47 protein-coding genes (2 of these 47 cut by a window edge) are annotated in these 57671 nt (G+C 63.1%); 36 read left to right on the top strand and 11 right to left on the bottom strand.

From position 1 onward, the window contains the following. The 3 genes in view from LB555_RS16865 to LB555_RS16875 are tightly spaced (at most 31 nt apart) and all read left to right on the top strand, a layout consistent with a single transcriptional unit that may run on beyond the window. A protein-coding gene (locus tag LB555_RS16865) for an ABC transporter permease (RefSeq protein ID WP_140661452.1) crosses the window boundary here: on the top strand, window positions 1-66 show its end. 921 nt of this gene lie to the left of the window's left edge; the window shows 66 of its 987 coding nt (coding positions 922-987); its start codon lies off the left edge, out of view; it ends in the stop codon at window positions 64-66. A gap of 3 nt (window positions 67-69) precedes the next feature. Further along, the gene (locus tag LB555_RS16870) at window positions 70-861 is read left to right on the top strand and encodes an ATP-binding cassette domain-containing protein (RefSeq protein WP_015318877.1); all 792 of its coding nucleotides are present in this window, start codon (window positions 70-72) and stop codon (window positions 859-861) included. A gap of 31 nt (window positions 862-892) precedes the next feature. After that, a complete protein-coding gene (locus tag LB555_RS16875) occupies window positions 893-1915 on the top strand; it encodes a LacI family DNA-binding transcriptional regulator (RefSeq protein ID WP_224683305.1) in 1023 nt (340 codons plus the stop codon). Between the two features lie 310 nt (window positions 1916-2225). On the opposite strand, the gene LB555_RS16880 is transcribed toward LB555_RS16875, so the two are convergent. Next, window positions 2226-2816, bottom strand: coding sequence for a TetR/AcrR family transcriptional regulator (locus LB555_RS16880; RefSeq protein WP_015318879.1), 591 nt, complete (start codon window positions 2814-2816; stop codon window positions 2226-2228). A gap of 491 nt (window positions 2817-3307) precedes the next feature. Here LB555_RS16880 and LB555_RS16885 point away from each other — a divergent pair, with 491 nt between their 5' ends. From LB555_RS16885 to LB555_RS16925, 9 genes are all read left to right on the top strand, one after another. Further along, window positions 3308-6484, top strand: a complete 3177-nt coding sequence (locus LB555_RS16885) for an efflux RND transporter permease subunit (RefSeq protein WP_140617599.1) — start codon at window positions 3308-3310, stop codon at window positions 6482-6484. A gap of 15 nt (window positions 6485-6499) precedes the next feature. Next, entirely contained in the window at window positions 6500-7651 is a 1152-nt protein-coding gene (locus tag LB555_RS16890) for an efflux RND transporter periplasmic adaptor subunit (RefSeq protein WP_015318882.1), read from the top strand. Between the two features lie 185 nt (window positions 7652-7836). Beyond that, a complete protein-coding gene (locus LB555_RS16895; protein WP_224683306.1) occupies window positions 7837-8529 on the top strand; it encodes a GntR family transcriptional regulator in 693 nt (230 codons plus the stop codon). A 32-nt stretch (window positions 8530-8561) separates the two neighbouring features. Further along, entirely contained in the window at window positions 8562-9668 is a 1107-nt protein-coding gene (locus tag LB555_RS16900; protein ID WP_224683307.1) for a mandelate racemase/muconate lactonizing enzyme family protein, read from the top strand. A 1-nt stretch (window position 9669) separates the two neighbouring features. Next, window positions 9670-10854: a mandelate racemase/muconate lactonizing enzyme family protein gene (locus LB555_RS16905; RefSeq protein WP_224683308.1), complete on the top strand. Its 1185-nt coding sequence runs from the start codon at window positions 9670-9672 to the stop codon at window positions 10852-10854. 265 nt (window positions 10855-11119) lie between these two features. After that, complete coding sequence (locus LB555_RS16910; RefSeq protein WP_224683309.1) at window positions 11120-12784, top strand: ABC transporter substrate-binding protein; 1665 nt, start codon at window positions 11120-11122, stop codon at window positions 12782-12784. A 70-nt stretch (window positions 12785-12854) separates the two neighbouring features. Beyond that, entirely contained in the window at window positions 12855-13808 is a 954-nt protein-coding gene (locus LB555_RS16915; protein ID WP_140788123.1) for an ABC transporter permease, read from the top strand. After that, complete coding sequence (locus LB555_RS16920) at window positions 13805-14683, top strand: ABC transporter permease (RefSeq protein WP_224683310.1); 879 nt, start codon at window positions 13805-13807, stop codon at window positions 14681-14683. The genes LB555_RS16915 and LB555_RS16920 overlap by 4 nt, the downstream gene beginning before the upstream one ends. Beyond that, window positions 14676-16739, top strand: coding sequence for an ABC transporter ATP-binding protein (locus tag LB555_RS16925; RefSeq protein ID WP_224683311.1), 2064 nt, complete (start codon window positions 14676-14678; stop codon window positions 16737-16739). Before LB555_RS16920 ends, LB555_RS16925 begins: the two co-directional genes overlap by 8 nt. A gap of 14 nt (window positions 16740-16753) precedes the next feature. On the opposite strand, the gene LB555_RS16930 is transcribed toward LB555_RS16925, so the two are convergent. Continuing rightward, window positions 16754-17656, bottom strand: coding sequence for a LysR family transcriptional regulator (locus LB555_RS16930; RefSeq protein ID WP_140823366.1), 903 nt, complete (start codon window positions 17654-17656; stop codon window positions 16754-16756). Between the two features lie 115 nt (window positions 17657-17771). On the opposite strand from LB555_RS16930, the gene LB555_RS16935 reads away from it, so the two are divergent. The 6 genes from LB555_RS16935 to LB555_RS16960 all read left to right on the top strand — a co-directional run bounded on the left by LB555_RS16935 (window position 17772) and on the right by LB555_RS16960 (window position 25877). Next, window positions 17772-19427, top strand: a complete 1656-nt coding sequence (locus LB555_RS16935) for an ABC transporter substrate-binding protein (RefSeq protein WP_224683312.1) — start codon at window positions 17772-17774, stop codon at window positions 19425-19427. Between the two features lie 266 nt (window positions 19428-19693). Beyond that, the gene (locus tag LB555_RS16940; RefSeq protein ID WP_224683313.1) at window positions 19694-20491 is read left to right on the top strand and encodes a DUF427 domain-containing protein; all 798 of its coding nucleotides are present in this window, start codon (window positions 19694-19696) and stop codon (window positions 20489-20491) included. Window positions 20492-20565: 74 nt separating this feature from the next. Then, window positions 20566-21330, top strand: a complete 765-nt coding sequence (locus LB555_RS16945) for an SDR family oxidoreductase (protein WP_140715102.1) — start codon at window positions 20566-20568, stop codon at window positions 21328-21330. A 454-nt stretch (window positions 21331-21784) separates the two neighbouring features. Then, window positions 21785-22759, top strand: coding sequence for an ABC transporter substrate-binding protein (locus LB555_RS16950; protein ID WP_015318897.1), 975 nt, complete (start codon window positions 21785-21787; stop codon window positions 22757-22759). A gap of 74 nt (window positions 22760-22833) precedes the next feature. After that, complete coding sequence (locus LB555_RS16955; protein ID WP_015318898.1) at window positions 22834-23901, top strand: glycine betaine/L-proline ABC transporter ATP-binding protein; 1068 nt, start codon at window positions 22834-22836, stop codon at window positions 23899-23901. Further along, entirely contained in the window at window positions 23898-25877 is a 1980-nt protein-coding gene (locus tag LB555_RS16960) for an ABC transporter permease (protein ID WP_015318899.1), read from the top strand. The genes LB555_RS16955 and LB555_RS16960 overlap by 4 nt, the downstream gene beginning before the upstream one ends. A gap of 10 nt (window positions 25878-25887) precedes the next feature. Here the strand turns inward: LB555_RS16960 and LB555_RS16965 are convergent, their stop codons facing one another. Beyond that, window positions 25888-27246: an NAD(P)-binding domain-containing protein gene (locus LB555_RS16965; protein ID WP_224683314.1), complete on the bottom strand. Its 1359-nt coding sequence runs from the start codon at window positions 27244-27246 to the stop codon at window positions 25888-25890. Between the two features lie 258 nt (window positions 27247-27504). Here LB555_RS16965 and LB555_RS16970 point away from each other — a divergent pair, with 258 nt between their 5' ends. Further along, entirely contained in the window at window positions 27505-28221 is a 717-nt protein-coding gene (locus LB555_RS16970) for a helix-turn-helix domain-containing protein (RefSeq protein ID WP_015318901.1), read from the top strand. Between the two features lie 118 nt (window positions 28222-28339). Here the strand turns inward: LB555_RS16970 and LB555_RS16975 are convergent, their stop codons facing one another. Genes LB555_RS16975 through LB555_RS16990 form a run of 4 tightly spaced genes read right to left on the bottom strand, consistent with a single transcriptional unit; the run spans window position 28340 to window position 32123 of the window. Next, window positions 28340-29380, bottom strand: a complete 1041-nt coding sequence (locus LB555_RS16975) for a heme-dependent oxidative N-demethylase family protein (protein ID WP_140724665.1) — start codon at window positions 29378-29380, stop codon at window positions 28340-28342. A 9-nt stretch (window positions 29381-29389) separates the two neighbouring features. Next, complete coding sequence (locus LB555_RS16980) at window positions 29390-30355, bottom strand: PDR/VanB family oxidoreductase (RefSeq protein ID WP_015318903.1); 966 nt, start codon at window positions 30353-30355, stop codon at window positions 29390-29392. Next, window positions 30352-30948, bottom strand: a complete 597-nt coding sequence (locus LB555_RS16985; protein ID WP_224683315.1) for a dimethylamine monooxygenase subunit DmmA family protein — start codon at window positions 30946-30948, stop codon at window positions 30352-30354. The genes LB555_RS16980 and LB555_RS16985 overlap by 4 nt, the downstream gene beginning before the upstream one ends. A gap of 41 nt (window positions 30949-30989) precedes the next feature. After that, the gene (locus LB555_RS16990) at window positions 30990-32123 is read right to left on the bottom strand and encodes an aminomethyltransferase family protein (RefSeq protein WP_224683316.1); all 1134 of its coding nucleotides are present in this window, start codon (window positions 32121-32123) and stop codon (window positions 30990-30992) included. A 286-nt stretch (window positions 32124-32409) separates the two neighbouring features. Between LB555_RS16990 and LB555_RS16995 the strand changes: the two genes are divergently transcribed. The 16 genes from LB555_RS16995 to LB555_RS17070 all read left to right on the top strand — a co-directional run bounded on the left by LB555_RS16995 (window position 32410) and on the right by LB555_RS17070 (window position 50088). After that, the gene (locus LB555_RS16995) at window positions 32410-32697 is read left to right on the top strand and encodes a hypothetical protein (protein ID WP_140617370.1); all 288 of its coding nucleotides are present in this window, start codon (window positions 32410-32412) and stop codon (window positions 32695-32697) included. Between the two features lie 11 nt (window positions 32698-32708). Then, window positions 32709-33086: a hypothetical protein gene (locus LB555_RS17000; RefSeq protein ID WP_015318907.1), complete on the top strand. Its 378-nt coding sequence runs from the start codon at window positions 32709-32711 to the stop codon at window positions 33084-33086. 32 nt (window positions 33087-33118) lie between these two features. Continuing rightward, window positions 33119-33280 (top strand): hypothetical protein, encoded by a 162-nt coding sequence (locus LB555_RS17005; protein WP_015318908.1) that lies wholly within the window; start codon window positions 33119-33121, stop codon window positions 33278-33280. Between the two features lie 14 nt (window positions 33281-33294). Continuing rightward, window positions 33295-34704 carry an APC family permease gene (locus LB555_RS17010; RefSeq protein WP_224640882.1) on the top strand — a complete coding sequence of 470 codons (1410 nt, stop codon included), beginning with the start codon at window positions 33295-33297 and terminating at the stop codon, window positions 34702-34704. Window positions 34705-34749: 45 nt separating this feature from the next. Further along, entirely contained in the window at window positions 34750-35439 is a 690-nt protein-coding gene (locus LB555_RS17015; RefSeq protein WP_224683317.1) for a hypothetical protein, read from the top strand. Continuing rightward, window positions 35436-35765 (top strand): hypothetical protein, encoded by a 330-nt coding sequence (locus LB555_RS17020; RefSeq protein WP_224683318.1) that lies wholly within the window; start codon window positions 35436-35438, stop codon window positions 35763-35765. The genes LB555_RS17015 and LB555_RS17020 overlap by 4 nt, the downstream gene beginning before the upstream one ends. Window positions 35766-35848: 83 nt before the next feature. Continuing rightward, window positions 35849-36745 carry a class II glutamine amidotransferase gene (locus LB555_RS17025; RefSeq protein ID WP_015318912.1) on the top strand — a complete coding sequence of 299 codons (897 nt, stop codon included), beginning with the start codon at window positions 35849-35851 and terminating at the stop codon, window positions 36743-36745. Window positions 36746-36749: 4 nt separating this feature from the next. Continuing rightward, on the top strand, window positions 36750-37472 hold the full coding sequence (locus tag LB555_RS17030) for a GXGXG domain-containing protein (protein WP_140661474.1): 723 nt from the start codon (window positions 36750-36752) through the stop codon (window positions 37470-37472). Window positions 37473-37478: 6 nt separating this feature from the next. After that, window positions 37479-38807 carry an FMN-binding glutamate synthase family protein gene (locus tag LB555_RS17035; protein WP_015318914.1) on the top strand — a complete coding sequence of 443 codons (1329 nt, stop codon included), beginning with the start codon at window positions 37479-37481 and terminating at the stop codon, window positions 38805-38807. Between the two features lie 63 nt (window positions 38808-38870). Next, window positions 38871-40178, top strand: a complete 1308-nt coding sequence (gene glnT, locus LB555_RS17040; RefSeq protein WP_140878046.1) for a type III glutamate--ammonia ligase — start codon at window positions 38871-38873, stop codon at window positions 40176-40178. Between the two features lie 91 nt (window positions 40179-40269). Next, window positions 40270-41523, top strand: coding sequence for a sarcosine oxidase subunit beta family protein (locus LB555_RS17045; protein ID WP_140715124.1), 1254 nt, complete (start codon window positions 40270-40272; stop codon window positions 41521-41523). 15 nt (window positions 41524-41538) lie between these two features. Beyond that, window positions 41539-41814, top strand: coding sequence for a sarcosine oxidase subunit delta (locus tag LB555_RS17050; protein WP_140617375.1), 276 nt, complete (start codon window positions 41539-41541; stop codon window positions 41812-41814). A 241-nt stretch (window positions 41815-42055) separates the two neighbouring features. Then, window positions 42056-45034, top strand: a complete 2979-nt coding sequence (locus LB555_RS17055; protein WP_224683319.1) for a sarcosine oxidase subunit alpha — start codon at window positions 42056-42058, stop codon at window positions 45032-45034. Next, window positions 45027-45650 carry a sarcosine oxidase subunit gamma gene (locus LB555_RS17060; RefSeq protein ID WP_140878185.1) on the top strand — a complete coding sequence of 208 codons (624 nt, stop codon included), beginning with the start codon at window positions 45027-45029 and terminating at the stop codon, window positions 45648-45650. The genes LB555_RS17055 and LB555_RS17060 overlap by 8 nt, the downstream gene beginning before the upstream one ends. A 105-nt stretch (window positions 45651-45755) precedes the next feature. After that, a complete protein-coding gene (locus tag LB555_RS17065; RefSeq protein WP_224683320.1) occupies window positions 45756-48125 on the top strand; it encodes a DUF1989 domain-containing protein in 2370 nt (789 codons plus the stop codon). A gap of 253 nt (window positions 48126-48378) precedes the next feature. After that, entirely contained in the window at window positions 48379-50088 is a 1710-nt protein-coding gene (locus LB555_RS17070; RefSeq protein ID WP_224683321.1) for an APC family permease, read from the top strand. A gap of 69 nt (window positions 50089-50157) precedes the next feature. Here LB555_RS17070 and LB555_RS17075 read toward each other — a convergent pair whose 3' ends face one another. From LB555_RS17075 to LB555_RS17090, 4 genes are all read right to left on the bottom strand, one after another. Continuing rightward, window positions 50158-53304 (bottom strand): efflux RND transporter permease subunit, encoded by a 3147-nt coding sequence (locus LB555_RS17075; RefSeq protein WP_140878036.1) that lies wholly within the window; start codon window positions 53302-53304, stop codon window positions 50158-50160. Between the two features lie 253 nt (window positions 53305-53557). After that, window positions 53558-54700 (bottom strand): efflux RND transporter periplasmic adaptor subunit, encoded by a 1143-nt coding sequence (locus LB555_RS17080; RefSeq protein WP_224582831.1) that lies wholly within the window; start codon window positions 54698-54700, stop codon window positions 53558-53560. Window positions 54701-54754: 54 nt separating this feature from the next. After that, complete coding sequence (locus LB555_RS17085) at window positions 54755-55360, bottom strand: TetR family transcriptional regulator (RefSeq protein WP_015318925.1); 606 nt, start codon at window positions 55358-55360, stop codon at window positions 54755-54757. Window positions 55361-55547: 187 nt separating this feature from the next. Continuing rightward, window positions 55548-57188, bottom strand: a complete 1641-nt coding sequence (locus tag LB555_RS17090) for an acyl-CoA synthetase (protein ID WP_140715136.1) — start codon at window positions 57186-57188, stop codon at window positions 55548-55550. A 203-nt stretch (window positions 57189-57391) separates the two neighbouring features. On the opposite strand from LB555_RS17090, the gene LB555_RS17095 reads away from it, so the two are divergent. Then, window positions 57392-57671, top strand: the 5' portion of a protein-coding gene (locus LB555_RS17095) for a sugar-binding transcriptional regulator (protein WP_140715138.1). 686 nt of this gene lie beyond the right edge of the window; the window shows 280 of its 966 coding nt (coding positions 1-280); the start codon lies at window positions 57392-57394; its stop codon lies beyond the right edge, outside the window.

The raw sequence follows: 57671 nt of genomic DNA on the forward strand, positions 1-57671 counted from the left end.
GCGATCATCCTTGGCATGATGGCGCTGCATTCATGGCTGGAACGCCGGCACCAGGCGGGGACTTGAACCATGGCCGAGCCATTGATCCGCATGCACAACATCCGCAAGTCCTATGGCCGCGTGCAGGCGCTGGTGGACGCCAATTTCCATGTCAACGAGCGTGAGATCGTCGGCCTTCTGGGCGACAATGGCGCCGGCAAATCGACGCTGATCAAGGTTCTCTCCGGCGCGGTGCCGCTGACCAGCGGCGATATTTTCATCCGCGGCAAGAAGGTCACCTTGCGCGATACCAGCGACGCCATCGCCCACGGCATCGAGACTATCTACCAGGACTCCGCCCTGGTCACGCAATTGTCGATCGCGCGCAACCTGTTCCTGGGTCGAGAACCGATCAAGCCGCCGCGCTTCCTCAACCGCATGGACCAGGACGCCATGAACACGGTCGCCCGCGATCTGCTCAAACAGGTCGGCATCTCCAAGAACATCCCGCCGACGACGCCGATCGGCTCGCTCTCCGGCGGCGAGCGCCAGGCGGTCGCGATCGCGCGCGCCATGCATTTCGACAGCGACCTGATCATCCTCGACGAGCCGACCAACAACCTCGGCGTGGCCGAGACCCAAGGCGTGCTCAGCTTCGTGCGCAACGCCCGCGATTCCGGCCACTCCTGCATCTTCATCGCGCACAACATCCACCATGTCTTCCAGGTGGTCGACCGCATCGTCGTCATGCGCAGGGGCAAGGTGGTCGCCGACGACATCGATCCGAAGACGACAACCGTGACGGAAGTCGAGCGCATCATCACCGGCATGTCGGACAAGGACATCCGCGACGCCCTCGCCGACGGCAAGCCGGCGCACTGAGGACGTACGAAGCGACGTGTAGGGTTGCGGCATGAAGGCTACCGTCTCCGACATCGCCAGGAACTGCGGGCTGTCGACCGCGACGGTCGACAGGGTGCTCAACAACCGGCCCGGAGCGAGTGCCGCCAACCGGCAACGCGTCATGGAGGCCGCCAAGCAGCTCGGCTATCTGCCGGTCGCCGACCAGGTGACGCTTCCCTCGAGGCCCGCAAACCTGGAATTCTTCCTGCCGATCGGCTCGAACGACTTCATGCACGACCTGGCAAAGCACATCGAGGACTACGCCTCGCGCCTGCCGCTGGTGGCGTCCTGCCGGATTCACAATCTCGCCGGTATCTCGCCCAATGCCTTGCAGACCGCGGTCGAAAAACTGTCGCTGCGCGCCAACGGCGTCGGTGTCATCGCGGTCGATCATCCCAGGACGCGCAACATCCTGCGCGACATGGTCGAGGCCGGTATCCGGCTGGTGACGCTGGTGTCCGATATTCCGGCCGCTCCCCGCTCGGCCTATGTCGGCATCGACAACCGCGTGGCGGGGCGGGCGGCGGCACTTTTGATGGGACGCTTCCTGGGTGGCCGCGAGGGGCAGCTGGCGATGGTCGTCGGTTCGCGTTCCTATCGCGGCCATGAAGAGCGCGAGATGGGCTTCCGCTCCGTGCTTGGCGAGGAGTTTCCCAACCTCACCGTCAGCAGCGCCGTCGAGATCAATGACGAGCCCGACGCCAGCTATGCCGCAACCATGAAAGCGTTGCGCAACGAGCCGGAACTGCTCGGCATCTATTGCGTCGGCGCCGGGCGCTCCGGCATTGCCAAGGCGATCCGGGAAACCAGGCCCAACCGCAAGCCGGTCTTCATCTGCCACGACCTGACCAGGGAGACACGCGGCTACCTCGTCGACGACCTCGCCGACGTCGTCATCGACCAGAACGCCAGGCTGATTGCGGAGCAGTCGGTGATCCAACTGCTCGGCTCGATCGCATCATCGGCGCCCTATCTCACCCGCAAATTCATCGAGCCGCGACTGATCTTTCGGGAAAACGTACCCGTGCAGTGAGATCCCGCATCTCCTGGGGAACCTGACCGCCCCTGCAAATCTGCACAGCAGCTATGCACAATTCATTGTTGCCGAATCATTGGGCAACTCGTACGTTCTGGTTGTCGGCCATCTACTCCTCCCAGATGCGATGCCGACGCTGAATGGGGTGCACCTCCTCCCGCGCCACATTCGAAATCGAGCCCGCTGCCACCTCCTCCCGGCAGCGGGCTTTTTTCGTTCAGTCAACGGGAAATAGCGTGCTGCCTATAGGGCAGCAGACATCGTTTCGGTCACGCGACCGCAAAATCACCAGCAGCCACGGCAATACTTAACCGGCGGCAGTGCCCCGGAAGGAAACGATCAGTCCTTCAGCCATCCGCACGAACTGCGTGCTCGGGCCCTCGGCACCGACGGTCTGCACGCTGACCCGCGCACCTTCAAACAGCAGCGACAGCGTATCGGCGAGAAGCTCGGCCTGGCCGATGCCGGCATCCCGGCAGAGCCCGACCAGGCGTTCGCGCTGGGCTTCCTTGAGTTCCTTGATGACGCGCCTTGCCGGATGATCGGGTTCGGTCAGCTCGGCGGCGGCGTTGGCCATGTCGCAGCCACGGCCGTCGGTGTTGAGCATGGCGGCGGCCTTGCGAACCCAGGCATGAAGTTGAGCGAGTTTGTCACCCGGATGCTCGGCCTCGAACGTTTCCCACATCGCGCCAGCTTTCAGTGCGTTGGCGCGCAGGCATTCGACGATCAGTTCGTCCTTGGATTCGAAGTGACGATAGAGCGTCATCTTGTTCGTGCCGGCAGCCTCGGTGATGGCGTCGACGCCGACGCCCTTGATGCCGTGCTTGTGGAACATGTCACGCGCCGTCTCCAGAATCCGATCCCGGGGACGAGAGCGCTCCACGACGCCATCTGTCATCATGATCTCCTTTCGTTTCCAAAAAACCCTCGGCCACCTCTTGACTAGGGTGTTACCGGTCTGTAACTTCCTGAATGTTACTTACTGGTAACACCTATATCGTCCGTCGTCAATAACAAGGTCGTGAACTGGTCCTACCAGATCGAGATGGACGAAAAGATTGCCAATCATGCGGCCCCGGCCGGTGAAGAGATGAAAAACGGTTCGTGAGCACGGGCTGCGAATCGACAGACAAGGAGCCGGCCAATGCCACAGCGCCGCGATCTTACCATAGATGAGGCCGTCCGGGATCCGATGATCCAGCTGGTCATGAAGGCAGACGGGGTCGACCCCCGCGCGTTCGAGAACATGTTGCGCTCGCTTGCCGATGGGCAGCGTCGCGAGGTGCCGTTGCTGCGTTCACGGGAAGGGTCCCGGGACGGGCGCGGCCATTTATCCAGGGTCGCCAGCGCCTTCGGGCGGGCAAGAGCGGCCGGAGAGGCGTGCGTGTCGTGGTAAACTTCTTCATCCATCGTCCGATCTTCGCCTCGGCGATCGCCATCATCATGGTGCTCGCCGGCACGATTTGTTATTTCCTGCTGCCCGTCTCGCAGTTTCCCGACATCACACCGCCGCAAGTCGTGGTCAGCGCCCACTATCCGGGCGCCAGCGCGCAAGTGGTGGCAGACACGGTGACGACGCCGCTGGAGCAGCAGATCAACGGCGTGCAAGGCATGACCTACATGTCCTCGACGAGCTCCAATGACGGCTCGTCGACCATCACCATCACCTTCGATGTCGGCTATTCCCTGAGCACGGCCGCCGTCGACGTCCAGAACCGCGTCTCGCAGGCCGCCTCGTCGCTGCCGGCGATCGTCAACCAGGGCGGCGTGACGATCAAGAAGCAGAACCCGAACTTCGTGCTCATCGTCAACCTGACCTCGCCCGACCATTCGGTCGATCCGGTGGCGCTCTCCAACCTTGCCTATCTGCAGGTGGTGGATCCGCTGAAGCGGCTGCCTGGTGTCGGCGACGTGCAGATTTTCGGCGAACGGCGTTATTCGATGCGCGTCTGGCTCGATCCGGACAAGCTCGCCAATCTCGGCATCACCGCGGTCGATGTGCAAAATGCCATCGCCGAACAGAACGTCCAGGTGGCGGCCGGCAAGATCGGCCAGTCGCCGGCGCCCGCCGGCACCGCCTTCGAGATGCAGGTCAACGCCGTCGGCCGGTTGAGCGACCCGAAGGAATTCGGCGACATCGTCGTGCGTGCCAACACCGACACCGGCTCGCTGGTGCGGCTGCGCGACGTCGCCCGTATCGAGCTTGGTGCCCTGCAATATTCGTCCTCGGCCTTTTTCGGCAAGGACCCGACCGTGGTGCTCGCCGTCTATCAGATGCCCGGCTCCAACGCGCTCGATCTGCAGCAGCGCGTCAAGGACAAGATGCAGGAACTGTCGGCCCGTTTTCCCAAGGGCGTCGATTATGCGATGCACTACGATACGACGCGCTTCGTCTCGGCCTCGATGCATGACGTGCTGATCACGCTTGGCGAAGCCCTGGTGCTCGTCGTCGCCGTGGTCTTCATCTTCCTGCAGAGCTGGCGCACGACCATCATTCCGACCATCGCCATTCCGGTGTCGCTGGTGGCGACGCTCGTCATCATGGAGATGATGGGTTTCTCGCTCAACATGCTCTCGCTGCTCGGCATGGTGCTGGCGATCGGCCTTGTCGTCGACGATGCCATCGTCGTGGTCGAGAATGTCGAACGACAGCTCGAGGCCGGACTGAAACCGCTGGCGGCGACAAAGGCCGCCATGGCCGAGGTTACAGGCCCGATCATTGCGACCACCGCCGTGCTGATGGCGGTGTTCGTGCCGGTTGCCTTCATTCCCGGTGTCTCCGGCAAGCTCTACAACCAGTTCGCGCTGACGGTGGCGATCTCCGTCGGCATCTCCGCCTTCAACTCGCTGACGCTCAGCCCGGCGCTCAGTGCAGCCTTCCTGCGCCATCGCGGCGAGACGCAATTCTTCCTGTTCCGCTGGTTCAACACGGGCTTCGACAGGCTGTCGCATGCCTATGCCCATGGCGTGCGCATCCTTATCCGGCTGCGCTGGATCATGCTTGGCCTGTTCGCCGCCGGCCTGGTCGCCACCTACTTCGTCTGGCAAAAGCTGCCCTCGACCTTCCTTCCGGTCGAGGACCAGGGCTATTTCTTCGTCGTCATCCAGCTGCCCGACGGCGCTTCGCTGGAGCGTACCGATGCGGTGGCCCAGAAGGCGCGCGACATCCTGCAGGCGACGCCAGGCGTCGACATCGTCGGCTCGATCAGCGGCCTGAACTTCCTCACCAGCGCGGCGCAGTCGAACTCGGCGGTCGAGTTCGCCATCCTCAAGCCGTGGGAGGAGCGTGGCCCCGACCAGAGCGCCTCGAAGCTCGTCGGCGACGTGCGTGGCAAGCTGATGCAGATTCCGGAGGCTTTTGCGCTCTCCTTCGATCCACCCTCCATCCCCGGCATCGGCACCACGGGCGGCTTCGAATTCGTCGTCGAGGACCTCACCGGCCGCGGCAGCACGGCCCTCAACGACGCCACGCAAGCGGTGATCGCCGAGGCCCGCAAGCAGCCTGAAATCAATCCGCAGCAGCTGTTTTCGCCGTTCTCGACCTCGACGCCGCAGTTCAACTACGATCTCGACCGCGCCAAGGCGAAGCTGCTCGGCCTCAACCTGCCCGACGTCTTCAACACGCTGCAGATCTATCTCGGCTCGCTCTACGTGAACGACTTCAACCTGTTTGGCCGCACCTTCCGGGTGACCATCCAGGCCGACAAGGATTCACGTGCCGGTGCAGCCGACATTTCACGGCTCTATGTGCGCAATGCCTCCGGCGGCATGGTGCCGCTCAGCACGTTGGGGAAACTGGTGCCGTTCGTCGGCCCGGAAACCGTGCCGCACTACAACAACAACGCCTCGGCCACCATCAATGGCGGCGCCGCTCCCGGTTATTCGTCGGGCCAGGCGGTCGCCGCCATGGAACGGGCAGCGGCGACCGCGCTGCCCAGGGATTTCGGTTTCGAATGGACCGGCATCACTTTCCAGGAGCTCAAGGCGGGGTCGATCGCGTCGGTGGTCTTTGCCCTCGCCATCGTCTTCGTCTTCCTGATCCTGGCGGCGCAGTACGAGAGCTGGGCGATGCCCTTCATGGTGCTGCTGGCGGTGCCGCTCGCCCTGTTCGGCGCGTTCGCCGCACTTTGGGTGCGCGGCATGCAGATCGACGTCTATTCGCAGATCGGCTTCGTCATGCTGATCGGCCTGGCGGCCAAGAACGCGATCCTGATCGTCGAGTTCGCAAGACGGCGGCGCGAGGAAGGCCTCAGCATCGTCGAGGCATCGATGGAGGCCGCCCGGCTGAGACTGCGGCCGATCCTGATGACCGCGTTTGCCTTCATCCTCGGCGTGGTGCCGCTGATGATCGCCACCGGCGCGGGTGCCGCCAGCCGCCAGTCCATCGGCACCACCGTGTTCGGCGGCATGGTCGCCGCGACCATCCTGTCGCTGGTGTTCGTGCCGGTCTTCTACGCGGTCATCGAACAGCTGCGCGAACGGCGCGGCGGCGACGAGCCCGCTTCTCAACACACTGAACCAACGGCCAAACCCGCCTTTCCTCCCCTGGCAGAAGCGGCCGAATAAGATTGGAGAATCATCATGCGTAAATGGAAAATCGCGTTGGGAACGGCTGTCGCGCTGGGTGCGATCTCGGTGGCCAGTGTCCACCTGCTGGACATGGGCAATCTCAGCCTGAATGCCGGCACGGCCGGGGCCGCGCCGGCTCCAGCAGCGTTCGTCATGCCGGTGCCGGTGGCGAACGTGGTCAAGAAGACGATCCCGATCTATCTCGACTATGCCGCGCGGACCGAGCCGATCCGCAGCATCACGCTGCAGGCACGCGTCCCCGGCTATTTGCAGGAACAGACGGCGCAAGACGGCGCCGACGTGCGGCAAGGCGACCTGCTCTACAGGATCTCGCCCGATGACTTCCAGGCCTCGCTCGACCAGGCGAAGGCACAGGTTCAGCGCGACACGGCGACCCTCGATTATGCACGTTCCAATCTCGGCCGCGGTACCGAACTCGCCAAGAGCGGCTACCTGGACAAGGACAGCTTCGACCAGCGCACCAGCACCTTGCGCGAGGCGCAGGCGTCGCTGGCGCTGAACCAGGCGGCTGTGCGCACGGCCGAGCTCAATTTGAGCTACGCTGAAATCCACGCGCCGTTCGCTGGACGTCTGGGCCGCAACCAGGCTTCCGTGGGAACGCTGGTCAGCGTTGCCGGCACCGTGCTCAACACGCTGGTGCAGCTCGATCCGATCTACGTCACCTTCAATCCGAGCGAGACGGATCTGGCACAGATCGAGGAAGCGCGTGCCGCCGGCCCGATCGAGGTCGAGGTCCTGCTTCCCGGTGAGACGGAGGCCCACCAGAAGGGCGAGCTCACCTTTATCGACAACACGATCGATCACTCGACCGGCACGATCACCGCACGCGCCACAATCGGCAACGCCAAGTTCACGCTCTTGCCTGGCCAGTATGTTCGCGTGCGGCTGCACGTCAAACAACAGCCCGATGCGCTGATGGTGCCGCAGGTCGCACTGGGATCAAGCCAGCTCGGCAAGTACCTCTATGTCGTCGGCAAGGGCAATACGGTCGACCAGCGGCTCGTTTCGCTGGGACCGACCAGCGGCGACATGGTCGCCATTCTCAGCGGCGTCGCTGAAGGCGACCAGGTGATCACAGGCAATCTGCAGAAGATCGGCCCCGGAATGCCGATTTCGCCCCTGCCACAGAAACCGGCTACCTGACTCCCCCGCAGGCCCGGTTTCCGCGCGGCGCCCCCGACCTTTCTCAGGTCGCGGGCGCCGTTTTCACGAGCAGGCCGACCAGAGCGGCGACATTGGCGCTGGGAGATGAAAAATCCGATCACCGGATCTTGTTAGATTGTCGACAATCTGATTGTCTCTGCTCTGTTCTCGCGGGAGTGGGCCGGATGGTGAAGACGGAATTCAGTCCGATTGCCGACACGACACGCCGTGCCGAAATCGTGGCACTGCTCAGACGCGCGATCCTGACCGGTCAGCTCGAGCCGGGCCAGAAGCTCAACGAGCTCAGGATTTCCGAACAGATGCGGGTCAGCCGCGCGCCGTTGCGCGAAGCGATGCGCGAGCTGGTGCAGGAAGGCATCCTGACCAGCATTCCCTATGCCGGCACCTTCGTCATCAATGTCACCGCCAAGGACATCGACGACGTCTATTCGCTCAACAAGGTGCTCGACGAATTCGCCATCGAGCGGACGTGGGAACTGCGCGACCAGCGCTTTTTCGATGAGCTCGAGCGGCGCCACAAGGCGGTGAAGCAGGCGACGCGCGACCGCGACACCACAAGGCAGATCGAGACCGCGCTGCAACTGCATGGCCTGATCCATGAATGGGCCGACAATTCCGTGCTCCTGGAAACCTGGCAAAGGCTGACCAGCCGTTTGCAGATGTACTTCGCCCTGCACCAGCAGGCGCGCAAGGAAGCCGTGCCCGCCGAAGACGTTCATGAAACCTATGTGGCGCTGCTCAAGGGCGACGACATGCGTGCCGCCCAGCGCCACGCACGCGAGCATATCGACCACGATTTCGAAGAGCTTCTTGCCTACGCGCGCGACCTCGAAAAGCGTTCGTCGAAAGGCGCCTGACCCTCCCCCATCGCGGATAATGGATACCCCACGTGCAAATCGAAACCATCAAAGCCTATCACGTCGTGCAGCCTTTCGTGGACGGCCCCTATCGCATGTCCAAGGGGCGTGTGGCCGACTGCTTCGACGCTGTGATCGTCGCCATCAGCTCGGACAGCGGCTTGACCGGCTGGGGCGAGATGGCGCCGCTCGGCAATTTCTACTCGCCCGCCTTCCCGGCCGGCACCCGCGCCGGCGTCCCGGAAATCGCGCCGCATCTCATTGGCCACGATCCACGTGGGCTGGCGAGCATCGGCCGGCTGATGGACACGGTGTTCAAGGGCCATCCCTACATCAAATCGGCGCTCGACATGGCCTGCTGGGATCTCGCGGCGCGTGCCGCCGGCGTGCCGCTGGTGACGCTGCTCGGCGGCAGGGAAAGCGACACTGCCGAACTCTACAAGGTCGTCACCCATGGCACGGTCGATCAAATGGCCGCACTTGCCAAGCGCATCGTCGAGGACGGTTTCCGCCGGCTCCAGGTCAAGGTCGGCGGCAATGTCCATGACGACGTCGAGCGCGTCATGGCGGTCGCCGCCTCGGTGCCGAAAGGCACTGTCATCTTCTGCGACGCCAATGCCGGGTGGACGCCATACCAGGCGCGGCAGTTCGCCGATGCGACGCGGGCGATCGACTATACGTTCGAGCAGCCCTGCACGACGATCGACGAAAACATGTCGGTGCGCCGCATGCTCGACAAGCCGATGGTGCTCGACGAATCCGTCACCTCGCTGGAGGCGATGCTGGAAATCCGTCGCCTCGGCGGGGCGGACGGGCTGACACTGAAGATCTCGCGGCTCGGCGGCGTCACCAAGACCCGGCTGATCCGTGACGTCGCCGTCGATCTCGGCTTCATGATCACGGTCGAGGATACCGGCGGCGCCGAGATCGACACATCCGCCATGGCGCATCTGTCACTGTCGACGCCGGAGGAGCGTCGGCTGCATGCGATCGCCTTCCATGAATGGGTGACGGTGCGCACCGCGTCGAACGCGCCGCCGGTCACCGGCAGCCGCATGGGTATTCCCGCCGGCCCAGGCCTTGGCATCGACGTCGTTCCAGACCTGCTCGGCAAGCCCTTCTTCGAAGTTGGACGCTGAGATGAAGATCCGCGGCATCAAGGCCACGCCGATCAATCTTCGCCTCGAAGCGCCTTATGCCTGGGTGTTCGGCGAACTCGACGGTTTTTCGCCTGTTATCGTCGAAGTCGAGACCGAGGACGGCCTTGTCGGGCTGGGCGAAGCGCCTACGCCGGCAGCGGCCGCCATCACCAATGATGTTCTTGCCCAGCGGCTGGTCGGCCGCGACGCCTTCGACATTGCCGGCGCCGAACATGTCTGCCTGCCGTTCTGGACCGGCGTGCAGTCGATCAACGACCGCACCCGCATCATGGCCTTCGGCGCCATCGAGATGGCGCTTTGGGACCTGCGCGGCAAAGCCTGGAACCAGCCGCTCTATCAGTTGCTCGGCGGGGCCGTGCGCAAGGACATCCCGTTCACCGACTACTTCTCGCTGCGCGGCGATGGGGATGGTGTCAAGGGCGAGACGACGCCGGAAGAAGTCGCCGACTATTGCGTGGAACTGCACGAGACACACGGCACGACCTTCTTCGAAGGAAAATTCTCGACCGACGACCCAAGGATCTCGCTGAGAATGGTCGAGCTGATCCGCGAAAAACTCGGCGACGATGCGATGATCCGCATCGACTCCAATCAGGCCTATTCGCTCAGCACGGCGCGGCGGCTGGCGCGGCCGCTGGAAGAGCTCGGCGTGCGCAACTGGGAGGATCCGGTGGCGACATCAGAGGAGATGCGCGAACTGCGCCGCCATTGCTCGATCCCGTTCTCGACCCACAATATCGACATCGCGCGCGCCATGGACCTCAAGGTGCCGGATGCATTCGTCGGCAACCCGACCGCGCATGGCGGCATCGGCCGGATGCTACGCTTTGTCGGCGCCTGCGAGCATGCGGGCATCGATTTCTGGTGCTACAGCGGCGACAGCGGCATCGGCAGCGCGGCCTACCTGCATCTGTGCGCGGCACTGGGCTGGATCCGGGAGCCGAACCAGTCGTTGTTTCGTATGCAACCTATGGATATCACCGAGGAGGGGCCGTTTTGCCCCAGGAACAATACGGTGCGTGTCCCGGAAGGTCCCGGTCTTGGTGTCACCTTGTCGCGGAAAAATCTCGCGGCCTGCCATCGCCACTTTGCCGAGAACGGCCCTTGCAACAAATATCATGACCCGGCCAAGCCAGGGACATATCGCCGTTTGCCGCTGAACTAGGAGAACGACACGGGAAAGGAGACGTATTTCAAGAACAAGAGTCCGCCGCCGCGATCGATGGCGACGGCAGGACCGGACGGGTGGAAGCATTGCCTCAAGAAAATCTGACCCCCGCGCCGCAAGGATCGGATGGACCAGGGAAAACCGCATGCTACAGTCCGGTCGACTGACAACGTTGATGGCCGGGACAGGAGAACTCCACGGACTTCGTCAACTGAAAAACGCATTCATCAAACCATAAGAAACAGGGGAAGGGTTAAAACCCATGATCAAGAACTACCGCATTCTCGACCTGATCCGGCGCAATCGCTCGCCGCTTGAAAATCACCTGATCGACGGCCTCGTCGACGGCCGTGTCAGCCGCCGCGACTTCATCCGCCATGGCAGCCTGCTTGGCCTGTCGCTGCCGCTGCTTGGAGGCATCACCACGGCTGCCGGCCTTGGCGGCATGCCGTCGCTGGCCCGCGCCCAGGGCGCGCCCGGCGCCACCATCCGTGTCGCCAGCAGCGTGCCGGCGGCAGCCATCGATCCCGTCACGATCGCCGACGCCGGCGGCCTGCTGATCATGCAGCAGGTTGCGGAATTCCTCTGCGTCGACGGCCCCGAGCTGGTGCTGCAGCCCGCGTTGGCCGAGAGCTGGAAGCCGAACGACAACGGCTCGGTTTGGACCTTCAAATTGCGCAAGGGCGTGAAATTCCACAGCGGCGGCGAAATGAAGGCCGAGGACGTGGTGGCGAGCATCGACCGCCTGGCCGATCCGGCAAACTCATCCAACGCGCTGTCGGTGTTCACCGGTATCCTGTCGAAGGGGGCCAGCAAGAAGGTCGACGACTACACCGTGGAATTCCACCTCGACGCGCCGAACGGCAATTTTCCCTACATGGTCTCGTCGGACAATTACAACGCCGTCATCATCCCGGCGGACTACAAGGGCGACTACGAGAAGAGCTTCGATGGCACCGGCCCGTTCAGGGTGGAGAAATACACGCCGAAGGTCGGCGCTTCCTTCGTCCGCAACGAGAACTACTGGGGAGCGAAGGCGCTGCCTGACCGTACCGAGTTCACCTTCTTTACCGACGTGCAGCCGATGATCCTGGCGCTGCAGGGTGGGCAGGTCGACGTCATCAACCAGATGCCGGTGCTGGCCGGCGTGGCCCTGCTCAACGATCCGGGCTTCGAAATCCTCAGCCTGAAGTCGTCGGCTCACCAGCAACTGCATCTGCGCTGCGACGATGGCCCGTTGAAGGATGCACGCGTGCGCCGCGCCATCGCGCTCTGCCTCGATCGCGACAAGCTCGCCGCCGGCCTGATGAAGGGACGCTCGGCGCTGGGCAATGACAGTCCATTCGCCGCGGTCTACCCCTCGACCGATACAAGCATACCGCAGCGCAAGCAGGACATCGCACAAGCCAAGCAGCTCATGGAAGCGGCCGGTGCCGGGAAGGGCTTCAAGATCACGCTGACCACCGAGCGCTATCTCGAAATCCCCGAATATGCCCAGCTCATCCAGAACTGGGTCAAGGAGATCGGCATCGAGCTCGAACTCAACATCCTCGACCAGAGCGCCTATTATGGCGACGCGGTGTTCGGCAAATCGAACTGGCTGGATTCGGTGATGGGCATCACCGACTATGGCCATCGCGGCGTGCCGAATGTTTATCTTGCCGCTCCCCTGAAGAGCGACGGCACCTGGAATGCCGCGCACTTCAAGAACAAGGACTACGACGCGCTGGCGACCAGCTATATCGCGGCGCTCGACCTCGAGGCGCAGAAGGCTGACGCCGGCAAGATCCAGAAGCTTCTGCTCGAGGAAACGCCTGTCATCTTCGGCTATTTCTACGACTACCTGACGGCGACGGCGAAGGGCGTGGCCGGCGTGCAACCGACAGCCATGTCGCAGCTGTTCCTCGAAAAGGCATCGAAGGCGTAAGCGAAAAAGGGAAAGCCAGTCCTCTAACAGCCAGCTCCCCCGGGGGCTGGCTTTGCAAGGAGTCTTAGCCATTCTCTCCTTTTTTGCGCGGCGTGTGTCCCTGTCGCTGGTGACGCTGTTCCTGCTCAGCATCATGGTGTTCCTGGGCGGCCAGGTCCTGCCTGGCAATGTCGGGCGCGCGATCCTCGGTCCGTTCGCCGACCAACGCGCGGTCGACGCGCTCAATCACACGCTCGGCGTCGATCGCCCGCTGCTCATCCAGTACTGGAGCTGGATCTCGAACTTCGTCCAGGGCGACATGGGCACCTCCTACATATTCCGCTCGCCGGTGGCGCCCTTCGTCATCGGTGCGCTTGGCAATTCGATGAAGCTGGCGGCGGTCGCCTTCGTGCTGGTGGTGCCGATCGGCATCCTCGGCGGCGTCATTGCCGCACTCAACCTCAACCGCCCGCTCGACCGCATGATCAGCCTCGGCGGCCTGTCGGTGACGGTGCTGCCGGAATTCGTCACCGGCATCATCCTGATCCTGATCTTCGGCGTGTGGCTGCGCTGGCTGCCGATCTCGGCCGCGTGGCCCAGGGATGCCGGCTTCTTCACCCAGCTCTATTACCTGATCCTCCCGTCGCTGCCGCTGTTCCTGGTGCTGTTCGGCTATATCGCGCGCATGGCGCGTTCCGGCATGATCGAGGCGCTCGATTCCGACTATACGCGAACCGCCGTGCTCAAAGGCCTGCCCTGGCGCACTGTGATCTGGCGCCATGTGCTGCGCAATGCGCTGCTGCCGACCATCACCGTCATCGCGACCCAGACCGGCTATCTCATTGGCGGCCTTGTCGTGATCGAGACGCTGTTCCGCTACCAGGGCATCGGCTCGCTGATCTTCACCGCCGCGCGCGGCAAGGATTTTCCGATGCTGGAATCCGGCATCCTCACCATCGGCATCGTCTATGCGGTGGCCACATTGATCGCCGACTTCCTCTACTCCGTGCTCAATCCGCGCATCCGCCTGGGGTCAGACCAATGAGCGCCGTCCAGACCCCCTCCCCCGCGCAGGACGACATGCGGCGCCGTGGCCCGCTGGCCGAAGTGTTTTTTTCACTGCTGCGCTCGAGAACGTTCCTTGTCGGCATCGCCATCGTGCTGTTCTGGGTTGCCTGCGCGCTGTTTGGCGAATATTTTGCCCCCTACGATCCGCTCGCCGACGACATCATCAACGCGCTGGCGCCGCCTTCGCGCGAACACTGGTTCGGCACCGACCAGATCGGCCGCGACGTGTTCTCGCGCGTCATCGTCGGTTCGCGCGATATCCTCACCGTCGCGCCCCTGGCGACCTTGCTGGCGACGGTCGCCGGCACCGCGCTCGGCCTGCTCACCGGCTATTTCCGCGGCCTCGTCGACGATGTCGTCAGCCGCATCCTTGAAGCCTTCATGGCGATCCCCGTGGTGATCGTGGCGCTGCTTGCCATCGTCGCGCTGGGCACATCCAAGACCACCGTCATCATCGTCATCGGCCTGAGCTTCGCGCCGATCATCGCACGTACCGTGCGTTCGGCGGTGCTGGCCGAGCGCGAGCTCGACTATGTCGCCGCCGCACAGCTCAGGCATGAGAGCGCGCTGCATACGATGTTCGTCGAGATCCTGCCCAACGTCATCCCGCCGATCCTGGTCGAGACCACGGTGCGGTTGGGCTACGCCATCTTTGCGGTCGCTACCCTCTCCTTCATGGGCTTTGGCATCCAGCCGCCGTCACCCGACTGGGGGCTCTCCATTTCCAGCAATTACGGCATGATCGGCGGCGGCTTCTGGTGGACGGTGCTGTTCGACGCACTCGCCATCGCCTCGCTGGTGATCGGCGTCAACCTGGCCGCCGACGGCGTGCATGGGGCCTTCAATGACTGAACCCACCAATACATCGACCGGGAAGGCAAAGGACGCGCTTGATATCAAGGATCTGTCGGTCGCCTACCGGGTCGCCGGCCGCAATCGCGCGGTGCTGCGCGATCTCAGCCTCACCATCGGTCAGGGCGAGGCCTATGGGCTGGTCGGCGAATCCGGCTGCGGCAAGTCGACTGTAGCCCTCACGGTGGTGCGCTACCTCCCGCGCAACGGCTCGATATCAGGTGGCGCCATCTCACTCGACGGCCAGGACGTGATGAAGCTCGACGCGGAGGCGCTTCGGCGCGCGCGCGCCGAAAGCGTCTCCATGGTCTATCAGGACCCGGGAAAGGCGCTAAACCCGTCGATCCGCATCGGCCGGCAATTGACCGAAATTTTCGAGCTTGGCGGCATCACGGGCCAAGCTGCCACCGATCGCGCCATCGCCATGCTGAACCGCGTGCGCATCTCCGATCCGCCAAGCGTCATGCAGCGCTATCCCCACCAGCTGTCGGGCGGCATGCAGCAGCGCGTGGCGATCGCCATGGCGCTGGCCAATGATCCCTCGATGCTGATCCTCGACGAGCCGACTACCGGCCTCGACGCGACCGTCGAGGCCGAGGTGCTCGACCTCATCGCGCAGCTCAGGCAGGAACTGTCGGCGTCGATCCTGTTCATCAGCCACAATCTCGCCGTCGTCTCCAACATGTGCGACCGGGTCGGCGTGCTCTATGCCGGCATGCTGGTCGAGGAAGGACCGACCGATGTCGTCTTCAACGATCCGCGCCACCCCTACACGGTGGCGCTGCTGCGTTGCCTGCCGCGCGGCGGCCAGCGCAAGGACCAGGGCCGGCTCGACACCATCCCTGGCTTCCTGCCCGGCATCGGCGCTGACATTAAGGGCTGCGCCTTCGCCGACCGCTGCGCGCTGGCCGCCGACCGCTGCCGCACCGAATTGCCGCCGCTCTATGATCTGACCGACGAGCGCGGGAGGCGGCTGTCGCGCTGCCACTACCACGACCAGGCGCAGGCCCTGCCACGTACCACGCCCGCCAACGTTGTGCCCGCACCGAAACCCACGACGGCGCCGGTGCTGCGCGTCGCCGGGCTGAACAAGACCTACGCCAGCCACGGCCATGCACTGCGCGCCGTCAAGGACGTTTCGCTCGATCTCAGGCCCGGCGAGACGCTCGGGCTGGTCGGCGAATCCGGCTCGGGCAAGACCACCTTCGCCAGGCTGCTGCTCGGGCTGGTGCCTCCCGATGAGGGCGGCACCATCGAGCTCGAGGGCAAGGCGCTGGCGCCGAAGCTGGAGAACCGCGGCGACGACCAGGTCAAGGCGATGCAGATCGTCTTCCAGAACCCGGACTCCGCCCTCAACCGCTCGCATTCGATCCGCCATCTGATCGGCCGTGCGCTGAAGCGGCTGGCGGGCTTGAGGGGTGCCGCACTGGAGGCACGCCTCAACGATCTCGTCCGCTCGGTGCGGCTCACCGACCGGCATCTGGCGGTCAAGCCGCGCCAGCTTTCGGGCGGGCTGAAGCAGCGCGTCGCCATTGCGCGTGCCTTCGCCGGCGATCCGCGTATCGTCGTCTGCGACGAGCCGACCTCGGCGCTCGACGTTTCCGTCCAGGCGGCGATCCTCAACCTGCTCGCCGACCTGCAGGCCAAGGAAGACGTCAGCTACATCTTTATTTCGCATGACCTTGGCGTGGTGCGTTATCTCTCCGACAAGATCGCCGTGCTCTATCTCGGCCGCATCATGGAGATCGGGCCATCGGAGGACGTTTTTTCCGGACCGCATCACCCCTATACCGAGGCGCTGCTATCGGCCGTGCCCAAGCTCGATCAGGCCGAGACGGCACGCATCCGGCTCGATGGCGAAATCCCCAGCGCCACCAACCCGCCATCGGGCTGCGTCTTCCACACGCGCTGCCCACGCAAGATCGGGCCGATCTGCGAACAGCAGGAGCCGCCGCTCGCCGAGGCCGAGCCGGGGCATTCGATCCGTTGCCACATTCCCTATGCCGAGTTGAGGCGGCTGCAGAAACCGGCGGCGGTCGCAGCCCTGCCGGCGTAAGCGGCCCGCATCGATCACGCCTGGCCGGTCATGCTGAAGGAGCGGTCCCCCTCGGCAAAGCCCCGATCACCGGTCCAGTCCCTTGCCAGTGTCCGCAATCCGGTCAACGCGACGTCGAGCACATCCGACGATGCGGGATTGCTGGGATAGGCGAGATAGATCGGCCGCTGAAACACAGGCGCATCCTCGATGCGTTTCATCTCACCGTTCTCGATGTAGCCGCTGACGGCACTGAGCGGCAGATAGGCCGCAGCTTTTTGCGACAGCACGTGCTGCAGGCCGATGAAGACCAGCCCGGCCGAGATTGCCGGCTGCACCATCCCAGCGAAGGCACGGTCGTGCTCGATGCGGAATTCGAGCCCCCAATCCATCAGGATGTAGTTTTGCGTCCACGGTCCTGGCTGTGCGGAATGCTGGACAAGCACGACCTGATCGACGGCCAGCGTCTCGTAGACGATGCCGGGATGCGGCCGCGGCAGATAGAGAATGCAGATGTCGAGCAGTCCTTCGGCCAATTGGTCGATCGCCAGGTCGGGAAAGCTTCCTTCGAGCCGCAGCGCCACGTTCGGCCGCTGGGCCCGCATCCACGCGATCCATGGCGAGGTGACGCGATCCCAAAGATAGGCGGGCGCGGTGAAGCGCAACAGCGACTCGTAACCGTCGGGAACGGCGATGTCCTGCCGCGATTGCTCCCAAGTGCGGGTGATGGAGGAGGCATGCGGCAGGAACTGCCGGCCAGCCGGCGTTAGCGTGACGCCGTCGCGATCCCTTACGAAAAGCCGGCGCCCCAACTGCTCCTCCAGCCCCCTTATCCGGGCGCTGACCGTTGACTGCGCGAGATTGAGCCGGCTGGCCGCGACGGTGAAACTGCCATGCTCGGCGACCTCCAGGAAGCTGCGCAGGTTTTCGGTATCCATGCCATCACTCCAGCATCGAAAATTTCGATGGGCCCCATCAAAAAATATCGCTTTCCGGTCGCGGTCAACAATGACCTAAATGGCCACTCTCCCGAGGGCAACGAGGAATGCAGCCATGCCAAGGCATTTCATGACGATCGACGCCGCCCGCAAAAGCCTCACGGAAATCGAAAATTCCGCTGTCGACGAGTTGCTGGCAGGCAGGCTCGACCGGCGTAATTTTCTCCGCCACGGCAGCATGCTTGGCCTGTCGCTGCCGTTGCTTGGCGGCATTTTGGGAGCGGCCGGTTTCGGCACGCGGAAGGCCCGCGCCGAGGGCAAGCCGGGCGGAACGGTGCGTGCCGGCGTGGCCACGCCCGGCGGGGCCATCGATCCCGTCACCTTCTATGACAGTGGCAGCTATCAGCTGGTTTTCCAGACCGCCGAATTCCTTTGCATCACCCAGCCGGATCTGACCTTGAAGCCGGTTCTGGCGGAAAGCTGGTCGCCCAATGCGGACGGCAGCGTCTGGACCTTCAAGCTGCGCAAGGGCGTAAAATTCCACAATGGTGAGGAATTCAAAGCCGACGACGTCGTCGCAACGTTCGACCGGCTGGCCGATCCCAACGGCGCCTCCAACGCGCTGTCGGTGTTCAAGGGCCTGTTGTCGAAGGGTGGAACCCGGAAGGTCGACGATCACACCGTCGCCTTCCATCTCGATGCGCCGAACGGCAGCTTTCCCTATTCGGTGTCGATCGACAATTACAACGCCGTCATCCTGCCGGCGAGCTACAAAGGCGATTACGAAAGGACTTTTGAGGGCACCGGGCCGTTCCGGATGGAGACCTACACGCCGAAGGTCGGCGCGACCTTCGTGCGCAATCCCGACTATTGGGGCGAGAAGGCATTGCCCGACCGGCTCGAATTCAAGTTCTACGGCGACGTGCAGCCGCGCATCCTGGCGCTGCAGGCCGGCGAGGTCGACATTCTCGACGCGGTTCCGCTCGATGTCAGCCAGGTGGTGCTGAACAGCCCCGACATCACGGTGCTGCGCGTCGCCTCGACCGCGCATCGCCAGTTGCACATGCGCTGCGACATGGCGCCCTTCACCGACAAGCGCGTGCGCCAGGCGCTGGCGCTCAGCATCGATCGGTCCAAGCTGGTCGACGGACTGTGCCGCGGCATGGCCGCGACCGGCAATGACAGCCCGTTCGCGCCGGCCTTCCCGGCCACCGACAAGTCGGTGCCGCAACGCACGCAGGATATCGCCAAGGCCAAGCAACTCATGGAGGCGGCGGGGCTTGCCGATGGTTTCGACATCACACTGACGACGTTGCGCTACTCCGATATTCCCGGCTACGCGCAGTTGTTCCAGAATTTCGCCAAGGAGATCGGCGCCCGCATCTCGCTCAACATCGAAGACCAGGACAAATATTACGGCAAGGCCGTATTCGGCCAATCGGACTGGCTGGACAGCCCGCTCGGCATCACCGACTATGCTCATCGCAGCGTGCCGAATGTGTTCCTCAAGAGCCCGCTGGTCAGCGACGGCCCCTGGAACGCGGCGCATTTCAAGAGCCCTGCCTATGACGGCATGGTCACGAGCTATCTCAAGGCGCTCGATATCGGCGCGCAGCGCGCGGCAGCCTCCGACATCCAGAAACTGCTGCTCGACGAGACACCCATCATCTTCAGCTACTTCCCCGATCTCCTGGTGCCGGTGCGCAAGAATGTCAGCGGCTTGCCGCCGATCGCCGCCGGGCTGCTGCTCGATCGGGTGTCGCTGGGGTAGATGCTGCCAAGATCATGCTCGGCAGGCAGAAGCAATATTGGACGGCTCCGTGTTTCGGGCGGTGAGGCTATCCGGCAACAGGCCCGCGACGAACGATGGGGGGCCATCGCTCCAACGGTTCGACACCGGCAAACGCCCACCGTCCGGAAGCGCTCGCCGGCCGTCGGCCCAGCCTCATATCGTCCTAACCACGCGCCGACGACAGACAGAAACAGGAGACTACCATTCGCAAGCCTCATCTGCGCGGTCGCGGACCGCATTTCCCCGTGCTCGACACTATCGAGCAGTACGAGTTCGAGCCCGGCTATGTCGCCTTCACCATGCCGTCGCTGAAGCGGCTGCGGGTCCAGGTCGGCTCGATGACCGTTGCCGACACCACCAAGGCATTGGTGTTATACGAATCCGACCATCTGCCGGTCTACTATTTCCCGATCGAGGACGTGCGCGAGGAGTTCCTGCTGCCCTCAAAGACGACGACGGAAGATCCGTACAAGGGCGTTGCCACGCACTACTCGCTCAATACAGGCATCACCTTGGTCGAAGACGGTGCATGGCGCTATCTCGATCCGGTCAGGGGTTGTCCGCCGATCGCGGGATACATGTCGTTCGTGTGGAGCAAGATGGGCCACTGGTTCGAGGAAGACGAGGAGATCTTCGTGCACGCCCGCGACCCGTTCCGCCGCGTCGACTGCCTGCCGTCGTCGCGGCGCGTCCAGGTCATCCTCGATGGCGAGCAGGTCGCCGATTCACGGCGCGGCGTGTTCCTGTTCGAAACCGGCCACCCGGTGCGCCACTATCTGCCGATCTCCGACACGCGCCTCGATATGTTCGCGCCCAGCCGTTACATCTCACGCTGCCCTTACAAGGGCATTTCCAACTATTATCACGTGACCACGCCCAAGAAACGGCACGAGAACATGGTCTGGTACTATCCGGAGCCGGTGCACGAGGCAGAACGCATCAAGGGACTGGTCTGCTTCCACCACGAACTGGTCGACAAGATCCTGGTCGATGGGGTCGAAATCTCGAAGGAAGCCACGGCCGCGTCCGACGGATATTTCTAGGCACGCCGCAGCCCGCTGAAGGCTTGATCGAGATATAGGTCAGCGCATACCCTCCTTGAGAAGGAGGGCTATCGATGGATCTTTTTAAACTGGACGGCGACGTTGCGCTGGTCACCGGGGCTGGCAGCGGCATTGGCCAGGCAATCGCGATCGGACTGGCCGAGGCAGGCGCCGATGTCGCTTGTTTTGGCCATGCGTCGAAGGGCGGGCTGGACGAAACCGCTCACCGGATCACGGCACTCGGCCGCAGGGCGCTGGTGCTGACGGGCACGGTGACGTCGGAGGGCGACCTGGCCACGGCCATCGATCGCGCCGAAGCCGAACTCGGTCCGTTGACGGTCGCCGTCAACAATGCCGGCATTGCCGGCTCCGAACCAGCGGAGACACTGGCGCTGGAAAAATGGCGGAAGGTGCACGAGGTCAATGTCGCCGGCGTGTTCCTGTCCTGCCAGGCAGAAGCGCGCAAGATGCTGGCGCGGGGCAAGGGCTCGATTATCAACATCGCCTCGATGTCGGGCACCATCGTCAATCGCGGACTGACGCAGGCGCATTACAATTCCTCGAAGGCCGCCGTCATCCACATGTCGAAGAGCCTGGCCATGGAGTGGGCCGACCGCGGCCTGCGCGTCAACGTCGTCAGCCCGGGCTACACGCTGACGCCGATGAACAAACGGCCGGAGGTGGCCGAAGAGGTGAAGATCTTCAAACGCGACACGCCGATGGGACGCATGGCGGCGCCGGAGGAAATGGTCGGGCCGACGGTTTTCCTGGCCAGCCGCGCGTCGAGCTTCGTCACCGGCCTCGACCTGATCGTCGATGGCGGCTACGTCTGCTGGTAAACAGGCCATGCGACCCGTGTCCCGCCGGCTACGCCTGCAGTCTGGAATTCTGCTTCTTCGCGGCGTTAGTCGTTGCGCGGCATGAACGTTGGTATATATATTTTCATCCTGTGAAACCGCGCTGGCGAGAAGGGGCTTGCCAGGCGATAGCCGAGAGCAATTCCGCTGGAAATGCTCGGGATCATGGGACCTTGATGGCTCGCATCTTGCAGGGCGCCGCAGGACTGACAATTGATCCGCCGACGATCGCTATCGCGGCGATCGATCGGCCATGAGACTGGCTGTCTCGGCAGCGTCCGTCATCACCGAAATCGAGCATCATCGCGCCTGTGCCAGCTTGGCCCCGACATGGCGAGAACGGTCTTGCACAACAGCCTGCCTTTCCAACACAATCAAGAAAAGACGCAACAAGGGAACGACCAATAACCGTCACAGCTTGAAGGAGAACCAAGCAATGCCATTCCGCAGTGTGATATCGAAATTCTCAGTGGGAGCTTTTGCACTTGCCGCGGCAAGTGTCCTGACGCCGACAGCGCAGGCAGCGGCGCCGGAATCCAACGACCCGATCAAGATCGCGCTGTTCGACTGGACCAGCGTCAATCTCAACGCCAAGATCCTCGGCGGCATCCTGGAAAAGCTCGGCTATACCGTCGAATACCCGACCGCCGACTATCTCTCCAGCCTGACAACCGGCCTCACCAATGGCGATATCGATGTCGGCCTGGAATTCTGGGATACGACGGCAGGCGAAGCGATGAAGGCCTCCGACGCCACGGGCCAGACCGAAAGGCTCGGCAAGCTCGGCCCGAAGGCCAAGGAGGAGTGGTGGTTTCCCGAATACATGAAGGAGAAATGTCCGACCTTGCCGGACTGGCACGCTCTGCTCGACGCCACTTGCGCGGCATCGTTCTCGACCGCCGAGACGGCGCCAAAGGGGCGCTATCTCGGCGGCCCAGTGACCTGGGAAGGGTTTGACGACGAGCGTGTCGCGGCGCTGAAGCTGCCCTTCACCGTGATCCATGCCGGCACTGATGCCGCGATGTTCGCCGAGTTGGATTCCGCCTATCAGCGCAAGGCGCCGATCATGCTGTGGATCTATTCGCCGCATTGGGCGCCTGCAAAATACAAGGGCGAATGGGTGCAATTCCCCGAATACACGCCCGAATGCTACACCGACCCGAAATGGGGCGTGAACCCGGACGCCAAATACGACTGCGGCAAGCCGCATGGCGAGATCTGGAAGTACTCCTGGAACGGCATGAAAGACAAATGGCCGGTCGCCTACAAAGTGGCCAAGGCCTACACGATCGACACCGACGAGTTGAACAAGATGAGCGGCGAGATCGATCTTGACGGCAAGACGCCGGAAGACGTCGCAGCCGCCTGGATCGCCGCTCACGAGGCAGACTGGAAAGCCTGGGCGCAGTGACCTCCGACTGGAAAGGGAGGCCCGGCTGTTGACCGGCCGGGCCTCAATTCCTGATGTTCCAGAAGGGCGACTGAATGACGGAAGCGATTGAACAGGCATCCGACGCGACGGATGCCCGCCCGATAAAACTTGCTTGCCGCAACGTCTGGAAACTGTTCGGCTCGAACGCCGCCAATTTCATCCGCGAGCGTGACGGCAAGGCCAGCATGGCGGAGGTTTCGGCGGCAGGCCTTGTCGGGGCGGTGCGCGCCGTCGACCTCGAAATCCGCCAGGGCGAGATCTTCATCATCATGGGCCTGTCCGGCTCCGGCAAGTCGACGCTGGTGCGCTGCATGTCGCGGCTGGTCGAGCCGACACATGGCAAGGTCGAATTCGAAGGCAAGGACCTGCTCAAGATTTCCGATGCCGCCCTGATCGAGCTCAGGCGCCATCGCATGGGCATGGTGTTCCAGAATTTCGCGCTGTTGCCGCATCTCAACGTGCTCGACAACATCGCCTTTCCTCTGAGTATCCAGGGACAGGATCGGACGAGACGCGAGGCGCGCGCCCGGGAAGTCATCGAACTCGTCGGTCTGCGCGGCCGCGAGCATTTCTATCCGCGCGAACTGTCGGGCGGCCAGCAGCAGCGTGTCGGCATCGCCCGCAGCCTCGCCACCAAGCCGGAGATCTGGTTTCTCGACGAGCCGTTCTCGGCGCTCGATCCGCTGATCCGCCGCGAGATGCAGGACGAGCTGATGCGGCTGCAGACCATGCTGCACAAGACCATTGTCTTCATCACCCATGATTTCGACGAGGCCATCAGGCTGGCCGACCGCATCGCCATCATGAAGGACGGCCAAGTCATCCAGATCGGCACGCCGGAGGAACTGGTGGTCAATCCGGCGACCGACTATGTCGCCGAGTTCACCCGCGACGTCGACCGCGCCAAGGTGATCTCGGCGCGCAGCCTGATGCGTAGCTGCGATGGCGCCGAGCACGGCGGCACGGTGGCGCCCGAGGCCAAGATATCGAGTTTTTCGGCCAGCATCGTTGCCGCCGGCAAACCCTTCGCCGTGATCAACGGCACCGGCATCCCAATCGGCGAAGTGACGCCGCAAGCGGTGATCGATCTTCTGGCTGGCATCGAGCGAGCCGGCGCATGACGGTAACGGCAAACGCCAGCCGGACAAGGCCGCCGATCCAACGGTGGCTGGTGACCTGGGTGCTGGCGCTTGCCGCCGTGCTGGTGATGTTCCTGCTGCAGGACAGGCTGCCATGGGCCGTCAACTACCCGGTCGAGCGGGTCGTCCCCGTCGCCGACTGGGTCAGCGCGCTGATGGGCTGGATCAAGCCGAACCTGTCCTGGCTGACGCGCTCGGTCACCGCGGTGCTCGGCGTGCCGCTCGACTTCGCGCTCAATCTCTTGGCCAAGAATTTCAAGTTCGGCCATGGCGCCGACGCTTTCGTGCTGCCGCGTTTGTCCTGGGTTGGCGTCTGCGCCGTCGCCTTCCTCGCCGGCCATGCGGCGGGAGGCAGGAAGCTCAGCCTGCTGGTTGGCGGATGTTTCCTCTACATCGCGCTGTTCGGCCAATGGACCAGTGCCATGCTGACCCTGGCGCTGATCTCGATCGCGGTGCCGTTCTGTATTCTCACCGGGCTATTCGCCGGCATCTGGGCCTGGCGCACCCCGTGGGCCGAGCGGCTTGTGGTCTCCCCAGCACTTGACCTGATGCAGACGATCCCGACCTTCGCCTATCTCATCCCGATGCTGCTGCTGTTCGGCAACAGCCCGGTCTCGGCGATGATCGCCACCGCCATCTTCGCCACGCCGCCGATGGTGCGAGCAACGATGCTGGGTCTGTCCCGGGTGCCGTCCGAGATCGACGATTTCAGCGAGATGGCAGGCTGCACGGCGCGGCAGAAATTGTGGCGCGTGCTGCTGCCGTCGGCACGGCCGACGCTGATGGTCGGCGTCAACCAGGTGATCATGCTGGCACTCAACATGGTGATCATCGCTTCGATGATCGGCGCCGGCGGCCTGGGCTACGACGTGCTTTTGGCGCTTCGCGCGCTCAAGGTCGGCGAGGCGATGGAAGCCGGCCTTGCCATCGTCGCGCTGGCCATCGCGCTCGACCGGCTGAGCCAGGCCATCGCCCATAAGCAGGCGAAGGGCAATGTCCACCAGTCCGCGAACCCGGGGTTCTGGCGCCGCTACCCCAATCTGACGCTCGCCATTGCGATTCTTGCCGTCACCACTCTGCTCGGCCTGTTCATACCCGCCTTCGCGGCCGTGCCCAAGGCGATCACCTTCACCACCGCGCCACTGTGGAAAGCGGCGGTGAACTGGGTGACGATCAACTTCTTCGATCTCATCGAAGCCTTCCGCGTGGCGCTGATCCTCAATGTGCTCAATCCGCTGCGCGCCTTCTGCGAAGGCTTCCCCTGGCTGGGCGCGGTGTTCCTGCTCGGCCTTGCCGGCTACCAGCTTTCCGGCCCGCGGCTGGCCGTCCTGGTGGCAATGCTGACCGCTTTCTGCGCGGTCACCGGCCTGTGGGAAAAGACCATGGCGACGGTCTATCTCTGCGGCATCTCCGCCTTCATCGCCTGCCTGATCGGCATTCCCATCGGCCTGATGGCAGCCCGTAGCGACCGTTTCGAAAAGATCGTCACACCCGTCATCGACACCCTGCAGGTGCTGCCGTCCTTCTGTTTCATCATCCCGGTCGTGATGCTGTTCAGGGTTGGCGACGTGACGGCGATGATTGCAACGATAGCCTTCGCCGTAGTGCCGGCGATCCGCTACACCAATCACGGCATAAGGCAGGTGCCGCCGGCACTGATCGAGGCAGCGAAAGTGTCGGGCTGCACCCCGCGCCAGACCTTTTTCCGCGTGCAACTGCCGCTGGCGCTGCCGGAGATCATGCTCGGCGTCAATCAGACCATCCTGATGGCGTTGGCAATGATCATCATCTGCGCCATGGTCGGCACGCGCGATCTCGGCCAGGAAGTGTTCATCGCGCTGTCGAAAGCCGATTCCGGCCGCGGCATCGTCGCCGGCCTCGCCATCGCCTTCATCGGCATCGTCGCCGACCGGCTGTTCAATGCCTGGACGGCCAAGGCGCGGGCAAGGCTGGGGTAGCGGCGGCGGCCTACTCGGCCGCCACTCCTTTCACCTCGAGATAGCTCTCCATGGAATCGTCCAATGCCTGCAGCCAGGGCGTATGGTGCAGCGGCGCCATGGTGCCGGTCATCAGCGAGCGGTAGGAATGGTCGCGGAAGCTCATAATGTCTTCGGCCTTGTGATGCTCCCACTCCATGAAGGTCTGGTTGACCGCCTCGACGTCGAAGCCGGGATAGTCGGTCTGGTCCATGAGTTCCTTGGTATAGTCGCCCTGGAACCAGATCATCTGCTCGGCATCCTCCAGCGTCTCCTCGCGGGCGCGCCATTTGGCGCCATGCGCCGCCATCGCCTCGGCCGACGGCAGCTTGATGCGGCCCATGATGACATCGCGCGCGAACCAGGCCTGCGCGTCGAACATGTTGAAGGTGTAGAACTGGTCCTGCATGCCGATATAGGACAGCTTCGGGTTCTTCTCCCAGACCACGCCCTCATAGAGGTCCAACGGCCACATGCGGTTGGCGGTCTTGAGCTTGAGATCGTCAGTCAGGAACGGGAAGGAATGGAGATAGCCGGTGCACAGGATGATGGCGTCGACATCCTTGGTCATGCCGTCCTTGAAATGCGCCGTCTTGCCGACGACCTTTTGCAGCAGCGGCACTTCCTTCCAATTCTCGGGCCATTTGAAACCCATCGGTTTGGAACGATAGCTGGAGGTGATCGACTTGGCGCCATATTTGTAGCACTGCGAACCGATGTCCTCGGCCGAATAGGAGCGGCCGATGATCAGGATGTCCTTGCCCCTGAACTCCATGGCGTCGCGGAAATCGTGGCTGTGCAGGATGCGGCCGTTGAAGGTCGAGAAGCCCTCGAAATAGGGCACGTTGGGCACCGAAAAATGCCCCGAGGCGACGACGACATTGTCGAACTCTTCCGAATAGGTCACGTCGTTGGTGCGGTCATGCGCGGTGACGGTGAATTTCTTCGTCTCGTCCGAGAAGGTGACCATGCGCACCGGGCTGTTGAAGCGCACCCATTTGCGCAGGCCCGACTTCTCGACGCGGCCCTTGATGTAGTCCCACAACACCGCACGTGGCGGGTAGGAGCCGATCGGCCGGCCGAAATGCTCCTCGAATGTGTAGTCGGCGAATTCCAGGCATTCCTTCGGCCCGTTCGACCAGAGATAGCGGTACATCGAGCCGTGCACGGGATCGCCATGTTCGTCGAGGCCGGTACGCCAGGTGTAGTTCCACAGGCCACCCCAGTCGGACTGCTTTTCGAAGCAGACGATCTCGGGAATCTCGGCGCCCTTGTCGGCCGCCGACTTGAAAGCCCTGAGTTGGGCCAGACCGGACGGTCCGGCTCCGATGACGGCAACGCGAGTGTTCATTCCGGGCCTCCTTTTTTTGATTTCCCCAGCGAAACAAATTTCACTGGCAGTGACAGTAATTGGCCTCTTGGTGCTGTCAACAGACATCTGCTGGAACGGCGTTTGCGCGCAGTGGATTCCTGGCGGAAAACCCGCGGGCGTCGCGATGGTCGCACTGCCGCGCGCAACATAAGATGGCTTGCCGTTGCGGTTGCGCTCCTGTATCGGCACCTGACATGTTCACCTTGAGTGAAATAAATCCTGACGATTGGGGGCGGCATGGCAAAGGCTAATTCGGATTCCAAGGCTCCCGCGAGCGCAAAGGCAAAGCCGTCGCCGAAAGTGTCGGCGGACGGCAGGACCATACGCGCGCCGCTGACACAAAACCCGCACGCCATTCGCGATACTCGCGAAAAAGTGCTGGAGGTCGCGATCGGCCGCGAGGTGCGGGCCTTCCGCAAGAAGCTCGGCATCACCGTGGCGGATCTCGCGGTCGCCACCGATATTTCGCTGGGCATGTTGTCGAAGATCGAGAACGGCATCACCTCTCCGTCGCTGACCACCTTGCAGGCACTGTCGCGGGCGCTCGGCGTTCCCGTCACCGCCTTCTTCCGCCGCTTCGAGGAAGAACGCAGCGCCGTCTTCGTCAAGGCCGGCCAAGGCCTCGACGTCGAGCGCCGCGGCACGCGCGCCGGCCACCAGTATAATCTGCTTGGCCATATCGGTTCGAACACCAGCGGCGTCGTCGTCGAGCCCTATCTGATCACGCTGACCGAGGATTCCGACGTATTCCCGACCTTCCAGCACGAGGGCATGGAGTTCCTCTACATGCTCGAGGGCGAGGTCGTTTACCGGCACGGCAGCAACCTCTACCCGATGAAGCCCGGCGACAGCCTGTTCTTCGACGCCGACGCGCCGCACGGACCGGAGCAACTGACGAAACTGCCGATGCGGTATTTGTCGATTATCTGCTACCCGCAGGGCAGTGCTGGGTAGGCGGGCCGCCGCAGCCCCTCACCCGGATTGCCCCTAGGGCAGAGGAGCCCGACGCCAGCGTTGGCGATCTCTTCTCCCCTCGGGGAGGTGGCCGCGAAGCGGCCGGATGAGGGGGCTTTTAATCCGGTCCGAACCCCGGGCTCGTCGGGCTGCCATCGTCCAGCTTCGACAGCCATTCGACCAGTGTCGGGCGAAAGCGCGTGAGGCCTTTGTAGCTGGCGAGTTCCTCGGGTAGGTCGCGGATGACGCGGTGCAGGCGCCGTGCCCATTTCGGCTGCGTCACCAGCTCGTCCATCTTGATCAGGTAGCAGCGGATCGGAAAGACGATGCCATTGGAGCGCGGCAGCCGCCAGAAGCTCTGCAGTTCGACCCGCAGATGCACCTTGTCGCCGACATTCTCCGACGTCACCGTCGCGCGGTCCGGACCCCATTTGTGATAATTCTCCGGGCTGGTGTCCAGCCGCGGATTGATGGTCATCGTCCAGTTCAGGCGCCGTGCCGGCTTGCCCTGCTGGATGTTGGTGAGGAACTTCAGCGCGCGCGTGAAAATACCCTTCTCATGCGCCAGCGGCACAGGCGCGTGCCATTCGAAGAAATTCATGCCGATGTCGAAATCGAGCGACCAGTCGGCCTGGGTGGTGACCATGCCGGCGTCCATCCACAGATTGCCGTCGCGCTGGTCGAGGATGCAGAAATCGCCCTGGCTCTGGCGGGTGATGTATTCCATCGGCCCATAAGGCAAAGTCGAGGTGTCGCCGAAGGTGAAAGTATCATCGATGCCGAGCGGCCGGTTGATCCAGCGCCAGCGGTCGCCGTCGCGCGTCAGCGTGAAATGCTCGGGATAGCCCAGCGCCTGCTGCTCCATCAAAAGCTCCAGCAGGTCCCAGCCGGCGAGCGTCATGTGCGGCAGCGACTGGCAGCGCAGGGGATCCTCGGCCAGCACCAAGGCGCGGTCCTGCATCTCGGCGACATAGTGTTCGTCGACGTCGATCAGGTTTTCGAGCACCGAGCCTTTGGGGCCGACGACATGCGGCTCGATGTTGACCGCGTACATGTAGCTGTCTTCATGGAAGGGGAACGGAAACCGCCTGATGTGCTCGGGGCTGTTCTTGAAAGTGAAGTCGTCGCGGAACGTTTCCTTGCGAAAGGTGATGCCCATTCTCGCCTCCTATCTTTCCAAGACCAGCGACCTGCCCTCGAAGCGCGACACGCACGGCATGATCTTCCTGCCCGAACGGTGCTCTTCCTCGCTCAGCCAATGGTCGTTGTGGATGAATTTGCCGTCACACGAGATGACGTTGGTCTCGCACTGGCCGCAGACGCCGCCACGACAAAGATAGGGCGGATCGACGCCGGCGGCTTCGATGGCTTCCAGCAGGCTCTGCTGCTCGCCGACGCGGATGGCCTTGCCGCTGACGGCAAGCGTCACGTCGAATGGCAGGCCGGGCTGCGGCGCCGCGAAATGCTCGTAGTGGACGGTCTCCGGCGGCCAGCCCAGGCTAGCTGCGCGGTCGCGCACCCAGTTGATCATGCCGGCCGGGCCGCAGACATAGAGGTGCGTCCCGAGCGGCTGCGAGGATAGCAACCGGTCGAGTTCGATCCGCTCCTCGAGGTCATCGTGATAGAGCCGGACGCGACGGCCGTAGCGTTCCCTCAGCACGTCGGCATAAGTGCCAAGCGAAGCGGTGCGGCAGGTGTAGTGCAGTTCGAAATTACCGCCCTCCCCCGCCAGTTGCGCGGTCTGGGCCATGAACGGCGTGATGCCGATGCCGCCGGCCAGCATCAGGTGTTTCTTGGCGCGAAGATCGAGCGAAAAAAGATTGACCGGATAGCTGATCACCATCTCCAGGCCCGGCTTGACCGACCTGTGCATGAACAGCGAGCCGCCGCGACCGACGTCGTCGCGGCGCACCGAGATGGTGTATTCGCGCGTGTCTAGCGGCGAGCCCATCAGCGAATAGGGATTGAGCCTTGTGCGCTGGCCATCGCGCATCTCGACCACGACATGGGCGCCGCCGGAAAAGGTCGGCAACAGCTCGCCATCACGCCGGCGAAAATGAAAGCGCGTGACCAGCTCATTGACCGGGACGACATCGCTGACGACGACGTCGAGCTTGGTGGTGCCGGTGCTCATCGAAATATCTCCTCCATCGGAGGAATTTCACTGCGATCCTCGGCATTGATGCAGACGCCCTGGAACGCGGCAAGGCGTCTTGAATAGTGATCGCGCACGAGAAGCAGCAGGCCACAATGCGAGCAGGTCGCCGGCTGCGTCGTCACATTCTCGGTGATGCCCTTGCAGTGCACGCACTGCATGCGCCGTGCCAGCGAGCCGCGATGCTCGGTCTGCATGGAGGTGTGGTCGATGCCGGCTTCGAGCGCCACCTGCATGGCCTGCCCGATCAGCCCTTCGGTGCCGGCGAGATAGAGGCGCAGCCCCATATGCGCGTTATCAAGCGTCTGCTTCAGACGCGGCAGCAGACTGGCGAAGGACGGGGCCACATGAAGCTGGGCTGGCTTCAGTGCTTCGAGAGCGGCACTGTATTTCCCGTCAGGACCGGGAATGAAGACGATCTCGGCACAATCGAAAAAGCCAGGTGGCGCGGTTCGGGCCATATCGGTAATCGCCAGCGCGCCTTCGGCGTCGGCGATTAACAGATGATGCCTGCCAGGCTGCGGAGACAGGGTTCCGTAAATGGGCCGGCTGATGATGGTCTTGGCTGCCATTCTCTCTTTGTGCCTCGAAAACCTTCGCTGTCGATTATGCCTCAGCCTTTCGCCGTGCGCTTGGTCTTCTTGGGATCGTCGAACGGCAAGGGCTGCGCCGTCGCCTTGATCAATCCGCTCTTGTTGCGGATTTCGAGCGTGGTGTCCTTGACCGCGCAGTTGACGTCGAGCCGGGCGATGCCCATCGATTTCTCGACCAGCGGCGAATACATGGCGCAGGTGACAACGCCGACCTTTTTGCCGTCGCGATAGACCGGAGCGCCCTCGTCCGCCGGCTCCTTGCCGTCGAGCAGGACGCCATAGATCTTGAAGCGCTCCTTGCCCTTCAGGCGATAGTGCTCCTCGGCACCGCGAAAGCCGGTCTTGCCGGGGCTGACGGTGAAGTCGAGGCCGAGCTCCCAAAGCGTATCGCCGGGGCCTTCATTCTCGAACGGATACTTTTGGGAATTGTCGTAGGGGTAGAACAGCAGGTAGCTTTCGACGCGCAGCATGTCGAGCGTGGTGAAGCGGCAGGGAATGATGCCGGCGTTCTTGCCCTCGTCGAGAATCCTGTCCCAGATCGTGCCGGCGTCCTGGCCACGGCAGAAGATCTCGTAGCCGCGTTCGCCGGTATAGCCGGTGCGCGAGATCATGACGGGAAAGCCGAACAGCTGCGTCTGCATGTGATGGAAGTAGTTGAGGTCGCGGATGCCGGGCACGTGCTTGGCCAGATAGTCGACCGCTGTTGGCCCCTGCAGCGACAAATCGTGCAGATTGTCGTCGAAGCGCAGCGACACGTCCCGTCCCGTCGCCGCCCGCTGCAGTTCCTCATGGCCGGTGCCCGAGCCGTGCACCACCATCCAGGAATTCGGTCCCGTGCGGTAGAGGATGCAGTCGTCGGTGAATTTTCCCGCCTCGTTCAGCATGCAGGCATAGGCCGACTTGCCGGGATAGATCTTTTCGACGTCACGCGTGGTGGCGAGGTCGATCAGATGCGAGGCGTGCGGCCCTGTGATGTGCACCTTCTTCAGGCCGGAAACATCCATAAGGCCGGCCTTGGTGCGGATGGCGATATATTCCTCGTCGGCATCCTTGTCGTAGGTCCAGGCGGTACCCATGCCGCTCCAGTCTTCGAGTTTCGAACCCAGCGCACGATGGCGATCCGCCAGGGTCGAAAATCTCCAGGATGCCGTCATCCGCTCGTCCTCCATTCGAAAATGCTGCTGTTCCCTGCTCCCGTGCGCCAGGCCGGGAGCTTGGTCGAATATTGATCGCAAACGCGAGAGCCCCGCAATCCCCTGCAAGCAAATAATTTCATTGTCAGGCAAAATCGCTCGTCGGAACTGAGCGGTTAACTCAGCGTAAATTCGCCTTGACAATTGCGGAATTCGGTCTGAATTTATGAAAAAAATTTCACTCTCTTGAAAGAGAGCGGCGGGCGGTGGATTCGGAACCGGGCGTCGGCAAAGAAGGGGAAAACCGATGGCAGACCTGCAGCAGCGCATCGAGGCGCTGTACCGCTCCGACTTGCGCGGATCCGCGCTCCTGATCATCTGCCTGTGGGCGACGATCCTCTTCGTCCTCTTCATGACATGGCCATACATTCCGCAGGGCGGCATCAAGGCCGTCGTCGCCATTGCCGCCGCCGCCGTGCTCATCTTCAACACGGCAGCCATCCTGGCGATGGTCAAACACTACAAGGAAGACAAGGAATTCATCTACGGGCTCGACATCAAGAACGCCGACGCATCCCGCAACCGCAAGTCCTGAGGGGAGAAACAATGTCCCGCTATACGCCGCCGGAGCAGAGCAAGGCCGGGCAAGTCTTTGACATCGCCGTTGTCGTGGTCGCCATCTTCGTGGCGCTGTGGCTGCCGCTGAAGCTTGGTCTTGCCGGTGCCGCAAAATCAATCGACGCGCTCGATGCCAAGACCTGGGAAGCGCTCGGGCAGAATCCGACCATGGCGTCGATCTGGGAAAAGCTCGGCTATACGCCCGAGACCGCGCACGACATCATCCAGAACCGGTTCCACTACATCATCGACTGGCCGACGCTGATCATCATGGCGGCCGTCCTGATCGGTTATTTCGTGTTCCTGTTCCGGGCATCCGACCGCGAATATCGCGATGTGATCAACGAGAAGTTCGACGACAGGTAAAGTTTGGCGACGAAGAATTTGGGGACACGATCATGTGGGTGGCACTCTCTTACGCATGCTGGGGCATCTCGATCGTGCTCGCGCTGTGGATGCTCTACGACTGGTTCAAGGTCGATACGAACTACTCCGAGGACGTTTTGACCTCGTCGCGTGAAGGCGAGCTTGAAGCCGCTTCCGAAAAACACCGGATCTGAGTGGGGATTGATCGATGACGGTCGCGCTTGAAAACACCACCACCACCACCACAATTCACGGCGACCGGGTATCGCTGCTTCGGGTGCTTGGCCCGGCCCATGTCTGGGCGCTCGGCGTCGGCATCGTTCTGGTCGGCGAGTTCACCGGCTGGAATTTCTCGGCCGACAAGGGCGGCGCGCTGGCTGCCCTGATCGTGTGCTGGGTCGTCGGGCTGCTCTACACCTCGGTGGCCATGATCGATTCCGAGGTGACGTCGACAGTGGCCGCCGCCGGCGGCCAGTATGCGCAGGCCAAGCACATTGTCGGGCCGTTGATGGCGTTCAACGTCGCGCTGTTCCTGGTCTTTGCCTATACGATGCTGGAAGTGTCCGATGCCATCCTGCTCGGCGACACCATCGTCGCCAAGGCGGGTGTGGAAGGGCTGACCCACAATTCCTTCATCGCCGCTACCATCGTGGTGCTGGCCTGGCTCAACTATCGCGGCGTACTGATGACGCTCAACGTCAACTTCGTCATCACGGCCATCGCCTATGTCTCGATCGTCGTCCTGTTCTTCTCGGTCAGCCCCTGGACGCAAGGCGCGGTGCTGAAGCTCAACGAACTGGTCACTCCAGGCAACGCGCTGCCCTATGGCTGGATCGGCGTCATCGCCGCCTTCCAGTTCGGCATCTGGTATTATCTCGGCATCGAAGGGACCACCCAGGCCGCCGAGGAAGTGCGCTCGCCGGCACGCTCCCTGCCCTACGGCACCATGGCCGGCATGATCACGCTGCTCATCGCCGCCGCCATGACCTGGTATGTCTGCGCCTCGCTGATGCCTTGGGAGTATCTCGGCATCACCTATTATCCGCTGTGGGACGCCGGCAAACTGACTGGCAGCCCGCTGCTTGAGAACCTCCTGTTCATAGCGACGCTGCTCGCCGCGCTTGCCTCCGCCAATGGTTGCATCAATGACGCGGCGCGCGCCTGGTTCTCGCTCGGCCGCGACCGCTATCTGCCGAGCTGGTTTTCGGCGGTGCATCCGAAATACCGCACGCCCTATCGCTCGATCCTGTTCCTGCTGCCGATCGCGCTGGCCTTCGCCTTCATCGCCGACCTCAACCAGGCGATCACCTTCTCGATCCTATCGGGCGTGCTGCAATACACTTTCATGAGCATCAACATCATGATGTTCAGGAAGAAGTGGCCGCTGGGCTCGATCCGCCGCGGCTACACGCACCCCTTCCATCCGCTGCCGGCAATCGTCCTGTTCTGCCTGTGCGTGGTGACCTTCTTCGCCATCTTCCTCGGCTTCGGCTCGCAGTTGATCGCCATGGTCGCCTTCTATTTCCTGATTTCGCTGTGGTTCCATTTCTATCGCTACAAATTCGTGCGGCGTGGGGACCAGTTCACCATGCCGTGGCCGAAACCACAGGGCTATTGATGGGAGTAGGCCCGCCCAGCATCTGGACGGGCCTTGCACGATAAAATGTCCGACGTGATATCAGCACTGCTTGCCGGGGCAATTGTCCTGGCTCTCGTCCTTCACTTTGCGTGGCAGGCGCGCCGCAGCCGAGACAGGGCCTCGGCAGCGCTCGCCGCCGACGAGGCGGGCATTCGCGCTGTCGTCGCGGATGCAGACAATGTCTCGGACGGCACCGCCGGCGTCATCACCTGGGAAGGATCATGGAACGGCCAACGCGTGCAGGTGCGCACTATTGTCGACACGCTGGCGACACGGAAACTGCCGGCCCGCTGGCTCAGCGTTTCGATCACCGAGAAGGTCTCGGTACCTGCCATTTTCGACATGATGATGCGGCCGGGCTCGCCGACGACGTTCTCCAATTTCGACCATCTCCAGCATACGCTGCCGAAGGCGCCCGGTTTTCCGGCCGAGGCGGTGCTGCGGACAGACCGCAGGGGCACACGGTTCCCGCAGAGCATCATCGCCGGCCATATGGAACCGTTTTCAGAAGGCCGCGCCAAGGAGCTGCTGATCACGCCGAACGGAGTGCGCATCGTGTGGCTGCTGGCCGAGGCCGAGCGGGCACGCTACGGTGTCTTCCGGCAAGCCGCGTTCGGTGACACACGGATCGATTCTGCGCTGATCGAGCGGTTGCTGGTATCACTCTCGGATCTGCGCGACGCCATCAACCGAAGCGAACGGCAGGCCGCATGAACACTTCAGACACCTCGCCGGCGCCAGTGAGCCCTTATCTCGTCCTGGGCGCCGCAATCGTGCTGCCGGCAAGCGGTCATGTCATTCTGGGCATCCCGGTGCGCGGACTGCAGTTTCTTTTCTTCATGGTCATCCTGGCCTGGGTGACCGCCAAGATTTCGCCGCCGGACGCCAGCTTCGTCGGCCGTCACGCCGGCGGCTTCCTGATCTATGCGCTGTCGATCCTCGACGCCTACAAGATCGCCCGCATCCGTACCGCCAAATGGGCTCATAATGCCCGGACGGAAGGAAACGATACGCAGAGCGGCATTGAGCCGCATACGTAACCAGAGGAAAATTTCTTTCATGCCATTGAATTAGAGGATTTCATTCGGTACATCATCTTAGTCACAAACGTCGGGAGGCTGACATGTGCGGAATCGTTGGACTTTTCCTGAAGGACAAGGCGCTGGAGCCGAAGCTCGGCGCGATGCTGTCGGAGATGCTGGTATCGCTCAGCGATCGCGGCCCTGACAGTGCCGGCATCGCCATCTATGGCGCGACATCCGGCAACGAGGCCAAGATCACCATCCAGTCGCCGAAGCCGGAACGCGATTTCCGCGGCCTGGACGCCGAACTCGCGAAGGCCGTCGGAGCGCCGGTGAGCATTGCGGTGAAATCGACCCACGCGGTGGTCAGGACCACGCCGGACAAGGTCGACGCGGCGCGTGAGGCCCTCCAGTCGCTCAGGCCCGACATCCGCATCATGGGCGCCGGCGAAGCGGTGGAAATCTACAAGGAAGTCGGCCTGCCCGAAGCCGTCGTCGATCGCTTCGACGTGCGCAAGATGACCGGCACGCATGGCATCGGTCATACCCGCATGGCGACGGAATCGGCAGTGACGACGATGGGTGCGCATCCTTTCTCGACCGGTGCCGACCAGTGTCTTGTGCACAATGGTTCATTGTCGAACCACAACAATGTTCGCCGCGAATTGATCCGCGAAGGCATGAAATTCGAGACCGAGAACGATACCGAAGTGGCGGCCGCCTACCTTTCCTCGCAAATGGCGCATGGCAAGAACCTCGGCGAGGCACTTGAAGGCACGCTGTCCGACCTCGATGGCTTCTTCACCTTCGTCGTCGGCACCAAGAATGGTTTTGGCGTGGTGCGCGATCCGATCGCCTGCAAGCCCGCCGTGATGGCCGAGACCGACCAGTATGTCGCCTTCGGCTCGGAATATCGCGCCCTGACCAAACTGCCGGGCATAGACAATGCGAGGGTCTGGGAACCGGAGCCCGCAACCGTTTATTTCTGGGAGCATTGAGTTCATGCCGGCAACCTCCAAGGCAACGCGCGACAGCCATGCGCGCGTCTTCGACCTCGACGTCCTGTCGCTGCGCGAACTCAATCAAGCGCTCCACAATCTGGCTCCGGGTTCGAACGAGACGGCGTGGGAAGTGCTCAACCCGAAGGGGAGCCATTCGGTCGCCGTGGGTGTCGATCATCCTGTCAGCATCGATGTGCGCGGCAGCGTCGGCTATTACTGCGGCGGCATGAACTCCGGCAGCGCCATCACCGTGCACGGCTCGGCCGGCCCCGGCGTTGGCGAGAACATGATGTCGGGTTCCATCGTCATCAAAGGCGATGCCAGCCAGTATGCCGGCGCCACCGGCAAGGGCGGGCTGCTGGTCATCGAAGGCAATGCCTCGTCGCGCTGCGGCATCTCGATGAAAGGCATCGACATCGTCGTGCACGGCAATATCGGCCATATGTCGGCCTTCATGGCGCAATCCGGCAACCTGGTAGTTCTGGGCGATGCCGGCGATGCACTGGGCGATTCCATCTACGAGGCGCGGCTCTTCGTGCGCGGCAAGGTCGACAGTCTCGGTGCGGATTGTATCGCCAAGGAGATGCGGCCCGAGCATCTTGAACTGCTGCAGGGTCTGCTCGACCGCGCCGGCGTGACCGGCGTCAAGCCGTCGGAGTTCAAGCGCTACGGCTCGGCGCGCACGCTCTACAATTTCAATATCGACAACGCCGACGCGTATTGAGGCAGCATGACCTATCGCAATCCGCCGACGACGCCGCGCAAATCCGCGACCTTCGACGACTACACGCTCTCCGAAATCCGCCGCGCCGCGGCGACCGGCATCTACGATATCAGAGGTGCCGGCGCCAAGCGCAAGCTGCCGCATTTCGATGACCTTCTGTTCCTCGGCGCCTCGATCTCGCGCTATCCGCTGGAAGGCTACCGCGAGCGCTGCGACACATCCGTGGTGCTCGGTTCGCGCCACGCCAAGAAGCCTATCGAACTGAAGATCCCGATCACCATTGCCGGCATGAGCTTCGGCTCGCTGTCCGGTCCCGCCAAGGAAGCGCTCGGGCGCGGCGCGACGCTGTCGGGCACCTCGACCACGACCGGCGATGGCGGCATGACAGAGGAAGAGCGCGGCCATTCCAAGCAACTGGTCTATCAGTACCTGCCCTCGCGCTACGGCATGAACCTGCGCGACCTGCGTCGCGCCGATGCGATCGAAGTGGTCGTCGGCCAGGGTGCCAAGCCCGGCGGTGGCGGCATGCTGCTCGGCCAGAAGATTTCGGACCGTGTCGCCGAGATGCGCACGCTGCCCAAAGGCATCGACCAGCGCTCGGCCTCGCGCCACCCCGACTGGACCGGACCGGACGATCTCGAGATCAAGATCCTCGAGCTGCGCGAAATCACCGATTGGGAAAAACCGATCTACGTCAAGGTCGGCGGCGCCCGGCCCTACTACGATACAGCGCTTGCGGTGAAGGCCGGCGCCGATGTCGTCGTGGTCGACGGCATGCAGGGCGGAACGGCTGCAACGCAGGAAGTGTTTATCGAGAATGTCGGCCAGCCGACGCTCGCCTGCATCAGGCCGGCGGTGCAGGCGCTGCAGGATCTCGGCATGCACCGCAAGGTTCAGCTCATCGTCTCAGGCGGCATCCGCAACGGCGCCGATGTGGCCAAGGCGCTGGCGCTCGGCGTCGACGCCGTGTCGATCGGCACCGCGGCACTCGTGGCGCTCGGTGACAACGATCCCCGCTGGGAGGCGGAGTACAACGAACTCGGCACCACATCAGGCGCCTATGACGACTGGCATGAGGGCAAGGATCCTGCCGGCATCACCACGCAGGACCCCGAACTGATGAAGCGGGTCGACCCCGTGGCCGCCGGGCGCCGGTTGGCGAACTATTTGAAGGTGATGACGCTGGAGGCGCAAACCATCGCCCGCGCCTGCGGCAAGAACAGCCTCCACAATCTCGAACCCGAGGACCTCGTCGCATTGACTATCGAGGCTGCCGCCATGGCCGGCGTGCCACTGGCCGGCACCAACTGGATACCGGGGAAGAACGGCTTCTGATCAACAAAGGGCCGAAGGCCATATGCTCTAGGGCCAACAATCGATAAGAAATGGGGAACTTCAGTGACAGTTGATCTTGCAGAGTTCGCAAGGGCGAAAAACGTCAAATATTTCATGATTTCCTACACTGACCTGTTCAGTGGCCAGCGTGCCAAGCTGGTACCGGCGCAAGCCATCGCCGACATGCAGAAGGACGGTGCCGGCTTTGCCGGGTTCGCCACCTGGCTCGACCTCACGCCGGCGCATCCCGACATGCTGGCGGTGCCGGATCCGGACTCGGTCATCCAGTTGCCATGGAAACCGGAAGTCGCCTGGGTCGCCGCCAACTGCATCATGGACGACAAGGACGTCGACCAGGCGCCGCGCAATACACTGAAGCGGCTGATCGCCGAGGCAGCCGCCGACGGTATGCACGTCAAGACCGGCGTCGAGGCCGAGTTCTTCCTGATCTCGCCGGACGGCAAGACGATCTCCGATGAGTACGACACGGCATCGAAGCCTTGCTACGACCAGCAAGCGGTGATGCGCCGTTACGATGTCATCGCCGAGATCTGCGACCACATGCTGGCGCTCGGCTGGGGCGCTTACCAGAACGACCACGAGGACGCTAACGGCCAATTCGAGATGAACTGGGCGTTCGACGATGCGCTGCCGACCGCCGACAAGCATTCCTTCTTCAAGTTCATGGTCAAGTCGATCGCGGAAAAACATGGGCTGCGCGCCACCTTCATGCCCAAACCGTTCCAGGGCCTGACCGGCAATGGCTGCCATGCCCACATCTCTGTCTGGGACAGATCGGGCAAGACCAATGTCTTCGCCGACAATTCGATGGAGCTCGGTCTTTCCGCCAAAGGCAAGAACTTCCTTGGCGGCATCATGAAGCACGCTTCGGCGCTCGCCGCGATCACCAACCCGACGGTCAATTCCTATAAGCGCATCAACGCGCCGCGCACCATTTCGGGCGCGACCTGGGCGCCGAACACGGTGACCTGGACCGGCAACAACCGCACCCACATGGTGCGCGTGCCCGGCCCCGGCCGCTTCGAATTGCGCCTCCCAGATGGCGCTGCCAACCCTTATCTGCTGCAGGCGGTCATCATCGCCGCCGGCCTCGACGGCATCCGCTCGAAGGCCGATCCGGGCAAGCGCTACGATATCGACATGTACCAGCATGGCCACACGGTGAAGGGCGCGCCTAAGCTGCCGCTCAACCTGCTCGATGCGTTGCGCGAGTTCGACAAGGACAAATCGCTCAAGGCGGCGCTGGGTGAGGAATTCTCGTCGGCATATCTAAAGCTGAAGCACCAGGAATGGAATTCCTATGCTTCGCACTTCACGCAATGGGAGCGCGACCACACGCTGGACATCTAGAGCATCGGACCGAAAAGTGTGACACGGTTTTCGGCAAAGGCGATGCGTCAAGAAAGTTCCTGCGTGGGGCGAGCGACCTCGGAATGAACGTATGAAATACTCGATCTTCTCGCTCGCCCGCGCCGCTCTTTCCGGCCACAAAAACTGGCAACGCACCTGGCGCGACGCCGCGCCGAAGGACCGCTACGACGTGGTGATCATCGGCGGCGGCGGCCATGGGCTGGCCACCGCCTGGTTCCTGGCCAGCGAATTCGGCATCAAAAATGTCGCGGTGCTGGAAAAGGGCTGGATCGGTTCCGGCAATGCCGGCCGCAACACCACCATCATCCGCTCCAACTACGGCCTGCCCGGCAATACCGGCTTCTACGAATTGTCGATGAAGCTTTGGGAACGGATGGAGCAGGACCTCAACTACAACGCGATGGTCAGCCAGCGCGGCGTCATCAACCTCTACCATTCCGATGCGCAGCGCGACGCCTATGCACGGCGCGGCAACACCATGCGCATCAACGGTATCGACGCCGAACTGCTCGACCTGGCGGCGGTCAAGAAGATGATCCCGTTCCTGAACTTCGACAATGCGCGCTTTCCCGTGCAGGGCGGGCTGCTGCAGCGACGCGGCGGCACGGCGCGGCACGACGCGGTGGTCTGGGGCTACGCCCACGCTGCCAGCGAACTCGGCGTCGATATCATCCAGAATTGCGAAGTCACGGGCTTTGTCAGGGACGGCAACGGCAAGGTGACTGGCGTCGAGACCTCGCGCGGCAGGATCGGCGCCGGCAAGGTCGGCATGGCGGTGGCCGGGTCCTCATCGCGCGTCGCGGCGATGGCTGGCCTGCGGCTGCCGATCGAAAGCCATGTGCTGCAGGCCTTCGTCTCGGAGGCGATCAAGCCGCTCATTCCCGGCGTCATGACGTTTGGCGCCGGCCATTTCTATGTCAGCCAGTCCGACAAGGGCGGGCTGGTCTTCGGCGGCGACATCGACGGCTACAATTCCTATGCCCAGCGCGGCAACATGCCTGTCATGGAAGATGTCTGCGAGGGCGGCATGGCGCTGATGCCGATGATAGGCCGCGTCCGGCTGCTGCGCCAATGGGGCGGCATCATGGATATGTCGATGGATGGCTCGCCGATCATCGACAAGACACCGGTCGACGGGCTCTACCTCAATGCCGGCTGGTGTTATGGCGGCTTCAAGGCGACACCCGGCTCAGGCTTCGTCTTCGCCCATCTGCTTGCTCGCGATGAATCGCACGCCGAGGCCGCCCGCTTCCGGCTCGACCGGTTCCGGTCTGGTGCTGTCATCGACGAAAAGGGCCAGGGCGCCCAACCGAACCTGCACTGAGGACAGTCGAAAAACATGCGTATTGTCTGTCCCTTCTGTGGTGAACGCGAGCTCGGCGAGTTCACCTATCTCGGCGACGCCAAGCCGGTGCGGCCGGCGCCTGGAGCGTCGGAAGATGAGGTCTACGATTACGTCTATCTGCGCGACAACATCGCCGGCGTGATGGATGAGAACTGGTATCATGGCGGCGGCTGCCGGGCCTGGCTGAAGGTCACCCGCAACACGCTGACGCACGAGATTTCGGCGGTTGAACCGGCAGCGGGTGCCGGGGCGAGGCAGGTTGCGAAATGAATATTTCCTGCCAACTCGGCGCCGCCTCTCACCTGCCTGCCGGCATCCTCTCCCCGTATAGGGACGGGGACAGGGGTGCTGCCGTCCCCGGTTTCGCCGATCGCCAGCGCTGCAAGAAGGAAGCCAACTTAGCGGCCAGCCCCCTTCTCCCCGTCACTATACGGGGAGAAGTGCCCGGCAGGGCGATGAGGGGCAGTGCTGCCCTCCGCCATGACATCGAATCGACGAGAGGCTGGACATCGTGACCTCTCAACCCCATCGTCTCACATCCGGCGGTCTCGTCGACCGTTCGGCGCCGCTGAATTTCAGGTTCGACGGCAAGAGCTTCTCCGGTTTCAAAGGCGACACGCTTGCCTCGGCACTGGTTGCCAACGGCGTCAAGCTGGTTGGCCGCTCGTTCAAGTACCATCGCCCGCGCGGCATCCTGACCGCGGGATCGGAAGAACCTAACGCGCTGGTGGAGCTGCGCAGCGGTGCACGGCGCGAGCCGAACACCAAGGCGACGACAGCGGAGCTCTATGAAGGGCTCGACGCCGCCAGCCAGAACCGCTGGCCGTCGCTCGCCTTCGACGTGATGTCGGTCAACCAGCTGTTCGCGCCGATCTTCGTCGCCGGCTTCTACTACAAGACCTTCATGTGGCCGGCGAAGTTCTGGGAAGCGATCTATGAGCCGGCGATTCGCCGCGCCGCGGGTCTCGGCCGTGCAGCCGGCATTGCCGATCCGGATCATTACGACAAGGCGTGGGCGCATTGCGACGTGCTGATCGCCGGGTCCGGCCCGACGGGCCTCGCAGCCGCCCTCGCAGCAGGCCGCAGCGGCGCCCGCGTCATCCTGTGTGAAGAGGACTTTGTTCCCGGCGGGCGCCTGCTTGCCGATGGCGGCATGATCGACGGCATGCCTGCCGACGAATGGATCGCGCGCACGCTCAGTGAGCTTGCCGCCATGCCTGATGTCCGCATCATGACGCGCACGACGCTGTTCGGCGTCTATGATGGCGGCACCTATGGCGCGATCGAGCGTGTCAGCGACCATCTGCCCTCGCCGCCGGAGCACCAGGTGCGCCAGCGGCTATGGCGGATCGTGGCCAAGCGCTGCGTCGTCGCGGCAGGCGCGCTCGAACGGCCAATCGTCTTTGCCGGCAACGACACGCCGGGCGTGATGATGGCGTCCGCCATGCGCAGCTATATCGCACGTTATGCCGCGGCACCGGCGAGACGCATCGCGCTGTTCACCAACAACGAGGACGGCTGGCGCACCGTCGAGGCAGCGCTCGGGGCGGGACTGCAGGTCGCCGCCGTGATCGACGCGCGCGCCGAAATCTCGTCCGAGCACCGCTCGCTTGCCAGCAAGGGCGGCTTTGCGGTTCTGCATGGCTCCGTCAGCGGCATCGATGGCGGCAAGAATGGTGTGCGCAAGATTTCCGTCTCACTCACCGGCGGCGCGCGTGCCGAAGTGGAAGCCGATGGGCTTGCCGTTTCCGGCGGCTGGAACCCGGCGGTCGGGCTCACCTCCTATCATCGCGGCCGGCCGAAATGGCGCGACGATATCGCCGCCTTCGTGCCCGACGGCGCGCCTCCGGGAATGGTCGCGGCTGGTGCCGCCAACGGCGCCTTCGGGCTTGGCGCCTGCTTGCGCGAAGGATTTGCGGCGGGCGCGGCTGCGGCACGTGATGCCGGACACGGCAATGGCTCAGGCTCCACGCCGGTGGCCGACGACGAAGCCTTTTCACTGGCGCCGCTTTGGCACGTTGCCGGCAAAGGCAAGGCTTTCGTCGACCAGCAGCATGATGTCACCGCATCGGATATCGAGCTGGCGCAGCGCGAAGGGTTCGAATCGGTCGAGCACCTGAAGCGCTACACCACGCTCGGCATGGCGACCGACCAGGGCAAGACCTCGAACGTCGCCGGCCTCGCCATCATGGCGGCGGTCACGGGCAAATCCATTCCCGAGACCGGCACGACAATCTACCGGCCTCCCTATGTGCCGGTCGCCATCGGCGCCTTCGCCGGCCATCATCGCGACGAGAATTTTCACGCCACGCGGCTGACGCCGTCGCATCACTGGGCCGCCGAACAGGGCGCGATCTTCGTCGACACCGGCCTGTGGAAGCGCGCGCAATGGTATCCGCGCGCCGGCGAGAAGGATTGGCTGGAATCGGTGACCCGCGAGGTCAAGGCGGTGCGCTCAGGCGTCGGCTTCTGCGATGTCTCGACGCTGGGCAAGATCGACGTGCATGGCGCGGACGCCGGCGCCTTCCTCGACCGCGTCTACATCAACACCTTCTCCGCTCTTGCGGTGGGAAAAGCGCGCTACGGGCTGATGCTGCGCGAGGACGGCATCGTCTATGATGACGGCACCACGTCGCGGCTGGCCGAGGACCACTATTTCCTCACCACCACCACGGCCAAGGCCGGGCTGGTGATGCAGCATCTCGAATTCTGCCGGCAGGTGCTGTTTCCGGAACTCGATGTGCAGTTAACCTCGGTCTCCGACCAGTGGGCGCAATTTTCCATTGCCGGACCCAAAACCCGCGACCTGTTGAAAGAGATCGTCGATCCCTCGGAAGACCTTTCCAACGAAGGATTCCCCTTCATGGGCGCACGCGAAGTCGCGTTGCGCGGCGGCGTCAGGGCGCGGCTGTTCCGCATCTCGTTCTCAGGCGAAATGGCGTTCGAGATTTCGGTGCCGGCGCACTACGGCGAGGCGATGGCGCGCAATCTGATGATTGCGGGCAAGCCGTTCGGCGTGACGCCTTACGGCACCGAGGCACTCGGCGTCATGCGCATCGAAAAGGGTCACGTCGCGGGTCCGGAACTCAGCGGCACGACCACCGCGGCCGATCTTGGCCTCGGCAAGATGATGTCCACCAAGAAGGATTTCATCGGCCGCGTCATGGCCGGACGCGAAGCGCTGATCGCAGCGGATCGGCAGGTCGTCGTCGGCATCAAGCCGACCGACAAGGCCCGGCGCCTGCGTTCCGGCGCGCACATCATTCCGAAGGGGCAGACACCCGGGCCCGACAACGACCAGGGCTACGTCACCTCGGTTTGCTTTTCGCCGACATCAGACCAATGGATCGGGCTTGCACTTGTCGAGCGCGGCCGCGAGCGGTTCGGCGAGATCGTGCATGCGCACGATCCGCTACGCGGCGAGGATTACGATTTGGAACTGTGCAACCCTGTCTTCTATGACCCGGATGGAGGGCGCCAGCGTGGCTGAGTTTTCCTGGGAAACCCGCAGCCCTCTCCACCGCGCACTCGTCGCCGGTCCACACGGCGCGCGAGGCGACGCCGGCGTGACCCTGAGCGAGATCCGCAATTTCGACCTTGTTCAGGTGATGGCGCGGCGCGGCAAGACGGCCGAGATGGCGAGCGCCGCGAACGCGCATTTCGGCGTGACGGCGCCGGAAACACCGAAGACGGCCGCAGCAGCCGAAGCCACGCTCATCTGGTCGGGACCGGATCAGTTCTTCGTGCTGTCGAAAGGCAGACACACGGTGGAGTCGCTGGCCCCGGTTTTCGCGACCTCGGCTTCGCTCTCGGACCAGTCACATGCGCGGGTGTTGATCAGCATTTCCGGCAACAAGGCGCGCGCCCTGCTCGCCAAACTGTCGTCGATCGATCTGTATTCGGCGGCGTTCCCGGTCGGAGCCGCGGCAACCACCTCGATGGATCACACCAGCGTCACGCTGTGGCGTGGCAATGATGCGCCGGACGGACAGGCTGTTTTCACCGTTCTGGTGTTTTCGACCTTCGCCGAAAGCCTGTGGCACACTATGCTGGACTCGGCTGCCGAGTATGGTGTCGAGATCGGGCATTCGGAGGACTTGGCGTAGCACTGCGCTTCTTCCCCGCCTTGCCAAACTCCGCTCCGCTGCTATTCTTGCTGCTAAAATAATTTCACGCACAGGCAAACTTGTTTCTCGAACCGCAAGGCTGAGATGAGCCAGTCGCCCTACCCCACCGTGACAGCCGGACCGCCCAGGCCAAGCCTGATCCTGCGGCCTGGCCAGATCGCGCTGCCGGCCGGCATGGAGCGCTATACCGTACAGGGGAATGGCGCGGTGCTGATCGAGGTCGAGGCCGGCGATACGATCACGGTTCGCAACGTCGAGGGAGGCCAGGCCTGCGAGCTGCTGGCTTGGGACAGGTCAGGCGCCAGCGATCCCGGCATTCTCAGTGAAAAATCCAACAGCAATGCCGCCGGCATCAAGGCGCTGCTCACCGAGGGCGACGACAGTCTTTCGGCGGTGCGCCGCGGCCTCGAACGCCGCCAGGTTCAGCTTGGGCAGGCCGAGGCGGTGCGCGTGTTTGGCGGCATGACACCAGCCGGTACCGAGCAGGCATTCACAGTCGCGCGCGACGGCGCGATGCTGATCGCCGCACCCGGCGGTCCGATGCTGGTCGACGGGCACGACACAGCGACGCCGCTCAGCGTCGTCGTGCGGCGCAACACGATCCGCCTGAAAACGAAATCCCGGCTTGCCGATCCATTGGCCGATCCGATGCTCGATTTGCGCGTCCATTCGGCGACGGCGGAATCGTATTTCGTCAAGGCGGGCGACTATCTGCAGATCATCGATGTCGACGGGCGCCAGTGCACCGACTTCCAGTGTTTCTCGGCCCGCAAGCTGGACAAGGGGCTCGACCATCCGCTCGACGTCACGACCACGCGCACGCTGATGGGCGCGAGCTATCCGATGCCCGGTCTGCATTCGAAATATTACGACCAGGACATGGAACCGCTGGTTGAGGTGGTGCAGGACACATGCGGCCGGCACGATGCCTTCGCGCTCGCCTGCGCGGCGAAATATTATGACGACATCGGCTATCCCGGCCACACCAACTGCTCGGAGAACTTTAATCGCGCGCTGGACGGCAAGGGCGTCAATCCCCGCGCCGGCTGGATGGCGATCAACTTCTTCTTCAACACGGCGATCGACGCCCATGGGGTCATGGTGTCGGACGAGCCATGGTCGCGGGCCGGCGACTATGTTCTGCTCAAAGCGCTGACCGACATCGTCTGCGTCTCCTCGGCCTGCCCCGACGACACGACGCCGGCCAATGGCTGGGACCTGACCGACATCCACGTGCGGACCTATTCCGGCCAGCACAAATTCTCGCGAGCGATCGCCAGACGCATGACGCCTGATTCGGAACCGAAAATGACCCGCGAGACAGCTTTCCATTCGAGCTTTGCCAAACACACACGCGACTTCGTCGAGTACAGGGGCTATTGGCTGGCCAATTCGTTCGCCAGGGAAGGCGCTATCGCCGAATATTGGGCCTGCCGGCAGGATGCCGTGATCATGGACCTGTCGCCGCTGCGCAAGTTCGAAGTGACCGGCCCGGATGCCGAAGCGCTGCTGCAATATACGCTGACGCGTGACGTCAAGAAGCTCGGCGTCGGCCAGGTCGTCTACTCCGCCATGTGTTACGAACATGGCGGCATGATCGACGACGGCACGCTTCTGCGGCTCGGCAAGGACAATTTCCGCTGGGTTGGCGGCGACGATCTGTCCGGCGAATGGCTGCGCGAGACGGCGACAAAACTCGGCCTCAACGTGCTGGTGCGCTCGTCCACCGACCAGATGCACAACATCGCCGTGCAGGGACCAAAGAGCCGCGCCATCCTGAAGGAGGTGATCTGGACCTCGCCCGTGCAGCCATCGATCGAGGAACTCGAATGGTTCCGCTTCGCCGTCGCCAGGATCGGCGGCGGCAACGGCATCCCCGTCGTCGTCTCGCGCACCGGCTATACCGGCGAACTCGGCTACGAGATTTGGTGCCATCCGCGCGACGCGCAACAGGTCTTCGACGCGATCTGGGAGGCCGGCCAGCCGCATGGGCTGAAGCCTATGGGCCTGCAGGCGCTCGACATGGTGCGCATCGAGGCCGGACTGATCTTCGCCGGTTACGAATTTTCCGACCAGACCGATCCGTTCGAGGCCGGTATCGGCTTCACCGTGCCGCTGAAGAGCAAGACCGACGATTTCATCGGCCGCGAGGCGTTGATCCGGCGCAAGGATCATCCGCAGACAAAGCTGGTCGGCCTCGACATCGACAGCAATGTCGCCGTCGGCCATGGCGACTGCGTCCATGTCGGCCGCGCCCAGATCGGCATCGTCACGTCGGGCATGCGCTCGCCGGTGCTGAGCAGGAACATCGCGCTGGCGCGGCTCGACGTCGCTCATGCCGCTGTCGGCACGGAGGTCGAGATCGGCAAGCTCGACGGCCACGCCAAGCGGCTGCCGGCTCGGGTCGTGGCCTTTGCCCATTACGATCCGCAAAAGACCAAACCACGTTCCTGACCTGCCCTTTTGGGACTCGCAAAGCGCCCGCCGGCCGCACCGCCGGACGCTTTGATGTTCGCGCGCGCAAGCGTGATGTGCATGGTTTCACAAATCGCTTGACGTGACGGCGCGCCGGATCAATCTTCACTCCTAAGAAAAAAATACGACTGAGTGGAAACACTGCGGCCGGAACGATCATTTGCCGGGGAGTAAGTTTCGCGTAGCCGAGGCATCACTGGCGGGGAACATCGAAAAAGGGGAACTCATCCACATGAGCACAATAAGTACGGTCCTGGACCAGCCTGCCGAAAGCAAGCTGCTCAGGCATATCGACTGGCGCGGCGCCTTCTGGGTGGCGAGTGGCGTTCCGGCGCTGGTCCTGTTCTCGATCGGCGGCATTGCCGGCACGACGGGAAAGCTGGCGTTCCTGATCTGGACGGTCTCCATGATCATGGGCTTCCTGCAATCCTTCACCTATGCCGAGATCGCCGGCCTGTTCCCGAACAAGTCCGGCGGTGCCTCGATCTACGGCGCCACGGCCTGGCTGCGCTACTCCAAGTTCATCGCGCCGCTGTCGGTGTGGTGCAACTGGTTCGCCTGGTCGCCGGTGCTGTCGCTCGGCTGCTCGATCGCCGCCGCCTATATCCTCAATGCACTGGCGCCGGTGCCGCTGTTCACCGAGGCCTCGCCCGATGTCGTCGCCTACATCGCCGCGCATGCCGGAACGGCACCTGCCGACGCCATCACCGCGGTGACCGCCGCCGCGACGCCGGCGATCCGCAACTGGACGCTGTGGAGCCACACGCTAGGCCCGGTGTCCTTCACGCTCAATGCCACCTTCTTCATCGGCGCGGTGCTGATGCTGATCATCTTCTCGATCCAACATCGCGGCATTCTGGGCACTGCCAGCGTGCAGAAATATATCGGACTGCTGGTCATTATCCCGATGCTGATCGTCGGCGTGGTGCCGATCTTCACCGGCCAGATCGACTGGTCGAACTTTTCGCCTCTGGTGCCGCTCGCCGCCGCCTATGCACCTGAGCCCGGCTCCTGGAACATCGCCGGCTGGACATTGGCGCTCGGCGGCATGTTCATCGCCGCATGGTCGACCTACGGGTTCGAAACCGCCGTCTGCTACACGTCGGAGTTCAAGAACCCGGGTACCGATACGTTCAAGGCCATCTTCTATTCCGGCCTGCTCTGCATGCTTTTGTTCATCCTGGTGCCGTTCACCTTCCAGGGCGTGCTGGGCTTGAACGGCATGCTGGCAACACCGATCGTCGACGGCTCCGGCGTGGCCGATGCGCTGGCCGGCATGGTCGGCGGAGGCAGGCTTATCCACAGCCTGCTGATGATGCTGATGATCCTGGCGCTGGTGCTGTGCATCATGACGGCGATGGCCGGCTCGTCGCGCACGCTCTACCAGGGCTCGGTCGACGGCTGGCTGCCCCGTTATCTCAGCCACGTCAACGAGCACGGCGCGCCGACGCGGGCCATGTGGACCGATCTCTGCTTCAATCTGGTCGTGCTGGCGATCGCCTCGGCCGACGCGACGAGCTTCTTCTTCATCCTCGCCGTGTCGAACTGCGGCTACATCATCTTCAATTTCCTCAACCTCAATGCCGGCTGGATCCACCGCATCGACAACGGCCATATCGCACGGCCGTGGAAAGCACCGAGCTGGCTCTTGGGGATCGGGGCGATCTTCGCCTACGTCAACGCGATCTTCATGGGCGCAGGCGCCAAGGTGTGGAACCCGATGGCGCTGTGGGCCGGACTGATCACGGCGGCGCTGATCATCCCGGTGTTCTGCTTCCGCCACTACATCCAGGACAAGGGCAAATTCCCCGACCACATGCTGGCCGATCTCGGCATGGCGGGAGCCGACCTTTCGGTCAAGAAGGCGGGCATGCTGCCCTATCTGACGCTGGTCGCCGGCGTGGCGGTCATGCTCATCGCGAATTGGGTGTTCGTCATCTGATGGTCTGACTGCGGCCTAAATCATTGCATCAAGGAAAACCGGCCGGTCGCAAATCGACCGGCCGGTTTTTTATTCCGCCGCCAACGGCAGTTGCGGCCGTTCGATGCCTTCGATCTCCCCTGGCTCCGGCGCCTGCTGGTCGGTCTTCGCCTTCTTCGGCTCGCGGCCGAAGAAGAGCGCATAGCCCGCCGGCAGCACCAGGATGGTGAGCACGGTGGCGACCAGAATGCCGCCCATCATGGCATAGGCGAGCGGTCCCCAGAACACGCCGCGCGAGATCGGGATCAGTGCCAGCACCGCCGTCATCGCCGTCAGCACGATTGGCCTGAAGCGGCGCACGGCCGAGCCGACGATCGCTTCGGAACGGTCCATGCCCTTGGCAATGTCCTGGTCGATCTGGTCGACCAGGATGATCGAGTTGCGCATGATGATGCCGAGCAGGGCGATGACACCGAGGATGGCGACGAAGCCGAACGGTGCACCGCTGATCAGCAGAGCCGCGGCCGCGCCGATGATGCCGAGCGGGCCGGTGGCCAGCACCAGCATCGCCTTGCCGAAGTTCTGCAGCTGGATCATCAGGAGCACGACGATGATGGCCAGCATGATCGGCGCCTTGGCGGCGATCGAAGCCTGGCTTTCGGCTGAATCCTCCGCACCGCCCTGGATCTCGATCTTGTAACCGGGCGCCAGGCCGTCACGCAGGCCCTGCATGTCCTTGTACATCTTGGTGACGACGTCGTTGGACTGCACGCCGTCTGGCAATGTGGCGCGCACGCTGATCGTCGGCAGGCGGTCGCGCCGCCATTCGATGCCTTGCTCCAGCACAGGCACCACCTTGGCCACCTGCGACAGCGGCACGAAGCCGCCGAAATCGGTCGGGATATAGACCGAGTCGACCGACGACAGCAGGCTGCGGCTGGCATCCGGCTCGCGGGCGACGATCGACACCGTCTCCTCGCCGTCGCGGAAATCGTCAAGCGGCGCGCCGGACATCGTCGCCTGCAGCATCTGGCGGATGCGCTGCGAGGTGACGCCGAGCGCACGGGCACGATCCTGATCGATGACCAGCTTCATCGCCGGAACGGGCTCCAGCCAGTCGTCATGGACGGCGCCGAGCAGGGGATCCTGCCGGAACTTCGCCTTCACCTGGTCGGCGATGCGGCGCACCTCCTGGCGGTCCGGACCCATGACGCGCATCTGCACGGGCCACCCGGTCGGCGGTCCGAGGAACAGGCGGTCGACCTTGGCACGGATCGACGGGAAGTCTTCGGCCAGAACCGTGCGCAGCTTGACGATCAGCCGCTCGCGCGCCGGCTCGTCATTGGCCATGACCAGCATCTGGGCGAAGTTCGGGTTGCGCAATTGCTGGTCGAGCGGCAGGAAGAAGCGCGGGGCGCCCTCGCCGATATAAGTGGCGATGAAACGCTTGTCCTTGTCGTCCATCATCTTGGCTTCCAGGGCCTTGGACTGCGCCTCGACCTCCTTGATGCTGGTGCCTTCCGGCAGCCAGAGGTCGACAAGAATTTCGGGCCGCGACGATTGCGGGAAGAAATTCTGCGGGATGAACTGGAACGCCCAAAGGCTGGTGCCGAAAGTCGCCAGCGTCATCACCAAAACGATGATGCGATGGCGCACGGCCCAGCTGACCGTGGCACGCAGCCGACGATAGAAGCCTGTGTCGAAGGCGTCGTGATGGCTGCCGGCATGCTTGCGCTGCTTAAGGATCATATAGCCGAGCCAGGGCGTGAAATAGACCGCCACGAACCACGACACGATCAGCGCGATGCCGACGACATAGAACAAGGTGCGCACATATTCGCCAGCCGTCGAAGCAGCGAACCCGACCGGTATGAAGCCGGCGGTGGTGATCAGTGTGCCGGTCAACATCGGGAAGGCGGTCGAGGAATAGGCGAAGCTCGCCGCCTCGATCTTGACCAGCCCCTCCTCGAGCTTGCGCTCCATCATCTCGACGACGATCATGGCATCATCGACAAGCAGGCCGAGCGCGATGATCAGCGCGCCCAGCGAAATGCGCTGCAGGTCGATGCCGATCTCGTACATGATGGCGAAGGTGGCGGCGAGCACCAGCGGTATGGCGATGGCGATGACCAGCCCCGAGCGCCAGCCGATCGACAGGAACGAGACGACGAGCACGATCAGTAGCGCTTCGCCAAGCGCATGCATGAATTCGCTGACGGCATCCGTGACGACGCCCGGCTGGTCGGAAATCTGGTCGACCGAAACGCCATAGGGCAACGCCTCCTCGAAGCGCTTGTAGGTCGCCTCGACATCCTTGCCGACATCGGTGACTTTAAAACCCTTGGCCATGACCACGCCAAGCTGCACGCTGTCGTGGCCATTGAAGCGGTATTTGCGCTGGAAGGGGTCCTCCAGGCCCGAAGTGACGGTGGCGATGTCGCCCAGCCGGGTGATCTGGCCGCCGGCGCGCAGGCGCAGTTCGCGGATGTCGGCCGCCTTGGCGACGTCGCCTTCGACCGAGATGCGCACCGAATTGACGCCGGTGTCGACGGAACCCGCGGGGTCGACGTTGTTCTGGCCCTTGATCGCGTTCTGCAGGTCGGTCAGCGTCAGGCCGCGTTCGGCCAGCGCCTTGGACGAGACATCGATATAGAGCTTTTCCGGCTGGTCGCCGATGATGACGGCCTTTTCGACGCCGGGCGTCGTCAAAAGCATATCGCGCGCCTGGATGGCGAACTTCTTCAATTCGGGAAAGGAGAAGCCGTCGCCGCTGATCGAATGCAGGGTGATAAACGTGTCGCCGAACTCGTCGTTGAAATACGGGCCGAGCAGGCCTTGCGGCAGGTCGCCCTGGATATCGCCGACTTTCTTGCGCACCTGATAGAAAGCATCCGTCACTTCGGCGGCGTTGGTGTCGCCCTTGATCTGGACGGTGATGATGGCGCTGCCGGCGCGGGTGAAGGAACGCACGAAATCGAGATGCGGCGTCTCCTGCAATTTGCGCTCGATCTTGTTGACGACCTGGTCCTCCATCTCCTGGATCGAGGAGCCCGGCCAGATCGCCTGCACGACCATGACGCGGAAGGTGAAGTCGGGATCCTCCTTCTGGCCCATGCGCATCAAGCCGAGCGCGCCGGCTATGATGATCAGCCCGAACAGGAAGCGCGCAATGGAGGGATGGCCGATGGCCCAACGCGACAGGTTGAAGGGACGCTTTTCTTCAGTGGGGGTCGTCATCGGAAGTGGTCCACTTTGCTTGGTTGCCGGCGCTTGGTGCTTCGAAAAAGGGGCTTCGAGGAAGCGCGCGCGGAACGAAATCATCTGCGTTCGATACTGGCTTCCGGGCGGCGTTGCTCTTCAAGCGGAGAGACACTCATCGCGGTGGGACGCGAGGATCGATGCGGGGGTACATCGGCCTTGACGTCTCGACCTTCGGGCACGCCGCCCGGAAACCTGCGGCCGCGGGAACGCGCGGCCGACCTGTCTGTCGTCAGCGCAACTGGCTGGCTTCGTCGCCCTCGGCCGAGGCGGACTGCTGTGCGGTGCCGCCGGGGAGTTTCACCTTCAGGTTCTCGGTCATGAACTGCGTACCGGCGGCGACCACGACGTCGCCCGGTTTCAATCCCTCCGCGACACGCACGCCGTCGGGGGCGAACTCGGCGACCTTGACCGAACGGGCATGCACGGTGTCGGCGCCACGATCGACCGTCCAGACGATCGACTGGCTGTCTTTCTCGGCGAGTGCACTGAGCGGGATGGACACGAGCTGCTTTTCGTTGACCGCCGACGCCTCGATATTGGCGGTCATGCCGAGCAGCACGCGCGGGTCGTTGGGCAGGCTGACGCGGACGGCAAAGGTGCGCGACTGCGGATCGGCGCTGCCGGCGACCTCACGGACCTTGCCGTCAAGCTTCAGCCCATCGTCCGACCAGAAGCCCGCCTTGACGTCCTTGCCCGGCTTGAACTCGGCGATCTCCATTTCCGGAACCGCGATCAGCACTTCCTTTTCACCGTCGACCGCGACGGTGACCACGGGCGTGCCCGAGCCGACCACCTGGCCGACATCGGCGTTTACCGCCGTGACGATGCCATCCCTGTCGGCCTTGAGGTCGGTATAGCCGACCTGGTTCCTGGCCTGGGCAAGCGTAGAGCGGGCGGAGTCGCGCGTGGCGATTGCCTGGTCATAGGTCAGTGTCGCCTGTTCGAGCTGCGATTTCGGCGCGAAGTTCTTGGCGAAAAGCTGTTCGGCGCGCTTGCGGGCGAGTTCGACCGTCTCGACCTGCCGTTCAGAGGCATCGAGTGCCGCCTGCGCGCTCTTGACCGACAGGTCATAGTCGGAGGGATCGATGCGAGCGAGCACGTCGCCAGGCGCCACGTGCTGGCCGATGTCGACGAGACGCTCGGTGATCTTGCCATTGACCCGGAAACCCAGCGTGCTCTCGGTGCGGGCGCGCACCGATCCGGAATAGGACAGCGTACGGGTGTCATGCGCCTGGGCGATCTCGACGACCTTCACCGGACGGATGATGTCCTTCACCTCGGCTTTTTCCTGCGAGCAGCCGGCAAGCCCCAGCGACGCGACGATCAGGCCGGCAGCTGGCAGCTTGCGAAGGATGGAACTGGGCAAAAACATTTCGGTACTCCCGACTGGAGACGGACTGTCGACACCGGCACCGGCTGGCGACGGCTATTTCAAGGCTCTGATGGCGTAATCGATGAGGTCGTCGGGCATTGCCCGATTGGTCTTGGCGAGGCACTGCGCCACCATCTGCGGGTGGCACAGGATGACGGTGGCGGCACCGAAGCAGCGCGATGCGGTCACCGGGTCCTGCTTCCTGAACTCGCCGGCCTCGATGCCCTCGCCGATCACCTCGGCGAAAAGATCGTGAATGCTGTCGACATGCTTGTCGATGACGCCCCAGTCCCGCTCGAGCGCGACGATGACCATCTCGTGGACCTTCTGGTCGTCGAGCATGACCTCCATCGTCAGCTTGTATTGTGCATGCACATAACGACGCAGCCGCTCCTCGGCGCTGATCGGCAGGTGCATGATCTCGTAAGCCATCTTGTAGCTGGCGCCGAGCATCCGGCCACATACGGCTTGGTGGATTTCAACCTTGGACGCAAAGAAACGATAGATGTTGGCCGGTGACATGCCGAGTTCGCGGGCGATGTCGGCGACATTGGTCTTGCCGTAGCCATAGTGCCGGAACAGGCGCTCGGCGCAATCGAGTATGCGCGTTACATTTTCCTGTCGGGCGACGTCGGCGACGATGTTGGCGGCTTCGGACATAGCTCTCTGTCAAATAACGAGTGACGAATTTCGATTTTCATCACTCGTAAATCTAAATGAGCGAGGTGTCAACGCGGATTCGGTGTACGCGTACGATAGGTGACAATTGGTGACATCCAGTAGACGTCACAAGGCGCCCTCAGGATGCGGACCATTGAAAATATTCTCTCGAAAATCCCCGGGGGCTTCAGGCGACCTTGGCCATCTCCCGCAGCCGGAACTTCTGGATCTTGCCAGTCGAGGTCTTCGGTATCTCGGCAAAGATCACCGCTTTCGGCACTTTGAAGCGGGCGAGCAGCGTCCGGCAGTGCTCGATGATCTCGGCCTCGCTCGCCTCCTTGCCCGGCTTCAGTTCCACATAGGCGACAGGCACCTCGCCCCATTTGTCGTCATGGCGCGCCACGACGCCGCAGGAGGCGACGGCGGGATGCTTGTAGAGCGCTTCCTCGACCTCGATCGAGGAAATGTTCTCGCCACCGGAGATGATGATGTCCTTGGAGCGGTCCTTGAGCTGGATATAGCCATCCGGGTGCATGACGCCGAGATCGCCCGAGTGGAACCAGCCGCCGGCGAAAGCCTCGTCAGTCGCCCTGCGGTTCTTCAGGTAACCCTTCATGACGATGTTGCCACGAAACATCACCTCGCCGATGGTCTCGCCGTCGGCGGGCGTCTCGGCCATGGTCTCGGGATCCATTACCGTAAGGCCTTCGAGCGCGGCATAGCGCACGCCCTGCCGTGCCTTCTTGCCCGCCCTCGCCCCTTTGTCGAGTGCGTCCCAGCCATTATGCCATTCGTTGACGACAGCGGGACCATAGGTCTCTGTCAGGCCGTAGAGATGGGTGACGGCAAAGCCGGCATCGGCCATGCCCGACAGCACGGCTTCGGGCGGCGGGGCGGCCGCCGTGTTGAAGGTGACAGTTTGCGCAAACGCGCGCTTGTCCTCGTCCTTGGCGTTGATCAGCACCGACATGACCACCGGCGCCCCGCACAGATGGGTGACGCCATGATCGGCGATAGCGTCATAAATGGGCTTCGGCCGCACCCAGCGCAGGCAGACATGCGTGCCGGCCTGGACGGCGAGCGTCCAGGGAAAACACCAGCCATTGCAGTGGAACATCGGCAAGGTCCAGAGATAGACCGCGTGCTTGGCCATGCCGGCATGGATGGTGTTGGTGTAGGCCATCAGCGCAGCACCTCGGTGATGGTAGACGACGCCCTTGGGATTGCCTGTCGTGCCCGAAGTATAATTGAGCGAGATGGCGTCCCATTCGTCGTCCGGCATCGACCAGGCGAACGCCTCGTCGCCATTGGCGACAAAGGCCTCATAGTTCACCGTGCCGACCCTCTCGCCTTTCGGATAGGGCGCGTCGGTGGCGTATTCGGGATCGTCGTAGTCGATGACCAGCGGTTTGACCACGGCCAGACCGAGCGCTTCCCGCACCACGCCGGAAAACTCGCGATCGACGATCAGCACCTTGGTCTCGGCATGGTCGAGTTGGAAGGCAATGACGGCGGCGTCGAGACGCGTGTTGAGCGAGTGCAGCACCGCCTTGGTCATCGGCACGCCGAAATGCGCTTCCAGCATCGGCGGCGTGTTCGACAGCATGACCGTCACCGTGTCGCCCTTGCCGATGCCATGCTTGTGCAGGGCCGAGGCGAGCTTCAACGAACGGCGCCAGAAATCGCGGTAGCTGATGCGCTGGCTGCCATGGATGACGGCGACATGGTCGGGATAGGTTCTTGCAGCGCGCTCCAGATAGGTGAGCGGCGTCAGCGGCTGGTGATTGGCCGCGTTCCTGTCGAGATCCTGTTCGTAGGGATTGGCCATCCCATTCTCCCCAAAGTCTTTTCGAGCTTTCTAACCTTACGCTCGTCGTCACGCTATCCCCCTGAAGGGCTGAGAATGCTATCCTGCACCGACTTGCTAGAATGGGGATTTCGATTGTGCCGCGCCGGCAGGAGATCTCTTCCCGTCTATTCCAAATTTGACTTTTGTCGAGAGCCGTGACTAATGTCAGCCAAGGAGGCGGCATGGCGATCCGACCGGCAGAACAGCTCATCCACAAGGCGGCCTGGCTTTACTATGCCCATGGGCTTCGCCAGGACGAAGTGGCCAATCAACTCAACATTTCGCGCGCCTCCGTCGCCATGTATCTGCGCAAGGCGCGCGAGACAGGCATCGTCAACATCTCGACCTCGACGCAGCTCTTCACCGACGACGTCATGGCGCGTAGGCTGGAAGACGCCCTGAAGCTCGACGCCGTCTGGATCGCGCCTGAGAACGCCTATCTCGCCGACCCCTCGACCGATA

The organism is Mesorhizobium sp. BR-1-1-10 (assembly GCF_020165595.1).
Taxonomy (GTDB): Bacteria; Pseudomonadota; Alphaproteobacteria; order Rhizobiales; family Rhizobiaceae; genus Mesorhizobium; species Mesorhizobium australicum.

What these genes read in the sequence shown, in the direction of transcription:
- LB555_RS17050 (WP_140617375.1), top strand. Translation starts at nt 41,539, where the DNA reads ATGCGTATTGTCTGTCCCTTCTGTGGTGAACGCGAGCTCGGCGAGTTC.
- LB555_RS16890 (WP_015318882.1), top strand. Translation starts at nt 6,500, where the DNA reads ATGCGTAAATGGAAAATCGCGTTGGGAACGGCTGTCGCGCTGGGTGCG.
- LB555_RS17025 (WP_015318912.1), top strand. Translation starts at nt 35,849, where the DNA reads ATGTGCGGAATCGTTGGACTTTTCCTGAAGGACAAGGCGCTGGAGCCG.
- LB555_RS17020 (WP_224683318.1), top strand. Translation starts at nt 35,436, where the DNA reads ATGAACACTTCAGACACCTCGCCGGCGCCAGTGAGCCCTTATCTCGTC.
- LB555_RS16870 (WP_015318877.1), top strand. Translation starts at nt 70, where the DNA reads ATGGCCGAGCCATTGATCCGCATGCACAACATCCGCAAGTCCTATGGC.
- LB555_RS16930 (WP_140823366.1), bottom strand. Translation starts at nt 17,656, where the DNA reads ATGGATACCGAAAACCTGCGCAGCTTCCTGGAGGTCGCCGAGCATGGC.
- LB555_RS16985 (WP_224683315.1), bottom strand. Translation starts at nt 30,948, where the DNA reads ATGGCAGCCAAGACCATCATCAGCCGGCCCATTTACGGAACCCTGTCT.
- LB555_RS16905 (WP_224683308.1), top strand. Translation starts at nt 9,670, where the DNA reads ATGAAGATCCGCGGCATCAAGGCCACGCCGATCAATCTTCGCCTCGAA.
- LB555_RS16990 (WP_224683316.1), bottom strand. Translation starts at nt 32,123, where the DNA reads ATGACGGCATCCTGGAGATTTTCGACCCTGGCGGATCGCCATCGTGCG.
- LB555_RS16875 (WP_224683305.1), top strand. Translation starts at nt 893, where the DNA reads ATGAAGGCTACCGTCTCCGACATCGCCAGGAACTGCGGGCTGTCGACC.
- LB555_RS16955 (WP_015318898.1), top strand. Translation starts at nt 22,834, where the DNA reads ATGACGGAAGCGATTGAACAGGCATCCGACGCGACGGATGCCCGCCCG.
- LB555_RS17075 (WP_140878036.1), bottom strand. Translation starts at nt 53,304, where the DNA reads ATGACGACCCCCACTGAAGAAAAGCGTCCCTTCAACCTGTCGCGTTGG.
- LB555_RS16950 (WP_015318897.1), top strand. Translation starts at nt 21,785, where the DNA reads ATGCCATTCCGCAGTGTGATATCGAAATTCTCAGTGGGAGCTTTTGCA.
- LB555_RS16880 (WP_015318879.1), bottom strand. Translation starts at nt 2,816, where the DNA reads ATGACAGATGGCGTCGTGGAGCGCTCTCGTCCCCGGGATCGGATTCTG.
- LB555_RS16925 (WP_224683311.1), top strand. Translation starts at nt 14,676, where the DNA reads ATGACTGAACCCACCAATACATCGACCGGGAAGGCAAAGGACGCGCTT.
- LB555_RS17085 (WP_015318925.1), bottom strand. Translation starts at nt 55,360, where the DNA reads ATGTCCGAAGCCGCCAACATCGTCGCCGACGTCGCCCGACAGGAAAAT.
- LB555_RS17000 (WP_015318907.1), top strand. Translation starts at nt 32,709, where the DNA reads ATGTCCCGCTATACGCCGCCGGAGCAGAGCAAGGCCGGGCAAGTCTTT.
- LB555_RS16910 (WP_224683309.1), top strand. Translation starts at nt 11,120, where the DNA reads ATGATCAAGAACTACCGCATTCTCGACCTGATCCGGCGCAATCGCTCG.
- LB555_RS17080 (WP_224582831.1), bottom strand. Translation starts at nt 54,700, where the DNA reads ATGTTTTTGCCCAGTTCCATCCTTCGCAAGCTGCCAGCTGCCGGCCTG.
- LB555_RS16960 (WP_015318899.1), top strand. Translation starts at nt 23,898, where the DNA reads ATGACGGTAACGGCAAACGCCAGCCGGACAAGGCCGCCGATCCAACGG.
- LB555_RS17065 (WP_224683320.1), top strand. Translation starts at nt 45,756, where the DNA reads ATGAGCCAGTCGCCCTACCCCACCGTGACAGCCGGACCGCCCAGGCCA.
- LB555_RS17070 (WP_224683321.1), top strand. Translation starts at nt 48,379, where the DNA reads ATGAGCACAATAAGTACGGTCCTGGACCAGCCTGCCGAAAGCAAGCTG.
- LB555_RS16895 (WP_224683306.1), top strand. Translation starts at nt 7,837, where the DNA reads ATGGTGAAGACGGAATTCAGTCCGATTGCCGACACGACACGCCGTGCC.
- LB555_RS16945 (WP_140715102.1), top strand. Translation starts at nt 20,566, where the DNA reads ATGGATCTTTTTAAACTGGACGGCGACGTTGCGCTGGTCACCGGGGCT.
- LB555_RS16935 (WP_224683312.1), top strand. Translation starts at nt 17,772, where the DNA reads ATGCCAAGGCATTTCATGACGATCGACGCCGCCCGCAAAAGCCTCACG.
- LB555_RS16970 (WP_015318901.1), top strand. Translation starts at nt 27,505, where the DNA reads ATGGCAAAGGCTAATTCGGATTCCAAGGCTCCCGCGAGCGCAAAGGCA.
- LB555_RS16920 (WP_224683310.1), top strand. Translation starts at nt 13,805, where the DNA reads ATGAGCGCCGTCCAGACCCCCTCCCCCGCGCAGGACGACATGCGGCGC.
- LB555_RS16965 (WP_224683314.1), bottom strand. Translation starts at nt 27,246, where the DNA reads ATGAACACTCGCGTTGCCGTCATCGGAGCCGGACCGTCCGGTCTGGCC.
- LB555_RS16980 (WP_015318903.1), bottom strand. Translation starts at nt 30,355, where the DNA reads ATGAGCACCGGCACCACCAAGCTCGACGTCGTCGTCAGCGATGTCGTC.
- LB555_RS17005 (WP_015318908.1), top strand. Translation starts at nt 33,119, where the DNA reads ATGTGGGTGGCACTCTCTTACGCATGCTGGGGCATCTCGATCGTGCTC.
- LB555_RS17035 (WP_015318914.1), top strand. Translation starts at nt 37,479, where the DNA reads ATGACCTATCGCAATCCGCCGACGACGCCGCGCAAATCCGCGACCTTC.
- LB555_RS16975 (WP_140724665.1), bottom strand. Translation starts at nt 29,380, where the DNA reads ATGGGCATCACCTTTCGCAAGGAAACGTTCCGCGACGACTTCACTTTC.
- LB555_RS17010 (WP_224640882.1), top strand. Translation starts at nt 33,295, where the DNA reads ATGACGGTCGCGCTTGAAAACACCACCACCACCACCACAATTCACGGC.
- LB555_RS17015 (WP_224683317.1), top strand. Translation starts at nt 34,750, where the DNA reads ATGTCCGACGTGATATCAGCACTGCTTGCCGGGGCAATTGTCCTGGCT.
- LB555_RS17045 (WP_140715124.1), top strand. Translation starts at nt 40,270, where the DNA reads ATGAAATACTCGATCTTCTCGCTCGCCCGCGCCGCTCTTTCCGGCCAC.
- LB555_RS16995 (WP_140617370.1), top strand. Translation starts at nt 32,410, where the DNA reads ATGGCAGACCTGCAGCAGCGCATCGAGGCGCTGTACCGCTCCGACTTG.
- LB555_RS17090 (WP_140715136.1), bottom strand. Translation starts at nt 57,188, where the DNA reads ATGGCCAATCCCTACGAACAGGATCTCGACAGGAACGCGGCCAATCAC.
- LB555_RS17030 (WP_140661474.1), top strand. Translation starts at nt 36,750, where the DNA reads ATGCCGGCAACCTCCAAGGCAACGCGCGACAGCCATGCGCGCGTCTTC.